54 protein-coding genes and 1 pseudogene (1 of these 55 running past the window's edge) are annotated in these 57,671 nt (G+C 41.9%); 23 read left to right on the forward strand and 32 right to left on the reverse strand.

What is annotated here, in order from left to right; all coding sequences use genetic code 11:
• Positions 1-132: 132 nt before the first annotated feature.
• The 5 genes from L3V23_RS15970 to L3V23_RS15990 are packed head-to-tail and all read left to right on the forward strand — an operon-like array spanning position 133 to position 5,449.
• Positions 133-1,677 (forward strand): virulence factor TspB C-terminal domain-related protein, encoded by a 1,545-nt coding sequence (locus L3V23_RS15970; RefSeq protein WP_237292504.1) that lies wholly within the window; start codon positions 133-135, stop codon positions 1,675-1,677.
• Between the two features lies 1 nt (position 1,678).
• On the forward strand, positions 1,679-2,008 hold the full coding sequence (locus tag L3V23_RS15975) for a DUF2523 domain-containing protein (protein WP_237292506.1): 330 nt from the start codon (positions 1,679-1,681) through the stop codon (positions 2,006-2,008).
• Positions 2,009-2,020: 12 nt separating this feature from the next.
• Positions 2,021-3,349 carry a zonular occludens toxin domain-containing protein gene (locus L3V23_RS15980; protein WP_237292508.1) on the forward strand — a complete coding sequence of 443 codons (1,329 nt, stop codon included), beginning with the start codon at positions 2,021-2,023 and terminating at the stop codon, positions 3,347-3,349.
• Complete coding sequence (locus L3V23_RS15985) at positions 3,349-4,536, forward strand: hypothetical protein (protein ID WP_237292510.1); 1,188 nt, start codon at positions 3,349-3,351, stop codon at positions 4,534-4,536. Before L3V23_RS15980 ends, L3V23_RS15985 begins: the two co-directional genes overlap by 1 nt.
• A 40-nt stretch (positions 4,537-4,576) precedes the next feature.
• Positions 4,577-5,449 carry a DUF2971 domain-containing protein gene (locus L3V23_RS15990; RefSeq protein ID WP_237292513.1) on the forward strand — a complete coding sequence of 291 codons (873 nt, stop codon included), beginning with the start codon at positions 4,577-4,579 and terminating at the stop codon, positions 5,447-5,449.
• 366 nt (positions 5,450-5,815) lie between these two features.
• Here the strand turns inward: L3V23_RS15990 and L3V23_RS21430 are convergent, their stop codons facing one another.
• The 14 genes and pseudogenes from L3V23_RS21430 to L3V23_RS16055 form a co-directional block, all read right to left on the reverse strand.
• Positions 5,816-6,196, reverse strand: coding sequence for a DUF3653 domain-containing protein (locus tag L3V23_RS21430; RefSeq protein ID WP_346656171.1), 381 nt, complete (start codon positions 6,194-6,196; stop codon positions 5,816-5,818).
• 140 nt (positions 6,197-6,336) lie between these two features.
• Entirely contained in the window at positions 6,337-8,157 is a 1,821-nt protein-coding gene (locus tag L3V23_RS15995; RefSeq protein WP_237292515.1) for an AAA family ATPase, read from the reverse strand.
• A gap of 12 nt (positions 8,158-8,169) precedes the next feature.
• Positions 8,170-9,081, reverse strand: a complete 912-nt coding sequence (locus L3V23_RS16000; protein ID WP_237292517.1) for a hypothetical protein — start codon at positions 9,079-9,081, stop codon at positions 8,170-8,172.
• 239 nt (positions 9,082-9,320) lie between these two features.
• Positions 9,321-9,692: a regulator gene (locus L3V23_RS16005; protein WP_237292519.1), complete on the reverse strand. Its 372-nt coding sequence runs from the start codon at positions 9,690-9,692 to the stop codon at positions 9,321-9,323.
• A 121-nt stretch (positions 9,693-9,813) separates the two neighbouring features.
• Positions 9,814-10,116: pseudogene (locus tag L3V23_RS16010) on the reverse strand (single-stranded DNA-binding protein).
• A gap of 768 nt (positions 10,117-10,884) precedes the next feature.
• Complete coding sequence (locus L3V23_RS16015) at positions 10,885-11,040, reverse strand: YoaH family protein (protein ID WP_237292521.1); 156 nt, start codon at positions 11,038-11,040, stop codon at positions 10,885-10,887.
• Between the two features lie 42 nt (positions 11,041-11,082).
• Positions 11,083-12,267: a conjugal transfer protein TraF gene (locus L3V23_RS16020; RefSeq protein WP_102963617.1), complete on the reverse strand. Its 1,185-nt coding sequence runs from the start codon at positions 12,265-12,267 to the stop codon at positions 11,083-11,085.
• A 58-nt stretch (positions 12,268-12,325) separates the two neighbouring features.
• Positions 12,326-13,204, reverse strand: a complete 879-nt coding sequence (locus L3V23_RS16025) for a DUF2861 family protein (RefSeq protein ID WP_042487025.1) — start codon at positions 13,202-13,204, stop codon at positions 12,326-12,328.
• Between the two features lie 3 nt (positions 13,205-13,207).
• A complete protein-coding gene (gene vxrB / locus L3V23_RS16030) occupies positions 13,208-13,867 on the reverse strand; it encodes a response regulator transcription factor VxrB (RefSeq protein ID WP_042487021.1) in 660 nt (219 codons plus the stop codon).
• Positions 13,842-15,293, reverse strand: a complete 1,452-nt coding sequence (gene vxrA, locus L3V23_RS16035; protein WP_237292592.1) for a sensor histidine kinase VxrA — start codon at positions 15,291-15,293, stop codon at positions 13,842-13,844. Before vxrA ends, vxrB begins: the two co-directional genes overlap by 26 nt.
• Positions 15,294-15,540: 247 nt before the next feature.
• The gene (gene pntB / locus L3V23_RS16040; RefSeq protein ID WP_237292523.1) at positions 15,541-16,917 is read right to left on the reverse strand and encodes a Re/Si-specific NAD(P)(+) transhydrogenase subunit beta; all 1,377 of its coding nucleotides are present in this window, start codon (positions 16,915-16,917) and stop codon (positions 15,541-15,543) included.
• A gap of 11 nt (positions 16,918-16,928) precedes the next feature.
• A complete protein-coding gene (locus L3V23_RS16045) occupies positions 16,929-18,476 on the reverse strand; it encodes a Re/Si-specific NAD(P)(+) transhydrogenase subunit alpha (protein ID WP_237292525.1) in 1,548 nt (515 codons plus the stop codon).
• Positions 18,477-18,756: 280 nt separating this feature from the next.
• Positions 18,757-19,032 (reverse strand): HlyU family transcriptional regulator, encoded by a 276-nt coding sequence (locus L3V23_RS16050; RefSeq protein ID WP_042487009.1) that lies wholly within the window; start codon positions 19,030-19,032, stop codon positions 18,757-18,759.
• A gap of 9 nt (positions 19,033-19,041) precedes the next feature.
• A complete protein-coding gene (locus tag L3V23_RS16055) occupies positions 19,042-19,419 on the reverse strand; it encodes a late competence development ComFB family protein (protein ID WP_102954535.1) in 378 nt (125 codons plus the stop codon).
• A 227-nt stretch (positions 19,420-19,646) separates the two neighbouring features.
• On the opposite strand from L3V23_RS16055, the gene L3V23_RS16060 reads away from it, so the two are divergent.
• Positions 19,647-20,882: a GGDEF domain-containing protein gene (locus L3V23_RS16060; RefSeq protein WP_102954534.1), complete on the forward strand. Its 1,236-nt coding sequence runs from the start codon at positions 19,647-19,649 to the stop codon at positions 20,880-20,882.
• Here the strand turns inward: L3V23_RS16060 and L3V23_RS16065 are convergent.
• Positions 20,879-21,838 (reverse strand): Solitary outer membrane autotransporter beta-barrel domain, encoded by a 960-nt coding sequence (locus L3V23_RS16065; protein WP_237292594.1) that lies wholly within the window; start codon positions 21,836-21,838, stop codon positions 20,879-20,881. The two genes, L3V23_RS16060 and L3V23_RS16065, sit on opposite strands and share 4 nt — an antisense overlap.
• Positions 21,839-22,101: 263 nt before the next feature.
• On the opposite strand from L3V23_RS16065, the gene L3V23_RS16070 reads away from it, so the two are divergent.
• The gene (locus L3V23_RS16070; RefSeq protein WP_102986116.1) at positions 22,102-23,562 is read left to right on the forward strand and encodes a diguanylate cyclase; all 1,461 of its coding nucleotides are present in this window, start codon (positions 22,102-22,104) and stop codon (positions 23,560-23,562) included.
• 73 nt (positions 23,563-23,635) lie between these two features.
• Here the strand turns inward: L3V23_RS16070 and L3V23_RS16075 are convergent, their stop codons facing one another.
• From L3V23_RS16075 to L3V23_RS16095, 5 genes are all read right to left on the reverse strand, one after another.
• On the reverse strand, positions 23,636-23,866 hold the full coding sequence (locus L3V23_RS16075) for a thioredoxin family protein (RefSeq protein ID WP_102963622.1): 231 nt from the start codon (positions 23,864-23,866) through the stop codon (positions 23,636-23,638).
• A gap of 11 nt (positions 23,867-23,877) precedes the next feature.
• Positions 23,878-24,873, reverse strand: a complete 996-nt coding sequence (locus tag L3V23_RS16080; protein ID WP_237292527.1) for a permease — start codon at positions 24,871-24,873, stop codon at positions 23,878-23,880.
• A gap of 136 nt (positions 24,874-25,009) precedes the next feature.
• Positions 25,010-25,573, reverse strand: coding sequence for a sigma-70 family RNA polymerase sigma factor (locus L3V23_RS16085; protein ID WP_237292529.1), 564 nt, complete (start codon positions 25,571-25,573; stop codon positions 25,010-25,012).
• Between the two features lie 272 nt (positions 25,574-25,845).
• Positions 25,846-26,268: a DoxX family protein gene (locus L3V23_RS16090; protein ID WP_042486991.1), complete on the reverse strand. Its 423-nt coding sequence runs from the start codon at positions 26,266-26,268 to the stop codon at positions 25,846-25,848.
• A 174-nt stretch (positions 26,269-26,442) separates the two neighbouring features.
• Positions 26,443-27,321, reverse strand: coding sequence for a LysR family transcriptional regulator (locus L3V23_RS16095; RefSeq protein WP_258006849.1), 879 nt, complete (start codon positions 27,319-27,321; stop codon positions 26,443-26,445).
• Between the two features lie 94 nt (positions 27,322-27,415).
• On the opposite strand from L3V23_RS16095, the gene L3V23_RS16100 reads away from it, so the two are divergent.
• The gene (locus tag L3V23_RS16100) at positions 27,416-27,733 is read left to right on the forward strand and encodes a multidrug efflux SMR transporter (RefSeq protein WP_102954528.1); all 318 of its coding nucleotides are present in this window, start codon (positions 27,416-27,418) and stop codon (positions 27,731-27,733) included.
• 306 nt (positions 27,734-28,039) lie between these two features.
• Positions 28,040-29,239, forward strand: a complete 1,200-nt coding sequence (locus L3V23_RS16105) for a type III PLP-dependent enzyme (protein ID WP_102966794.1) — start codon at positions 28,040-28,042, stop codon at positions 29,237-29,239.
• Positions 29,240-29,294: 55 nt separating this feature from the next.
• Here L3V23_RS16105 and L3V23_RS16110 read toward each other — a convergent pair whose 3' ends face one another.
• Complete coding sequence (locus L3V23_RS16110; protein ID WP_102966793.1) at positions 29,295-29,954, reverse strand: pyridoxamine 5'-phosphate oxidase family protein; 660 nt, start codon at positions 29,952-29,954, stop codon at positions 29,295-29,297.
• A gap of 95 nt (positions 29,955-30,049) precedes the next feature.
• Between L3V23_RS16110 and L3V23_RS16115 the strand changes: the two genes are divergently transcribed.
• On the forward strand, positions 30,050-31,486 hold the full coding sequence (locus tag L3V23_RS16115; RefSeq protein WP_102966792.1) for a PLP-dependent aminotransferase family protein: 1,437 nt from the start codon (positions 30,050-30,052) through the stop codon (positions 31,484-31,486).
• A gap of 54 nt (positions 31,487-31,540) precedes the next feature.
• Positions 31,541-32,572, forward strand: a complete 1,032-nt coding sequence (malI, locus tag L3V23_RS16120) for a Mal regulon transcriptional regulator MalI (protein ID WP_102954524.1) — start codon at positions 31,541-31,543, stop codon at positions 32,570-32,572.
• 49 nt (positions 32,573-32,621) lie between these two features.
• Here malI and L3V23_RS16125 read toward each other — a convergent pair whose 3' ends face one another.
• Positions 32,622-34,130 (reverse strand): PTS transporter subunit EIIC, encoded by a 1,509-nt coding sequence (locus L3V23_RS16125; RefSeq protein ID WP_180980340.1) that lies wholly within the window; start codon positions 34,128-34,130, stop codon positions 32,622-32,624.
• A 216-nt stretch (positions 34,131-34,346) separates the two neighbouring features.
• Positions 34,347-35,024 (reverse strand): monofunctional biosynthetic peptidoglycan transglycosylase, encoded by a 678-nt coding sequence (mtgA, locus tag L3V23_RS16130; protein ID WP_267134807.1) that lies wholly within the window; start codon positions 35,022-35,024, stop codon positions 34,347-34,349.
• 279 nt (positions 35,025-35,303) lie between these two features.
• On the opposite strand from mtgA, the gene L3V23_RS16135 reads away from it, so the two are divergent.
• Entirely contained in the window at positions 35,304-36,149 is an 846-nt protein-coding gene (locus L3V23_RS16135; RefSeq protein ID WP_102966791.1) for a CPBP family intramembrane glutamic endopeptidase, read from the forward strand.
• A gap of 167 nt (positions 36,150-36,316) precedes the next feature.
• Entirely contained in the window at positions 36,317-37,123 is an 807-nt protein-coding gene (locus L3V23_RS16140) for a Cof-type HAD-IIB family hydrolase (RefSeq protein WP_102966790.1), read from the forward strand.
• Positions 37,124-37,165: 42 nt separating this feature from the next.
• On the opposite strand, the gene L3V23_RS16145 is transcribed toward L3V23_RS16140, so the two are convergent.
• Positions 37,166-37,573 carry a ribosome recycling factor family protein gene (locus L3V23_RS16145; RefSeq protein WP_237292530.1) on the reverse strand — a complete coding sequence of 136 codons (408 nt, stop codon included), beginning with the start codon at positions 37,571-37,573 and terminating at the stop codon, positions 37,166-37,168.
• Between the two features lie 276 nt (positions 37,574-37,849).
• On the opposite strand from L3V23_RS16145, the gene L3V23_RS16150 reads away from it, so the two are divergent.
• A complete protein-coding gene (locus L3V23_RS16150; protein ID WP_237292532.1) occupies positions 37,850-38,965 on the forward strand; it encodes a PfkB family carbohydrate kinase in 1,116 nt (371 codons plus the stop codon).
• Positions 38,955-39,869 carry a pseudouridine-5'-phosphate glycosidase gene (locus tag L3V23_RS16155; RefSeq protein WP_102966789.1) on the forward strand — a complete coding sequence of 305 codons (915 nt, stop codon included), beginning with the start codon at positions 38,955-38,957 and terminating at the stop codon, positions 39,867-39,869. The genes L3V23_RS16150 and L3V23_RS16155 overlap by 11 nt, the downstream gene beginning before the upstream one ends.
• Before the next feature lie 122 nt (positions 39,870-39,991).
• Here the strand turns inward: L3V23_RS16155 and L3V23_RS16160 are convergent, their stop codons facing one another.
• Positions 39,992-41,143, reverse strand: a complete 1,152-nt coding sequence (locus tag L3V23_RS16160) for a hypothetical protein (protein ID WP_237292533.1) — start codon at positions 41,141-41,143, stop codon at positions 39,992-39,994.
• A gap of 103 nt (positions 41,144-41,246) precedes the next feature.
• Between L3V23_RS16160 and L3V23_RS16165 the strand changes: the two genes are divergently transcribed.
• Positions 41,247-41,894, forward strand: a complete 648-nt coding sequence (locus tag L3V23_RS16165) for a hypothetical protein (RefSeq protein ID WP_237292535.1) — start codon at positions 41,247-41,249, stop codon at positions 41,892-41,894.
• Positions 41,895-41,989: 95 nt separating this feature from the next.
• Here L3V23_RS16165 and L3V23_RS16170 read toward each other — a convergent pair whose 3' ends face one another.
• The 4 genes from L3V23_RS16170 to L3V23_RS16185 form a co-directional block, all read right to left on the reverse strand.
• On the reverse strand, positions 41,990-42,586 hold the full coding sequence (locus tag L3V23_RS16170) for a sugar O-acetyltransferase (protein ID WP_237292536.1): 597 nt from the start codon (positions 42,584-42,586) through the stop codon (positions 41,990-41,992).
• A gap of 134 nt (positions 42,587-42,720) precedes the next feature.
• Positions 42,721-43,740, reverse strand: coding sequence for an HD domain-containing phosphohydrolase (locus L3V23_RS16175; RefSeq protein WP_237292537.1), 1,020 nt, complete (start codon positions 43,738-43,740; stop codon positions 42,721-42,723).
• 3 nt (positions 43,741-43,743) lie between these two features.
• The gene (locus tag L3V23_RS16180; protein ID WP_237292538.1) at positions 43,744-47,139 is read right to left on the reverse strand and encodes a PAS domain S-box protein; all 3,396 of its coding nucleotides are present in this window, start codon (positions 47,137-47,139) and stop codon (positions 43,744-43,746) included.
• 217 nt (positions 47,140-47,356) lie between these two features.
• Positions 47,357-47,938, reverse strand: coding sequence for a TetR/AcrR family transcriptional regulator (locus tag L3V23_RS16185; RefSeq protein ID WP_237292597.1), 582 nt, complete (start codon positions 47,936-47,938; stop codon positions 47,357-47,359).
• Positions 47,939-48,099: 161 nt separating this feature from the next.
• On the opposite strand from L3V23_RS16185, the gene L3V23_RS16190 reads away from it, so the two are divergent.
• From L3V23_RS16190 to L3V23_RS16215, 6 genes are all read left to right on the forward strand, one after another.
• Positions 48,100-49,143, forward strand: coding sequence for an alkene reductase (locus L3V23_RS16190; RefSeq protein WP_237292539.1), 1,044 nt, complete (start codon positions 48,100-48,102; stop codon positions 49,141-49,143).
• Positions 49,144-49,248: 105 nt separating this feature from the next.
• Positions 49,249-50,172, forward strand: a complete 924-nt coding sequence (locus L3V23_RS16195; protein ID WP_102968470.1) for a LysR family transcriptional regulator — start codon at positions 49,249-49,251, stop codon at positions 50,170-50,172.
• Positions 50,173-50,489: 317 nt separating this feature from the next.
• Positions 50,490-50,828, forward strand: coding sequence for a DUF3316 domain-containing protein (locus L3V23_RS16200; RefSeq protein ID WP_237292540.1), 339 nt, complete (start codon positions 50,490-50,492; stop codon positions 50,826-50,828).
• 50 nt (positions 50,829-50,878) lie between these two features.
• Entirely contained in the window at positions 50,879-51,217 is a 339-nt protein-coding gene (locus L3V23_RS16205; RefSeq protein ID WP_237292541.1) for a DUF3316 domain-containing protein, read from the forward strand.
• A 295-nt stretch (positions 51,218-51,512) separates the two neighbouring features.
• A complete protein-coding gene (locus tag L3V23_RS16210) occupies positions 51,513-52,133 on the forward strand; it encodes a molecular chaperone TorD family protein (protein ID WP_237292542.1) in 621 nt (206 codons plus the stop codon).
• An 11-nt stretch (positions 52,134-52,144) separates the two neighbouring features.
• Positions 52,145-52,636, forward strand: coding sequence for a peptide-methionine (S)-S-oxide reductase (locus L3V23_RS16215; RefSeq protein ID WP_102954512.1), 492 nt, complete (start codon positions 52,145-52,147; stop codon positions 52,634-52,636).
• A gap of 61 nt (positions 52,637-52,697) precedes the next feature.
• On the opposite strand, the gene L3V23_RS16220 is transcribed toward L3V23_RS16215, so the two are convergent.
• A complete protein-coding gene (locus L3V23_RS16220; protein WP_237292544.1) occupies positions 52,698-53,075 on the reverse strand; it encodes a VOC family protein in 378 nt (125 codons plus the stop codon).
• A 202-nt stretch (positions 53,076-53,277) separates the two neighbouring features.
• Positions 53,278-54,681 (reverse strand): sensor domain-containing diguanylate cyclase, encoded by a 1,404-nt coding sequence (locus L3V23_RS16225; protein WP_237292546.1) that lies wholly within the window; start codon positions 54,679-54,681, stop codon positions 53,278-53,280.
• A 730-nt stretch (positions 54,682-55,411) separates the two neighbouring features.
• Here L3V23_RS16225 and mqo point away from each other — a divergent pair.
• Positions 55,412-57,016, forward strand: a complete 1,605-nt coding sequence (mqo, locus tag L3V23_RS16230; protein ID WP_237292547.1) for a malate dehydrogenase (quinone) — start codon at positions 55,412-55,414, stop codon at positions 57,014-57,016.
• Positions 57,017-57,058: 42 nt separating this feature from the next.
• Here mqo and L3V23_RS16235 read toward each other — a convergent pair whose 3' ends face one another.
• Positions 57,059-57,671, reverse strand: the 3' portion of a protein-coding gene (locus L3V23_RS16235; RefSeq protein WP_102966782.1) for an AraC family transcriptional regulator. It continues 392 nt past the right edge of the window; only the last 613 of its 1,005 coding nucleotides appear in the window; its start codon lies off the right edge, out of view; its stop codon occupies positions 57,059-57,061.

Here is a 57,671-nt window from a genome sequence, read left to right on the forward strand (position 1 = left end):
TGGGCGGCGCTTATCTGTTGCTCACCATTGCGAAAAAAGCATGGGGCAAAATCGGCGGTTAAAGTCGCCTTTGCTTGCTGACTCAAGGGCTGTGTATTCAGCCCTTTTTTGATCGAACTTGAGGGTTAAAGGATGGCACGTTATGACGTTAGAAATGTATGTAATTACGGTGTTCTTATTGGGTTTATTTGTATTGCACTCCTAACCAGCGTGAATACTTATGCCAATCAACCGGCTAGATGGGTACTTGCCAGCATTAAGCCTCTCGATTGCAGCTTCAAACCTTATGAAGACAAGTCCGTGTGTGTACAGCGTACTGATGAAGAAGCCGCTAAACGAATGGCAAACAATCCCGATGAAAACTACATCCGTGTTGGTGAAATACGCAATATTGAGGAGCGCTACGGCGGCTCTCTGTTGCTGGCGTCAATAGATTATGAGCGTTGGGTATTGTCCAATGCGAATAATGCTGAAAATTGTGCTCAAGGTGAGTACCCGAAATATCCGGCGGTACGGTGTGAACCTCCACCGCCCACCTGTGACGATCCTAAGTTCCAAAAAGAGTTTGAGCAGGCACAATACGCTTGTCAGATTGGCAACCCTAACACGCAATTATGGACAACCGATTATCAATGGTCTTGCCAGGATGTGACCGGACAACATCCCAACATCGTTTCAAGCTGCAACTATGTGCCGAGTGACTGTATCGTTGGCTTAACGTGTGAGAAAGCACCCAAGGATGTTGCCTATTGTGACCCAAGCAAAGAGACCTGCGCCCTGCCGCCACAAACCGAAAAGACCGATGAACCTATCCCCGATTTGCCGCCCCTTGATGGTTCAAACAATGGTGCCGGTAATGGCTCAACTGGCACGGGCGCAAACATCCCCACGAATAACCCGAACTTCTGCGATTTGAATCCACAGCTGTGTGAAAAGCAACAACCGCCAGAAGCTATGCCTGAGCCAAATCCCACGCCGACTGAAAAGCCTGACGATTCGCAACTGTCAGCCGGTGACAATGCGATTGTGAAAGAAGTGTCGCTCTCGAATCAGCATCTGGAGAACGTCAACAGCAACTTGAAAAGCCTCGGCGGTCAACTGCTTGAACAGCTTTCACGAGGTAACGAGTTCTCTCAGCATCAACTCGGGTTAATGCGTGAAATGCTGGAGCATCTAATCCGAGGCGATAACAGTGCGCTGATTCCCAACGACACTGGCAAAGAAGAAAAGCCCAAAGAAGAAGAGCAAGAGAAAACCGACCCTCCGATGGCCAGCGCCGATTGTGATAAATCGATTTTCGAGTGTCGCGGTGATGTCATTCAATGCGCCCTGCTTAAAGTCCAGTACGACAGTACGTGCACGGTCGATGAATTCGCCCAACTGGAAGAAGCGTTTAAGGGTATCAAGTTACTCAACAATGAAGCGCTGCTGGTTCAGAAAGACAGCATCGATTACTCGCGCATGAATCAGAAGTACCTCAATGGCGGTGTGTCCTTTGGTAGCGGTGCTTGTCCTGCGCCTGAGCGCATTTCGTTTCGCGCCTTTGGTGACAGCAAAACCATTGAATTTAAGTTTGATCCAGCCTGTCGCTATGCGGAGTTATTACGCCCCCTATTGATTGCCTTTGCGTGGTTAACGGGTCTGTTCATCATCGGTCGCACACAAGGAGCCGTTTAATATGCAGTATTTCATTGGATTTTTAGCCACGGTGCTGGTTCCTCTCATTCCCAGCATTGCAAAAGGTCTGGCGACTTATGTCGCGCTCTCGGTTGGGTTCTCTTTGGTCGCTTACACCGGCGTATCGCTGGCAATGGATTCGATAGCCGATTACATACAGTCGAACATGAACGGCGTCACTCCGAAACTTGCCGCGCTCATGGCGATGGCTGGCGTGGATACCTATATCAACGTGGTGCTCACCTGTGTGGTGTTCTCGTTCACGTTAAACGGACTCATGTCGGCAACTGGCTATCGTCCTTCATGGCGTAAACCGGTCGACCCAGCGTAAGGAGTCAGAGTTATGTTGCACGGTTTCAGTGGCGGTATGGGAACAGGAAAAAGCCTTAACGCCATCAAGTTTATCATCGAGAACGACAACTTCGCCGACCGTCCTGTGTTCTATCATGGTATTCGGGTGATGCTGCTCGACTACAACGTGTGTAACAGCTTTCAGGGCTGGCTTTATGGCGTGTATTTCCCTGCCAACAGTCACAACAAAGAGTTAGAAGCGAAACTGTTACGCATTGAGACAGAGCAACGTCTGGCAACTCTCGAAGATTTGCCCTATCTGGGTTTTCACTACAAGAAGCATGAGCCGTTTAAGCAGTGGCTTCACTGGTTCAAGAAGCTGGCATCCCCTAAGCGCCTCGCCTCGTTTAAAGAAGCCTTAGCCGTGCTTGAACTTGATGAAGAGTCCATCACTTACCAAGACATTGAACACCTGAACCTGTCTTGGACATCGTTTGATGATCCAACGGAGATCCACATGCTTCCTGCCGGTTCGGTGATTCTGGTGGATGAAGTGCAGAACATTTGGGGCAACCGCACTGCTGGTAAAACCGTGTCGCCTGATGTGAAGTTCGTGACCACGCACCGGCACAAAGGCATTGATTTGGTCTACATCTCTCAAGACTTTAAAGACGTTGACCAAATCATTCGTCGGCGTATGCAGTATTACGTCCATTACGAGTTCATCGGCGGTGACTGGCTGCATCGATACTTTCACATTGAAGGCTTTGACCCTGCCAATAAAACCGAACTTGCCAAAGCCGAGAAAGAGAAAGTGAAACGCGATAACAAATACTATGGCGTTTATCTCAGCTCGATTAAGCACACACAAAAGGTCAGGCTCGACCCACAACTGAAAAAAGGCATCATCGGTTTAACCGTTGGCGTGTTGGGTATCAGTGCGGCGGCGTTCTACCTCTATTCGTGGTTTCAAAAACAGGTCACACCGGCTCCCGTTGAAGTGGTTCAGAGCGATGTTTCAACCGCTGAAAGTGCCCAAAATACGGAAGATTTAAAAATACTGGATATAAACACAGTGTATATAGAAAAATTCCTTCCGCGCTTAGATTCCCTGCCGTTCTCTGCGCCGGTGTATGACTCGCTCACGCTCGATGCGAATCAATATCCTGAACTGACCTGTGTAATTGTGAGAAAGCAATGCAGCTGCTTCACCCAGCAAGGTTCAGCCTATGCCATGCAAGAGAGCGCCTGTTTTAACATCGCTCGCTATGGCTACTTTGACCCGTTTGAGGCATCCAGCGAGAACCATCAACGCCGTAAAACAGCCCAAAATCGCACTAATAGTGACAATGTCACACTTAACAAAGGTGGACTATATTAATGAAACGCATCCTTGCCCTCGCCTTACTGTGCCTTGCTTCCCGAGCGTTTGCCTTTGAAGCTAACCTCGCCGGTAAGACGCTCAATGAGTTCTTTATTATCTCAAGCAAAGTGTTTGATAAGACCATCATTGTTGATCCATCCGTGAACGGTGACTTGAAGCTCTATCAAGCCTCGGGTGCGGCGAACTTTCGTGATGTGTGGTTCAGTGTCATGCGCGCTCATAACCTCACTTACATTGAATCGGGTTCAGTCATTCGCGTAGACAAGCGCAACAAACTCACCGGCGGCAATGAAATCGTCACTCGCACGTATAAGCTGCTCTACCTCACCGCCGATGATTTACTGGAGCCGCTGAGAAAGTCTTTGGTTGTCCAATCGTCCGTGCTCGATGTGCCTGACGTCACCAACGTAGACAGTATCATTGCTGGCTCTGCGCTGATGATTACCGCGCCCAAATCGATGCACAACGACATAGCCGAGTTTATCGATACGGTCGACAAACCACTGAAACAAGTGAAGATACGCGCTGTGATTGTTGAGACTGTAGATGGTGATTTACGAGATTTAACGGTCAACCTCGCGGCTGGTGCCGGTGCGATTAAGACGGCGTTTGATGGCTCCGCGATTGCGTTCTTAACCGGCTCTCCTAACTTCACCGCGACCAGTGATGATTTTAATGCCTTTGTGCGCTGGATTGAGTCCAACGACAAAACCGAGATATTGAGCCGCCCTGAAATCAGCATCCTGCACGGTCACAGTGGTTTGATTAGTGTTGGTCAGGAGCTGCCTATCATCACCGGCTCATACACCACAGAGACAGACGGAAGCAGTAAACCGTTTCAAACTATCGAGCGTAAAGACGTAGGCTTATCGCTTTGGGTACAACCTATGATTGGTTTGAATGGGGATATTAAACTCAGGGTAAAACAAGAGCTTAGTCGTGTTGATAAATCCGTGGAAGCCAGTGACATTGTCACGAGCAAGCGACAAATTGATACCGTTCTCACAGTAAAATCTGGTCAAACCATTGCACTAGGCGGAATGATGGCAAGAGATTCACAAACCGTGACCATGAAAGTACCGGTACTGGGTGATATTCCCTACCTTGGCGTGTTGTTTCGTTCTGAGTCTGAGAAAACCAGTAATCGAACTCTTGATGTTGTCTTATATGTTAATACGATATAGTCGTATCTCACGTCTTTAATTAGATTGCAGAGAGGCTCATTTGACACTATATAAGCTCTATAAGTTTAGGGAAGTTAATACCAATAGCTTGGCATCATTGGCTAATTATGAAGTCTGGTTTTCGTCTAAGGAAGACTTCAATGATCCTTTTGAAGGAACACTAGTTATAGATGAAACACTTACAAAATCTGACTATAAGTTATGGGACTCTCTGGTGTCTTGGAAACACAATTTGACACCAGATGACAAACAATTTGTTGAATTGTGCAGAGACTTGGATTTAAACCCGCGTAACTTTACCAAGGAAGAGCTTATCCTAAAAGGACTTAGATACGACCTTGGTGTTTTAACTCAAATTGTTCATAAATCGAAATTTTTGTGCTTATCACTTAAAGACGAAGAGCATGACCCTTTGTATAACAATTTAATGTGGTCACACTATGCTCAAGGACTTCGTGGATTCTGTTTGGTCTTTAACAACGAAAAACTACAGGATGACATTAATGTTGCCTCAAACAAGCGCATGAGAGGGATTAGGGTCGATTATAAAGACGAGCCAAATAAACTAAGTTTAGCTGACTATATGCGTTCAGATTCGTGGACGAATATAGATAAACTGAACTACATACAAAAAGTAACAGAAACAGTCGCGACGAAGTCAACTGCATGGAAATACGAAAATGAAATGCGCATTATTACATTGGAGTCAGATATTAGCTCTTACAAGTTTTCACCTGAGACTTTAGAAGGGATCGTATTAGGTGACAAGATGCTGAGCCAACATCAAGAGCTCATACTGGCGATCGTCAAATCAAAATACCCACACATAAAAGTTCAAAGAGCTAGATTAATCCCGAGCACATATAAAATTGAGATTGTACCGTTCGTTGATTCTACTACTATCTCACTGTAAAGCAGTTTTCCCCCGCAGGGATAAGGGAGCGTCTTACGCGACCGAGGCACCAAGCCCACACAAATGCTGAGTGTCTCGTGTCGTTAATTGGCGCGGAGCTTCCCAAACATTTTAAGGGCATCAAATCCCCCCCTTCCTGCCAAGCCTAACAACCTAATAACCTAAAGCGTCAAGAGTTGCTCATAGCTTTGCAGCATACTCATAGCGGCTTTCCGACTAGCATTAAAAGCGCAATTACGATTGAGTGTGTGCTCGGAACGAGCGCACGCACAAGCGTGATGCGCTTGAAGGAAAGGCAAAACCCCCGAATCTGTATTACGGGGGTAAATTCCACCGAACTATCGGCGTTCTCTGTTTTGGGGACGTTTAGCGTCTCTCTAAAACTAGTATCTTCGCCACAGCTCTAGCAAGCTTTATTAATCTTGACGTTGTTTTAACTGTATACTCACACTGGCCGTATACAAGAGCTTGGGCAAGTAACAGCTGTTGAGGGGTTAAAGTTTCACCTGTTGGTGTAACTATACGGTGATGGGCAATTTTGAAGTTTTTCCAATTCTTTTGATGACTAATTGCCCTACCAGTTTGTAATCGCATTAAGCGGCGGCAACATTCTGGTATTTCACGCCCTCTATCCCATGCTTTAATGGTATTTATACTTTTGCAGCAAACATCTGCTGTTTGTTCAATACTTAGTCCACATTCGAACTGCCGAAAGATTTGATTACTTGTGTAAACCTTGCTCTTCATATTTCTATATCAATTTAAAAACTCGGCGTTATACACATATAGAAATTTAATTACTCAATATTCAATTTATTATGAGACGCATATCACTTAATTGACGACTGGGATAAGAACCGTTAAAAGTGCTTACCCCAGAACTTTAACTACTCGCAAAAAGCAAATGTTATTATTTCCTTTAGAGTATCCTGAGATTTCTTTGTTAGCTCTTGATTTCCGTCCAAATAGTCTCTAACCCTTTTCCATGAATTTAGTGGTTTATCAGCCGCTTTAATAGATTGATTCTCATCTTGGTCCCATAGAACATGTTCAAAAGTATCATCAACTAAATATACTTTCCCTTCTCCAGAAACTTCCTCTATTTTTACGTTAGCTTTAAATGGGTGGATTGCTGGCTTTTCATTCAACTCGAAATCAGTGAGTCCCTTCCTATCTGTGTCATGAATTACTCTATAATTGATATCCATAGCCCTCAATATTTTAACTATTGCTGGAATTGTCCATTTGCCTCCTGCAGATACAACGGTTGTATCTTTGTGCATACTACTTTGTACACCTAGTTTAGTGGCCAGTTCTTCTACCATACTAAATACAGCAACTTCAGTATCACCTTCAACAATAACAACACGCTTAGCAAATAAACTTTCGCAAACAGTAGGATGGAAATCTAACGTTGCTCTTAATAATACCTTTTCATCATAGTCACCGTTTCGCTCAAAAATATCATCTGAAATCTGATGTACATACCGTCTATTGTCTACATTTCTTTTGATTAATTTTAATGACTTAGGGTTGTCAGCTAAACTTATTAAAAAAGGAGAATGTGTTGAGCATATTACTTGCCATTTTGGATTCTTAGAACGTTCTTGTAGAGTGGTTTTTAACCTTCGCATTAGATGTGGATGTATATATAACTCAGGTTCTTCATATAAAACGATAATAGTTCTTTGCTCTCCAGCAACTTCAGATTCAACTGATGCGTTACTTTCTAACATCGCGAAAGCTAAAGCTCGTTGAACACCACTTCCTTGATATTGAAGGCTAGTTTCAATTTCGTCATCAACTAAAAACGTTGCAGCCTTCATAAACAGTGGCTCTACATCGATATCGCCTACAGCAAGTCGTACTTTTGAATCAAAATCTAAAATTTGGTTCAATGTTGACGATACGGCATCCAATGCTTCGCCAAGCCCTTCTATTTCAGACCCATCTTCAGCTTTACCTTTAAGCTTTTTCTGTAGTAGATCTGCCCGCTCTATATAATCTTGATATGTTTGGTCACCTTTAACTTTAGGGAAAAGTTTATTAGTGAAAAGAAATGAAAATGGACTATTATTAGTAGCTTTTAACTCATCTTCTATTTTAAAACTAGCAGGAACATACATTATATGAGGTACAGCTTGTTGAAGAGAGTTGGCAAATTTTTTCACATGCCAATCTTCAGACTTAATTACATGCTCGCTATAATTATCTCTTGTATATTGCTCTAGCTCTATAAGACGGTCTTTAAATGCTGTGGCATTTGTAATCCCTAAGTCACTAAAAATTGATTTGCAGGTTGCATCTTTTTTGGCATTTGTGAAACTTTCATCAGACCAAGGGAATTTTTCTTCTGTGTTATATACAGAATACTCATAACTGTAGTCAGTTTGTTCAGTATTCCATTCAGCAACAACTCGAACAATTAACCTGTCACCATGAAGCAATTGAGAAATTGCTGGTTTGTTTCTTTCCCATTCTTCCAATTCACCTAGCTCACAAATTATTTCCATCTGGTCTGTAGAAGCTTTCTGTCCCGGCCAATCTTCAAGTTTAGGTTTTTTGTTGTCCAAGACTAAATGAATAGCATTTAATATTGTAGATTTTCCGATATTGTTAGGCCCAACGAGTGTAGTGAAGTTTTCAATATCAATTTCCGCAAATTTAATTCCCCTGAAATTATTTATTACTAATTTTTTTAGCTTCATAGAAAGTCCTTATCATAGTTCACTAGTGATTTTATTTAAAATAACTTCATGTTTCTTAGGTATAACGGCATAAGAACCCCATTCTTCAAGCATTAAATAAGGCTTACCGTGTTCGTCCCATAATACGCTTCCAAAAAACATTACATACGAACCTATACATGTAGCATCAAATTTTTTCCTTACATCTAACTCGTGGTTTGTATATAGATATAAAAATTTCTGATCTCTACATGAGATTTTGGTTCTATTTTTAAACGTTTGCACATGGAACCCTTGCATCTTTCCATAAAAAAGCTGCGGCTCCTTTCCAATATCTCTTCTCAGTAACTTGGTGTTGTATAGCAAGTCCTTTAGCGGAAGTATTACGCCCTTTTTCGGCAAAGAGAACCCGACGTTAATTAACTGATCCAGATGCCAACATATGTATTGTACAGTCTCAATGTTGGAGGCAATTTTGACCTTTTCTCCAAAATGTCTAGGAAGAGTAACTTCTGTTTTTTGACCAAGAGGATCATGATTAATGCCTTGGTATACGACCTTAGTTTCACTGGTCATTAATTTTTCTGGAGGTAGCTTAGCCCACTCTCTTACATTTTTTATCTGATTGTTTTCTTCTGTCTCAGATGTTGTTTCCTCATTAACATAGTTTAATCCTGGCTGGTAGACGGTGTGGTAAGGGCAAGGTACTTCAGCATAACTGGGTAGGTGTCTAAAGTGCGCCGACTTTGTATTAGCAGATAAATTTTTGTTAGCTGGATTACGAGATAAAGGAGTAAAGCATTTAGGACAAAATATAGAACCATACATATGCGGCTGGTAGTCTTCAGGCGTTACGTCAACACTGCCAATTTTCAAAAGTCTTACATCTATACCATATCTCCACTTAGGGTTATATATAGCATAAGTTATACTGTGACCACTCAAGTCGCCCCCTTAACCACCTGACAATTGATAAATATATTTGTCGTAAGTAAATCCTACTAACGCTTAAGTTTATACATTTAGAGGAAAGTGTGCGGTTTATTCCAAATATTCATTTGATATATTTGTTTTAATTCACAGTAACTATGTGCATATGACTAGCGTTTATCAAAATGAAGTGAGCAAGACCTCATAAGTTATATCAACATGAACTTAGAATTGGAGTTTTCAGATAAGTCGTTCTATCTGATTTGTCGAGAATTTTGCAACATTTTTGATAAAGCTCTAGCATAACGAAGCACTTTAGATGTCGTTTTCAACTCCAACTCAGACTGAATAGATAGCAATGCTATTCCAATAACAATTTGTTGAGGGGATACTAGTTGGCCGGTGGGAATTTCGAGTCTATCGTGGATCACTTTGAACTGCTGCCAACACTCAAGATGGCTCAATTGACGACATGTAGCTAAACGCATGAGCCTTTTGCATTCTGGCGGGATCATATGCCCTCTATCCCAATCAGTGACAGTCCTCGCACTTTTAAAACACAATTCAGCGGTTTCTTCGACGCTTAACCCACATTCAAATTCTCGAAAAAGTCTATTTTTATGCATTTCTAGACACTCCCACTGAGAAAGCGTATAAAAACATCATTCTATAAGTTTTTGTTAAATAAGGATAATTTACCGTAACTGGACATAATGCGCACTCATTGATGGGTTGTTTTAGAGCGTTCTATGCCAATGTTTTCTTTAAACCAATGTCGATTGGCTTATCTTCTAATGGCTCGATTATCATACCAAAGCGTTTTAGCTCTAAGCCACCAAAGTTGTTTACCACATAACTTGAACTGTGCGGCGTGTATGTTCCTGCTGAGTATGGCTCTTGGTCTTTCTCAAGCGTCGGCTTCATTTCTATTGGGAACTTACCGCCTAGATGTGCGTACGCGATTTATTGGTAGATCGTGCGACCAGGTTTGTCATCTTTACTTGGGATGCTACGAGTTTCTACTCGAACGTTCTGGGAAAATATCTTCAAAAGAGTTGTCTATATGAGTACGACTCCATCTTCCACACATCTTGTATATCTATAGTTGTATCTTGCATATCGGTATCTTTAATTTTAGCGAAGAACTTAGTGGTTAGGTCTGCTGCTTGAACATTCTATTTTTATATCAATTAGCTTCATCGAGAAGCCAAATTCAACGACTTTATTAAGCAAAAGACGGCCTATGTTATTCAGGCTAAGTAATGTTAGTTCTGAATCAACGCATTTTAACGTTCTGTACAAGCAGTAAGTGACAATGTCACTAGCTAAATGTATCAACCTTTCCCCAGTGAATTACACCAAACACTTGATTTAACCTCAAGCGAGATAGCCTTTTATCTGCTCACTAAGTGCACCAACTCATAATCCTTCATAAATTAAATCCATATCGAATTTGCAACTGTATATAAGGCTCTAGAGATAAGTAAGCAATCACACCGTAACCAAGCAGAATAATACACTGGCCCGTTACCTCGCTTGTAAGCGGCTTGTAATTTTATTACAAAACGAGAAAAGGCACTAAACTTTCCAGAGAAAAACTCTGCCGTATCTTATTGAAAGTGAACGCTTTATAGTTTTATCTAACGGTTTTATTGTGTTTTGGTATGGGGGTTTTGTGATTTACACAATTACAGCGGTGGTTTTAATGGCTAGCAGAGAGTGCAGCAATACCTAAGGGGTAATTGCTACAAGTGTTTAGATGAGTGTGAGAAGTGAAATTGGAGGTAATAAAAAAGGCACTTACGTGCCCTATCAGTCTCAGTTTTGTTGCTCTTGTTGCTTAGCTTTTCGAATCTCATCAGCAACTATTTTTATTGCCTGTGCAGTGCTTATGCCTTCAGACATTAAACTTTGTATCTTTTCGACTGCTTCTTGCTGTTCTGCATGTGTTAAAGGTGGGAAATCATCAAACATAAAAAAGGCTCCTAATATAGGAGCCCTACTATAGTGAGTTGATTAGTAACTCGCAAGGAAGTTAATGTATGCCCCCATAGCATTTTCATTGGTGTAGCTTGCTGCCAAATCTAGCTGGAACAAGTTCAATGGTGAAATACCAACACCCGCAGTTATCGTTCCTTCGCTATCATCATAAGCGAGATTCTTGTAATATCCAGCTCTAAGCTTTAGTTGTCGTAGGATATCTATTTCACCACCAACTCGAATCATCTGCGTGTTGTCATTAAAATCAACGTAGCGTTCTTTTTCATTGAGATCGTAATCCACACTTAGCGTAAAGTAATCAGCAACGATACCTGCACCCACTGTATATTGAGGTCGCATTTCGTATTGGTAGCTAAGTGAAGGATTACCTGACACTGCAGATGGTATTGTCAGTGTTTGTACATCACGACTAACCATGTCACTTGCAGCTAAGCCCACTCGAAATGGCCCATAGAACCAAAGTGCACCAGCATCGAGGTTAAACATAGTTTCACCATTGCCGTTGTCTGCAACATCAGCCAAATCGTAGTTTGACATGCTTGCTTCATAAACATAGGTATAGATACGTTGTAACTTTGGAGTTACGCCAAACGCTATATGTTGGCCAAGAAAGGTTTGGTATTTGGCTAATGATATCCCTACTTCAGTAACGGCGACTGATACAGCATTTACAGTGCTTCGCTGTGCTCGGTCAACTGTGCACTGTTGAGTAGTAAGTGACGGATCACAAGAACTCGCGCTCGCTATTTTCGGATTTGAGAAGGTTTCTGAATAAGCTTTGCCGTAAACGTTGGCAGCTATGAATTGGTTTGGAATAGCGAATGCAACAACACCACCCAACTCAGCGTTAAGAATGCTGCCGTTGATATGATCTAAAGTTGTTCCTAGCTGATCTACATTGCTGTAATCACCATTATTTGCTTTATCGAGAATATCTGAAATGGTATCCAAATCATCAATCATTCCATCTTGGTCATCATAAGAAAAACCAATACTTGGAAGGATCATACCTACATCGTCATTGCGGCGATATATTGCAACTAAAGCGGGATTATAAAACGGGCCGGTAAGAAAGCTTCCAGATACGACACCAACTCCACCCATTGCGTCACCGCGAGCTTCAATTGCATAGTTAGCCGCAAACGCCGTAGGAGCGCTTAGCATAATAGAAAGTGTGAGAAATTTAATTTTATTATTCATGACGATATAAGCGTTAGTTCCTTTTCGTTTATAACGGCATATTGTGAACTAACTTTAGTTATTCCTCTACGGAAATATCATATGTCTTACTGATAACCTGAGATTGCTCAATAGAAATCGGTCCTTGCCAACGAAGATGCGTCATCGATACCGCTAAAATGTATCTATCAGGCGAAAGATCTGTTGCTTCCAGATTTGTTGGATAATCGGACTCGTATTCTTTTGACCACACTTCTTTATATTTTCCATCAATGTAGTCATAGACATTAATATCTAGCTTGGGTAAAGGGCAAAAACGATTAAGTAATGCATTCTTATCTACTGTCCATTGATCTTTTGAAGCCCAGCGAACCGTCTGTTTTGCTCTACTTTCGGTAAAAATAACCCAAGTGCTCCATGACTCGTTGTCTGACGTAGAAATATCTAAACGATATAAACCCATATCTGGTTTATTGTTTAAGTTATAACGTTTAATAAATGACGTAGAACCTTGAGTGACGTTGTCACGGTTAATTTTGGTAAACGTTGTATCACCAGATAAAGGTTTATCCACCCATTGTGTGAGTTCAATGGAATTGAGTTCTTTTTGACTCTTTGCATCAACCAGTACCTGATAGGCATCTCTGCCAGGGCTTCTTATATCGAGCCGACGAATATTGATTGATGAGATCCAGCTAGGTAAAGGGTTTGCATCTAATCCTTTGCCGCAATCCACGGTTAAGGCTTGGAGCAGCAAATCATTAAGGTGATTTTTGATATTTTTGTTATGTTCCAGTTGCCACACTTCTACAAGTGAAACGAACATATTTTCGAGATCATTATTTAGAAGACGCTGATGAGCTTGCGTCAGTGGTGAATTGCTTTCAAACCACTCTACACTATTTGCAGTTAATGGCACGCAACATAGCGTGCCAACGATGAATGCTATTTTTCGCATTGATTACGCTTTCATCTTATATCCTACGCCTCGTAATGTTTCGATCTCAAGACCTGGCAATTTCTGGCGTAGTTGAAGAACGTGCGTATCAACCGTTCGTGTTGTTGGGAAATGGTTGTAACCCCAAACATGATCCAACAGTTCATCACGCGTAAATACTCGACCCAAGTTGCTCGCTAAGAAAAGCAGCAAATCAAATTCAGTACGTGTAAGTGTCACCGATTCGCCTTTGTAAAATACATCACGAGTCGCTTTGTCTATTGTTAATTCTGGCAACACAACTTTAGTGTCGTCTTGACCATCTGATTCCGGAGAACGTAACTGAGCGCGAACGCGTGCGAACAATTCTGCTTCAGCAAAAGGTTTTGTCAGATAATCGTTAGCGCCTGCATCTAGGCCTGCTACTTTATCTTTTACTGTTACTAACGCGGTTAATAAGATGACAGGTACATCTTTTAACTTTTTCCAATCCGGTAAATGTTGAACAGAATCACCATCTGGAAGCTGGCGATCTAGAATCACTAAATCAGCCTTTTCCCAATGCTGCTTAACATCTGCGATTGTTTCTGCATGTAAACAGTCATATCCTGCTTGCTCTAAGCTTACTAAAAGACCATCAGCTAGGTTTTTGTCATCTTCAACAAGAAGCAACGTCTGTTTCACAGGGTATCTCCAATATAAAAGTAGTTGGTGGGCCAATTAGGGTCATTCTACCGCCCATTCTATCGACCATCGATTCTACTATAGTTAAGCCAAGTCCTAAGCCACTCTTACTTACAAATGGCTTACGTAGGTGACGCCAATCCTTGTTTGTTAGTGTCCCTTGATCAGTAACTTTAATCGTCACTGAATCAGATTTTGTGATTACTTCTAACGTCACTGGTGCAACACCGTACTTCACGGCATTACGTATTAAATTGTCTATGCATGTGCCTAGCCAATATACATTTAATTTCGCAGCAATATCATCATTAATGACGAGTTCAATAGCATTATTAAACTCTTCTTCCACTTTATACTGCAGCCATTCTTGCACAGATGGAACCCAATCAGTTGCAAGTGGTTTATTGTCTGATTGCAAATAGTCTTTGCTTGCTTCAGCCAACTGTCTTAAACGTCTAGAGTCTTCGCACAACCGGCGAAACTCATCGTATAAGGAATCTGGTAAGCGTTCAAACTCTCGCCTAAAGCCTTCAACAGTAAGAGATAGACTCGCGATGGGTGTTCTTAGTTCATGTGTCAGTATTTGCAGTACCAGCATGCGACTTTTCATCTCTTGTCGCTTACTGTTCCAACGATAAATAGACCAGCCGATCACCAACAAAATGTTGGCGATAACAAGTCCGATCATACTTATACGCAAAAGATCGGAATGATCTTCAACATTCCAGCAAATATTTCCTCGTTGAACAAAACAAGTATTGTCTATTGAAGCAATACTGTATGTTAATCCCGCCTGAGTTGAGTTCGCATCCCACGTATCTTTATCGAAAATGTAATACTCGTCTCCTTTTCTAAGCCAAAGCTCCTCTCCTTCTGCGAACATCATCGCTCCAGAGATCAATGCTGTTATAGACTCTTCATCCATCGCTTGTAAGCGCCCTAATAAAGTATTAGGTTCCGCTTTTGCGCGTTCCTGAATATGCATATATTGCTCTAGTTCATTAAGCTTTTCAGGATACTTTTTTACATAACGTTCAGCATATGTGCCTCCACCTGGGTGAATCAGGCCACTTCGAGCAAACCAACGTGAAGACAACTGGGTGCCTTTACATGTTGCTCTGGTAAAAACGAGTGGTTCTGTTACCAACGGATTAAGCGGAAGGTTTCCAGCACAATTCAATGCAAGCTTGTACAACATTTGAATATCTTTTATTGGATATTGAGCTGTTTGCGGGAGCATGCTTTCAGGGGTAAGTAAACGAGTTGGGTAGTCGGTTTGTATTCCTCTGATATCATAAAAGTCGACGGCGGAATCATAATCAAATAGCGACACGAACAGATCAATACGCTCTGGGAGCGAATCTGCAAATGTAGTAGCCGAAAAAGTCGTCACAATTAGGGCAAATGTTAATTTAATCGCTTTTATCAATTTGATTGTTCGTTAAATCATAAGTTTAAAAAACTATAACGTATTATGCTCAAAATGAACATCTAGCATGTTATATCGATGTCAATAATACTTATTTACGGTTTTATTGATTGCAATGTGTGAATTGTCGGATTTTGCTGAACCTGTACGTTTGTACCAAGTTTGTTTGAGAATACTGCCTACTCCAAGCAAAAAAAAAGAGCAACATAAGTTGCTCTTTGTCGTTTCAATAAGGGTTAGCCTATTAGATGTGGCTCAAAATATCATTACAGCTCTGTTTCGCATCGCCGAACAACATTTGCGTATTCTCTTTAAAGAACAATGGGTTCTGAACACCTGCATAGCCGGTATTCATTGAACGTTTAAACACGATAACGTTTTGAGCCTTCCAAACTTCAAGCACAGGCATTCCTGCGATTGGGCTGTTCGGATCTTCAAGAGCAGCTGGGTTAACAGTATCGTTTGCACCGATAACTAACACTGTATCCGTGTCAGAGAAGTCATCGTTGATCTCATCCATTTCAAGAACGATATCGTAAGGTACTTTAGCTTCAGCCAATAGCACGTTCATGTGACCCGGAAGACGACCAGCGACAGGGTGAATACCAAAACGTACAGTTACACCTAATGCTCTTAGTTTCTCAGTAATCTCATAAACAGGGTATTGAGCTTGCGCTACCGCCATACCGTATCCAGGAGTGATGATGACAGACTTAGAGTTTTTAAGCATATCTGCTACATCTTCCGCATTTGTTTCGCGGTACTCACCCTGCTCTTCATCTTCGCTGATTACTACTTCTTGACCAAAGCCACCGGCAATAACACTGATGAAAGAGCGGTTCATCGCTTTACACATAATGTATGAAAGGATTGCACCCGAAGAACCTACTAGTGCACCCGTAACAATCAATAGATCGTTTGCTAACATGAAACCAGCCGCTGCTGCTGCCCAGCCAGAATAAGAGTTCAGCATTGAAACGACTACTGGCATATCGGCACCACCGATAGATGCAACTAAGTGATAACCAAAAGCGAAAGCGATCAGTGTCATCACGATCATTGCAAACATGCTGCCATCAACATTAATGAAATGAATCATTAGCAGTGTTGAGATAACTATTGCCGCTAAGTTTAGCTTGTGTTTGTGTGGCAAGTTTAATGGAGAAGACTTAATGATCCCACGAAGCTTACCAAACGCGACAATAGAGCCCGTAAATGTTACCGCACCGATGAACACACCAATGAACACTTCAACCATATGGATAACGTGTTCAGCATGAGTCGCCACTTCTGGAGCATCTAAAAAGCTGTTGTAGCCAACCAACACGGCCGCCATACCTACGAAGCTATGAAGAATGGCCACTAGCTCTGGCATTTCTGTCATTTCAACTTTCTTAGCGAAATGGATACCAATACCGCCACCAATCACCATTGCGATGATGACCCAAGTAAATCCTTCAGCATTAGGGCTAAAAATAGTCGCAATCAGTGCGATTGCCATGCCCGTAATGCCGTAGTAATTACCTGCTCTAGCGGATTGTTGTTTCGACAATCCGGCCAAGCTCATAATAAAGAATAAAGCAGCTACAATATAAGCTGCTTGTACCAATCCTGCAGACATTGCTTACTCCTTTAGTCTTTACGGAACATTTCAAGCATACGTTTGGTAACGGTAAAGCCACCAAAAATGTTAATGCTTGCGATAAGAACGGCGATAAATGCCAAGAAGCTTACAAAGCCATTACCTTGCCCGATTTGTAGCAATGCGCCCACAACGATAATGCCTGAAATTGCGTTGGTTACTGACATTAGCGGAGTATGCAGAGAGTGAGTCACATTCCATACAACGTAGTAACCCACCACACATGCAAGTACAAACACAGTGAAGTGACCTAAGAATGCAGCAGGTGCAACACTTGCAACCCATGCAAACGCACCGACACCAACAGCCAAGCCAATAATTTTCTTAGCTGGAGAGGTTGGTTCTTCTACTTTCGCTGCTTTAGGATCAACTTTCTGTGGTTTAGCTTGTGGCTGTGCTGAAACCTGAATTGGTGGAGCTGGCCAAGTAATTTCACCTTCTTTAACCACCGTAACGCCACGCAGTACCACATCTTCGAAATCGATGTTGATATTGCCGTCTTTCTCTTTACATAGCAGTTTTAGTAGATTCACTAGGTTGGTTGCGTAAAGTTGTGAAGACTGAGTTGGTAATCTGCCTACCATATCGGTATAACCGATAATTTTTACGCCGTTCGGAGTGGTAATCACTTGGTCTTTCACTGTGTACTCACAGTTACCGCCATTGGCTGCTGCTAAATCGACAATAACGCTACCCGCTTTCATTGAGTCAACCATCTCTTTGGTGACTAATTTTGGTGCAGGACGTCCTGGAATAAGAGCAGTTGTGATAATGATATCTACATCTTTAGCTTGCTCTGCATAAAGTTCTGCTGCTTTTTTATTAAACTCGTCAGACATTTCTTTAGCATAGCCGTCACCTGAGCCCGAGTTTTCTTGGTAATCAACTTCCAAGAATTCTGCACCCATTGACTGAACTTGCTCTTTTACTTCAGGGCGTACGTCAAATGCTCGAACAATTGCACCTAGGCTACCAGCGGCACCGATAGCAGCTAAGCCTGCAACACCTGCACCAGCAACAAATACTTTAGCTGGTGGTACTTTACCTGCAGCTGTAATTTGCCCAGTGAAGAAGCGACCAAACTCATGCGCCGCTTCAACGACAGCGCGATAACCCGCGATGTTAGCCATTGAAGACAATGCATCTAAAGACTGAGCACGAGAGATACGAGGTACAGAGTCCATAGCCAGCACGTTAATGCTTTTTGTGGATAGTTTTTCCATTAACTCTGGATTCTGTGCTGGCCAGATAAAGCTAACTAATGTTGCGCCTTCTTTAATAAGAGCAATTTCATCCGATTCATCATTAGATAGCGGAGCATTAACTTTCAGAATTAATTCCGACTTCCACACTTCATCCTTTGAAACGATTTTGGCTCCAGCCTGTTCGTAAGATGCGTTATCGAAACTGGCTAAATCACCGGCATGAGATTCGATTGAAACCTCAAATCCCAGTTTAACAAGCTGCTGAACCGATGAAGGAGTAGCAGCGACCCGCGTTTCGCCCGCGAGTATTTCTTTTGGTACACCAATCTGCATAGCGATTCCTTGACTATTGGCACTGTGAATAATCTTTTTTATCTAACGCCTAATTCAAACTCAAGATATTTATAACAATATTTTAGTTTTGTTGGTTATAACGTTAAGTTGCGACTGTTTATCAATTTTGCTGAAATTACAAAGCGTTTATTTGAAGTAAGAGCTCAAACCAGTATAGGCAAGTATTGAAATTTCGTAGTGCCAAAATAAATAAAGAGCTACAAGACTATACACTTGTAGCTCTTAAATTTATGATTTCTGTCAACGACTTGATGGGTAACTAAAAGATCCGACCAGACATTTGATCTATGAACATCTGCGCTTTCTTTAACATGAGTTCTTCTGCGTCAGCTTTGTTCGACAGTACATCGGATCGAATGAAACGGTGAGTTTTAAGTTCGCCGTCTTCTTCTTTAGTTATTCTGCCTGCAATTCTATACTGGCCACCTTCAGGAATGACCTCTTGGTAAATCAAAAACTCTTTGTACTCTACGGGTTCAACCGACGCTTCTTTTACTTCTGATTTACTACCGAAAAAACGAGAAAAAAATCCCACGATAACTCCTTAAGGTAAGTTGTGCTGCTTATGGCCCAGAATTGGTTTTTCATACCATTCTAACTCGGCATCTTCATCAAATTGCGTTTGAGACATAACAATAGGTATATCAGTATCACGATCCTTACGTCTGTCATCAATGATCATACTTTCCGCTGCTTCAACCGCTGTCTGTGCGTGCTCTTTTAAAATAACGAGGCGCTCTTCGGGTAAGGCAGAGAGAAAATCAATATCAAATCGAATATAGATTGGACGAAGTTGGCTAAGAGCCAAGCACGCGAGATCTGCTAATTGGTCGTGATTATATGTCGTAGCATACTTGTCTTGTGCTATCACTTGTCCAACGAGTGTTTCCATATAATTGTGCACTTCAACATTCAGTTGCATACGAGTTCTCCTATACCGATGTGTCGATGTGATACGTTCAAACAAAGTTATTGCATCAATGATCTTTAATCAAACGAAGATAGAGCCTACTTGAACAATCTTTGCTCAAGCGCGCGCTTTTATAACTAAAGTTTAGCAAAAAGCTTGGAAATTCATTAAATAAAGTTATTCTTAGTTTATTAATCATAAACACAATTAGTAGTTATTCTGTTGGCTAGTTTATAAGCATGTCGTCGAGTTTAGTTACGTCGCCTTGGTTTCGTTTTACATTCCCGTTGATGCTCTTGGCAGCTATTTGGTATGGAATGAACAACGTTATTGTTCTTACCCGCGCCAATAGTGGTTTAGCGGGTGGCTTGCCTTACGCTTTATTTCTCAGTTCTATTGCCATTGCATTTATTTTCAAACAAAGCCGAATGGCAATGGTTGCTTGTACCATGCTGATTAGCTATTGGGTAATTCAGTACCGATTGCAGTCACCGCTCTATACAGGCTCTACCCTGCTTGAACTCTCAATACTCAGTTTTGTATTACCTGTCGCCTGTTTATTGAGTTATGCATTTAAGAATGGCGATTTGCTTAGCCGCGCATTTTTTGTCTACTTAATACTATTGGCATGCTTCGGGCTTTGGGCGTATGTAACAGTTGATTACTATGTCTCTGGTGGGTACGGCAGCCTCAAAGATACCTTCTTGTTTTCTGTTCCTGAGATATCAAAGCTTCCATTTATACTGGTACTCTACTTGCTCGCAATGGTTGGTATCACCGGTATCTTTGTTTTGACTAAGAACCGAATTATGGATGTATTCATCTATACCGCCATTTTGATGTCTTCGACCACCTTTATATTTTTTCAACTTCAGTTTGTTTCCAGCACAATGTTTTCGTTGTCTGGTGCGCTGATGATGCTCTATTTAATTTCAGCCAGCCACGAGATGGCCTTTAACGATCAATTGACGCAGCTACCCGGACGACACGCACTCGAAATCGACTTAAGAAGCCCGGGACGCAAGTTCGCCATCGCTATGGTTGATATCGATCATTTCAAGTCATTCAATGATTCCTATGGGCATGATACAGGTGATGATGTATTGAAACTTGTGGCTAGTCGCATTCGCCTAGTCAAAGGAAAAGCAAAGATTTATCGCTACGGTGGCGAGGAGTTTACGATTCTGTTCAAAGGGAAAACAGCCGAACAAGCGAAGGTGTATTTGGAGCATATTCGCCAAGACATAGAACAATATGACCTAGTGATTCGAGATTCAGACAGTCGTCCTAAAGATGATAAATATGGTGCAACGAAACGTTCAGATAACCGTAGCCAATCCGTAAACATTACGATAAGTGTTGGTGTGTGTGACAGTTCTTTGGAAAGAAGAGCAAAAGAAGCCATTAAACGAGCAGACGAAGCACTCTATCAAGCAAAAAAAGCCGGTAGAAACAGAATCAAAATTGCGTCTTAATCTTGATTAAAGAACAACACCAAGCTTCCTCCTTTAAAAGCACTTCCGTAGTTAAACGTTAATCCTAAACCTATATTGTCAACAAAGCTGATCTCAAATGGTGGCGTCATCAACCACCCGACCGTTGCTTCATAATAGAAAGTAGTACCAAGAGGTTGTGAGACATCACTGCCTACATCGACCCTTCGGATGGTGCTATAGACCGATTGAATTGAGCGGCCTATTTGCTCAATGTCGTATACGAGCGTAGCGCTGTTAACGATATACCATCCTTCACTATTGCCGATTTCGCCTTGGTTTGCTTCACCCCATCCGTAGCCATAGAAATAGTGTCCAGCAGAGGAAACTTGCCATTTGCCCCAATCTTCATTTTTCTTATAGCTGAGCTTTAAATGGGGTTCGTAGATGTTGGCCCAAGCTGTGGTGTTAAACAACAATCCATCCAAAATGGGAGCGTATGATTTACCTGTGGCACTGTTGTAGTCCATGGTATTTTCATAACGCATTAAATGCGTACCTATCCCTGGGGTTATCGTCCAGTGTTCGTCGAACTTGTACTCATATCGATAAGCGGTATACACATCTAAGATAACTTGACGGAAATCGTCAAAGACAGTTTCGTTGCCCCATTTAACATTTTCATCTGTTCCTAAACCTGACATGCGGAAAAAGAGTTCATGCTTGTTTTTCTCTTCTTCGTCATTTAGGCGAAAAGACATTGGTAGCGTCGATATTCCATACTTCTTTCGATTGGCAACCGAGTCTTCAGTTCCCAACTCTGGATTGTCGGTATTGAAAAGCTCATTTGGATTGAAATCCTTAATCCCAACGGTGAACACATCACTATCACTAAGTACCACTGTATAGGCAAAACTCTGCTCTAAAAAATTTTCAATGACATCAAACCCTTTTGCATGAACATTACAGGCAAAGGCAAGAGAACAAAGTGAAAACAGTGTGGTTCTTTTAACAAACACTTATTACCGATCCTTTGTGATTGGAAATAAAACTAAACTTTAATGGAAGTATGCATCTATAGTAATCATTTAGCAGTATAAATCTCATTTACTGCCTTAAGTATCAGTAAAAGTGGCGATATTTGAAACCTAAAGCTAATCTTGGAATGGAATAACTAAATAAATAATAAATTCGTTAAATTTTAGAACAATAGAGTGCTTTCCCCAAAAAAACTAAAAGCAAATATAAAGGACGTATAGGGATGGAAGGATCTTGCCCAGAAAGACATTCGAGGTTTGGAAACAAGTGGTTTAGTACGTTATCTAAGCCAGTATTAATTACAGTAGCTTGGATATTACTGTGGCGAGCGGCGGCACTTATGGAATATGCACCGCACGCGAGTATATGGTTTCCACCTTCAGGAGTCACTTACGCTGTATTTCTTATTTTCGGCTGGCGAGCAATTCCAATCGTTCTATTTGCCTCGATAACAACCACCTTTTGGGAAGATAGCATCTATCAAGCCCATCAGAGTAGTTCCACTCTATTATTAACCGGACTGCTCTTTGCAACTGCACACTGTTTTTCCTATTGGCTAGGTGCAACGATATTAAGAAAGCTCAGCCAAACTGGAAAACAATTCCGTATACCCTATTTAATCTTGATGTTTCTCACCATCGCAGCGACCTCATCGCTAATAGCGGCTATTGGCGGTTCCAACGTTCTAGCAATTACTGGAATCATTTTACCAAGTGAAATCATGTCACTTTGGGGCCCTTGGTGGGTAGGCGATTTAGTTGGGGTCGTCGTTATAGCTCCCATAACGGTTGCGATATTGTCAAAATACTACCCTAAAGAAAGCCATTGGCTGGTTGAAAATTTTAAGTCTGTTTATGAGCAGTCGTCATTATCGAATTACCTGTATAAGCAGGCCATAGCGATTGTTGTACTGGCTCTCATTAGTGTTTTAGTGTCTATATATCCTGCATCCAGCGTAGTGTTCTGTGTCTTCTTTTTGGGCATAGTTCAGATGTGGATTGTATTTACCGAGAGTGCTGGACGAGCATTTCTAAGTTTGGGAATACTCAGCACAACGACCGCTATCTTAGTCTCATGGTTGCAGTTGGGAAATCACGCGATGGTTTATCAATTTACGATATCTCTGCTTGCTGCAAACACCTATTTTGGCTTATGGGTACCTCATATACTACTTGATAACCGAAATCTTCGAATTCTTGCAGAAAGAGATGTACTTACTGGCGCTCAGACGAGGCAATATTTTATTAAAAATGTGAAGAATGAAATTAGTCGCTGTCGTCGAATTAACCAACCGTTATCTTTGGCGTTATTTGATATAGATGGTTTCAAACAAATCAACGATACCTTTGGTCACACAGTTGGAGACAAAGTGCTAACAACGGTTTCACAGCATGTAAGTAAGGAGATACGACCTGCCGACCTTATTGGGCGTTTTGGTGGTGATGAGTTCATGCTGTTATTGCCAAGTGACGATTTGCAGCATGCGATTCAAGCCGCGGAACGTATCCGAGATAGTATTGAATGTTTGAGTATCCCATCTTTAGAAAGAAACATCACATGCAGCTTCGGAGTCGTGGAAATTACCTCAGACGATACTTTTGTTTCAGCTTTTGAGCGCGCCGACAACTTCCTGTTGGATGCAAAGAAATGCGGAAAGAATCAAGTAAAGCCTATTTTACAATAAGTTATGTTTCAAAAAATGGTGCAAATTATTTTGTGACACTGTAGCAAAATAAGTTACACCATTACTCACATTTTTAAATCCAAGACTTAACTTTCTCTTCAGAGGGAACCCCTCCTGCGTGAATGACTTGCTCATTCAAGACAACTGCCGGCGTTGACATAACACCATAGTTCATAATGGCTTCCATATCCGTGATTTTTTCTACCTTCACATCAACCCCTGCCGCTTCCGCCACGTTCTCAATCAGTTTTGCTGTGTTGATACAATTTGCACAACCAGAACCAAGCACTTTGAACACTTTCATATATAACCTCTTCAAATTTCCCAAGTAATTAAATTGAACATCCAGCCTATAATCGTGAATGCACTAAGTAATAAAGCAAAAAGTATCCCTAGCAAACGCCACTGCATAACCTGTTTCAACATCACAAACTCAGGAATACTTGCAGCGACCGTACTCATACAAAACGCTAGCGTTGTGCCTACGGGCAACCCGTTCCGTAGCAGGCTTTCCATAATTGGAATAACACCCGTCGCATTTGAGTACAGAGGTATACCAATGAGTACTGATGCAGGTACAGACCACCACTGCCTGCTCCCTAAGTGGCTTTCAATCCAACCGTCTGGTACGTAACCATGTAACGCAGCACCAACACCAACACCTATCAAAACCCACTTCCACACTCGACTGAAAATTTCGTGTGTTTCGTTTTTCGCAAATTCATTACGCTGTTTGAATGTCATCGGGCTGGTTTCGCATTGATTAACGACTCCAGAAGCAATATTAGGCGCATTCTTCATCGCTTTAGCTGCAAAAGGTTGAAGCCAACGTTCAGCACCTAGCAAATCAAGTAACCAACCACTGAACATGCCAATAATCATACCGGCTAATACATACAGAAGAGTAAACTTCCACCCTAAGAGACTGATGAGGAGTAATACTGCGATTTCGTTCACCAAGGGAGAAGTAATAAGAAAAGCCATGGTGATACCTAGTGGTATGCCCGCTGTCGTAAAACCAAGAAATACCGGAATACTTGAACATGAACAAAACGGCGTGATCGCACCAAAAACGCTCCCCATAAAATAGCCAACAACGCGTTTTTTACCAGAGAGATAGTCTCTCACTTTTTCTACATTCAAAGAGGCACGTATAAGCGCAATTAGATATATCATTACAGCCAATAAAACGAGAATCTTACTGGTATCTTCAACAAAAAAATGGATCGCTTGCCCTAACCGAGTCTCGGCGTCTAATCCCAATAGTTGGTAAGTAAACCAATCAGCTAATGACGTAAAAACCCAGAACATCTCGCACTCTCCTTACGTTAAACATTAAAAAGCCAACGGCTCTTTGCTTGTTTATTAAGACGAAGTCAGCGCTGTAAAGACGCAATAAATCTGCCTGTAGATATGAAAATAATGCGATTAAGGCTTACTCAGAAAGCTAAGAGCGTTTAGGTGTGAAGCAACAGACTTTATGCTGTTCATCGAAGGTAATGTGACAGTTTACTTTTAGTTGTGCGCGAAGTTTTGGTCGCGCTCTCTGAATACGAGATTTTACTGCCGTTACCGTTAAATGATGGAGTTTCGCAAATTCTTGCTGACTGTGTCCTTGTAAATCACAAAACTCGATAACAGAACGGTCTTCTTCACTCAAACATGCCAGAGCTTTAGGAAGACATTGAGCAAGACTGTCAATTGGCTCACGCTCTGTTCTAATGTCTAAAGCATATAGGTCATTGCTCTCGGAAATAGATTCTAAACGCCCCGATTTTCGCCATTCATCAACAAGTAAGTTTTTCGCAACCGTGAACAACCAAGCTTTTTGATTTTCAATATCACAAAATGCTCGCTCTCTTTGTAATGCTCGAAGAAAGGTTTCCTGCAACAGGTCATACGCCAAGTCCTGACAGGAACAATGCTGAGTTAACCATCGATACAGAGCAGCTTCAGTTGTCGCCCAAGTATCTAATAGACAAGGAACTGGCGAATGTTGAGTTGAGGTCATAGTTCAAACGTGCTCCAAAGCTTTCTGCGACGGCCTGAGTTGCGCATTCAGTATCTAAATCATAGAACCTATTTCAGCCCTTTTTTGGGATCTGGCGCATTCTCTGGTAATAAGCTTGTGGTGTATAAGTTGAACACTCCTGTTGCGTGGTTTGAGGATGTGAGATGTTCGCTTAACCATTTAGAAGTTAGCATACCAAGATTAAGTTATAGTGCATTATAAGTGTTAAAAATAACCGGATGCTAACTTGCATCCGGCTTAGTTCTTATGTGTTATGCGTCAGGTCTTAAAGCGTACTTACCTGAACCCAAGAATAAGGTAGCAATAGCTGCAAACAGATAGACGGCTATCCCTTCAACAGCCCAAGCTCCGTATTTGTTTAACGAAAAGAAGTCGCCCATATGTAATAGATAAATGACAACTACACAGGTACCAATAACGACGATTGATGACAAACGAGTAAATACGCCAGCAATAATCAGAATTGGAGCAACCACCTCTCCTAAGTAAACACCATAGGCAATAAATGCGGGTAAACCGTTCTGTACCAGTAATCCTTGAATGAAGTCCGTACCGCCATAGATTTTGTGTATACCGTGTAATAAAAACATAAATGCGAAACTGACACGTAATACCAATTTACCTATATCCGGTTTTGCTAACTGCTTATCTAGTTGATTTAAGATTTCGATCATGACAACCATCCTTTTAGGTCTAATAATCTTTACTATAGAAGCCTATAGCACACAGTATCACCTAAAAGTATTAATCATCTTCATCAATTTTTCTGAATAATATCATTGATGTAAATCAACCTCTTATTTTCACACGTACTGTATATGGAAGCGGTCACATAACACATTTATTGTTTAATTAAATATCAACTTTAGTTCATCGAACAGCCAGTTGAATACAGGCCCTTTATCTTTGCCTTTACTGCACACTAAATCTACTGGTACGTTCCATGCTTTATGGTCGAACGCAACGCTAACTTTATGCAGTTCTCCTGATGCCACCAAGTCTTCAACCATAAATATTGGTAAGTAAGCCCAACCGACTTGTTGTTTCACCAATTCTAATACATTGTAGTGGCTTGAACTCCACCAAACTTTAGGACTTATACTGGCTAAATTGTGAGACTCTTGTTTCAGCTTTCCTCGCACAGCTATCTGCCGATATGAAGACAAATCTGATGGAAGCTTCACTTCTATTTCGGAAAGCGGATAAAGAGGATGACAAACCGCAATATAATCCACGCTGCCGACATAACAGAAGTCCACTTCTTTTGTCATATCTAACTCCGTAAACATCACACCTAGATCGACATTGTTCGAAGCAACTTCTTGGCAAATATCTGTAGAGGCAATTGTTAGTACATCAATTTGAGTTGAAGGAAACTTATCATCTAAGCGTTTAAACAACTTAGCCAGTTTTTTATTCATTACCCCATCATCAATAGCTATGGTTAATGCACCTTCTTCTTTTCGCGCTATCGATTGAGCGATTTTCTCAAACTCATTCGCTTGTGCGAGTAAGTTTCTTGCGCTTCGAATCAACCGTTCACCGGCAACGGTTAATTTGGGATTGCGAGAAGAGCGATCAAAAAGCTCAACTCCTAAATCTATTTCCAAAGTACTAATGCCGTGACTTACCGCTGACTGCACTTTCCCCATTTTGCGAGCACAGGCAGAAAACGAACCAAGTTCCGCTGCTAGTACCATCATTTTAATTTGTTCAAGACTCAACATATGAATTTATTCGATAGGTATTAACTTTTATCCATCATAGATACAGATACCATTAGCCGCAAATCATGTTTGCTAAATTGAAGGTGTATTGTTTATGAGTTGGTTGTATTTGGTTTTGGCTGGAGTGACGGAAATTGGTTGGCCCGTAGGCCTGAAACTTGCGCAAAGCGGACAATACAAGTGGCTGGGGATTATAATGGCCATCAGCTTTATGGCAATCAGTGGAACACTGTTATTTCTGGCGCAAAAGGTCATACCTATGGGCACGGCCTACGCGGTTTGGACAGGTATCGGCGCAGCTGGAACTTTCCTCGTTGGTGTATTTGTCTATGGGGACGCTTCTTCACTGGTTCGCTATCTAGGTGTGTTCTTGATTTTATCAGGTGTTGTTTTGCTTAAAGTTGGCCATTAATTGAAATAAAGACCCTTAAGGATGAGGATTAAAAAACTGAATATTTATTCACAACCAATCATTATCTTTTCGATAAAAAATTTTTAGTTTTATTGGGATATTTTTTATTGCGTGAGAAAAAGTATGACCTTATTATCGCCCTGCTTCTTGATGATAGCCAATCCGAGTACATCACAGCAGTTTTGTGGCAAGGCGATAGAGCAACTATCCAAGAGTGACTTTGACGGCGCAAACGCGCTTTTATTGACGCTCCACTTTTCATCATCCAAGACCATGAAAAGTGCCTTGTTATTTTGGAGAATTGCTATGGCTAATTCAGCTTCTGTATTGGATTTTCAATCTTTTTCTTCTCAAGCTTTGTCTGCAGAATCTATCGACCTAATCGAAACCTCTGTAGAGAAGTTTGGTGCTCCTTTACTGATTCTTGATTGCGACATTATTCGCTCTCAATATCGTGCGCTAAGCAATGCATTACCTAATGTTGCACTGCACTTTGCTCTAAAGCCACTCCCTCATCCAAATGTTGTTAAAACACTTTTGGAGGAAGGTGCATGCTTCGATTTAGCAACCACAGGTGAAGTTGAACTTGTTCAGCAACAAGGTGTACCCGCTGAGCGTACAATCCACACACACCCAATCAAGCGTGACCGCGACATTCGCGATGCACTAGCCTACGGATGCAATGTGTTTGTGGTTGATAACCTCAATGAATTAGAAAAATTCAAACCGTACAAAGATGAAGTTGAACTGCTTGTTCGCCTTAGCTTCCGCAACACTGAAGCTTTCGCTGATTTATCTAAAAAGTTTGGTTGTTCTGCTGAGCAGGCGTTAGTGATCATTGAAACCGCAAAAGAGTGGAACATTCACATCAAAGGTTTGTCATTCCATGTGGGTTCTCAAACGGCTAATCCACAAAAATATGTAGATGCAATTCGCAGCTGTAAAGAAGTAATGGACCAAGTGTTTGAACGTGGACTGCCAGCGCTAAGTACGCTAGATATCGGTGGTGGGTTCCCAGTGACTTACACTCAACAAGTGATGCCAATTGAGCAGTTCTGTATACCCATTAATGAAGCATTAAATGAGTTACCAGAAACAGTACAAGTAATTGCGGAACCTGGTCGTTTCATTGTTGCTCCTGCAGTAACCAGCGTTGCATCAGTAATGGGACAAGCAGAACGTGAAGGCCAGATTTGGTACTACCTAGACGATGGTGTATACGGCTCTTTCAGTGGTTTGATATTTGATCACTCTGAATACCCTATCGTGACGTTAAAGCAAGATGGTGAGCTTGTACCTAGCGTCTTGTCAGGCCCAACCTGCGACAGCATTGATGTGATTGCAGAAAACATCATGCTACCTAAACTGGAAAATGGCGATTTGATTATCGGTCGCGTGATGGGTGCATACACAAGTGCAACTGCAACAGATTTTAACTTCTTCAAACGCGCTCAAACTATTGTGATTAATGAGTGTGAAGAAAGCAGCCAACGTATGATTGGCTAACATAAAATGAATTCAGAAAGCTCCCTTAAAGGGAGCTTTTTCGTTTTAGCTTTGTTTAAGCATTGTGCCAGCGATGTCCGTAAGCGGCGCTGTAATCAGGTGTTTCTACAACATCACTTAACTCATCAACCGCTTTTAGTGGCCCAACAACGGTTCGATAAGGCAAATAACCAGCCCATACAAGCAGATCCAAATCCTCTTTATCGTCATTAACCACACCTTTGCTGACTTTAACTGATGCTTCTGTTAGCGGAATGCACAGTAACATGGTTGCACTGAGTTCTTTCTCGTTGCTCAAACGCACTTCTTGCGTACGCCCAGGTGCAATGTGTTCTACAAAATGATTCAGCAAACGATCTTTTTCTCTGTTGTCATCTACGACGGTAAAGTGACCAAAGACAACAGCAGAGCGATAATGAGCGCTGTGATGAAAAGCAGACCTAGCCAGTATCCATCCGTCAAATAAAGTAAAAGTTAAACAGGTTTGCACCCCGTTTTTCAGTGAACGTAGCAAGCGGCTGTTATTGGCACCATGGATGTAGACATGATCGTCCACTCGCCAAGCTAACATCGGAATGACCACCGGTCCCTGTTCATTATTAATCGCAATATGTGCGATTAGGCTTTCATCAATAATTTGGTGAAGACTCTCCAATTCAAACTGAGCTTTGTGTACTGCTTTTTTAATCTGCGTTCTCGGTGTATTTGAAAGCATCGTCTATCCCTATCCAAATCTGTTTTCATGGTTGCAATGTAGCAACACACTGGTACCTTAAGAAGAACCAGTTTTGGATTAAGGACAGATCCACTTTGCAACCCATCGACTCCGGTGATTTAGTACTTCAAAACGACAAATCATCGAAACAGGAAAGCCTGTTCCACGCTATACGCGACAAAATCGTAAGGCAGCTTTGGCATAAAGGAGGAAAGCTTCCTTCAACACGTAAGCTTGCCGAAGAACTTCAACTCAGCAGAAATACTGTTACTGCGGCCTATGAACAGCTTGCAGCAGAAGGATACATTGAAGCACGCACCGGTTCTGGCTTCTACGTGACGGTTGAACTGCCTGATCACTACTTGCCATGTGCAGACATCGTCAAATCAACCGAAACCAACAAAAGCTTACCTTCTATTAACAGCGCTTTTGCTCCGGGTGTTCCCGATCTGCATCAGTTCCCTATTGCCAAGTGGCACAAGTATGTTCAGTTGCACTCCACTCGCCAATACTTACTTGGCAATAATGGTATCCAAGGTGATAGTGCTCTTAGAATGGCCTTGAGAGATTATCTTGCTACCAGTCGCTCTGTACATTGCGATGCCAGCCAAATCATTATTACGTCGGGCGCACAACAAGCGTTAATGATAGCGCTGATGGCAGTAATGGAGAGCCATGATTCAGTATTGATGGAACAACCGGGCTATTCCAAAATGCGTAAAATCATTGAGCTTTTAAACTACCGGTTTGAGCCTGTTCATGTTGAAGAGTATATAGGTTTTGACTTGGAGAGCATCCTCAACAGTAAAGCCCGCGCTTTATATATTACGCCAAGTAACCAATACCCGATGGGCACAACGTTAAATACGGAGCAACGTTTAAAGTTGATTGAATGGGCAACTCAGGGTAATCACTGGATTATTGAAGACGACTATGACAGTGAGTTTCAGTTCGCACATCGTCCTTACACCAGTCTGCAAGGTCTATCGTCTGAAATCGGTCACGATTCGCGAGTTATTTATATCGGGTCGTTGAGCAAAACTATGTTCAACAGTTTGAGAATGGGCTATCTCATCGTTCCTCCCGCTTTAATTGAGAAATGCTTAGCAATAAAAGATGCATTGACCGGAGACTCCCCTGCACACATCCAAGCCGCCCTTGCTGATTTCATAAGTTCAGGCGATTTTCTGCGCCATATCAGAAAGATGCGTAGACTTTATAAAGAAAAACATCATCAGATGATTCTCTCCATAAACCAGCATTTTGGTGATGATGCTGAGGTTATCAGCCAAGCAGCGGGCCTTCACATTACGCTTAAGTGGCTAAAAGATGTTAACGAGGTGACATTGTCACAAAAGGCGTTCGAAAAAGGAATTATCATAAGGCCATTAAGTTACTACGAGCATCCAGATTTCAAGCTGCGCAACTGGCAAGGTGCAGTACTCGGATTTGGTAATATTTCAGCAGACGACATCGACGAGAAAATCAAACAGATTGCCGATCTGTTTTACAACTTAGATAGCCAACTGTGACCCATAGGAACCTTTTTGTTACACTCCGTTCACCCACATGGATTTGGACCTTTTATGTCGCAAAGCAATAAAAAGATAACCATTACAGACGTTGCTCAACACGCCAATGTTTCGGTTACCACCGTATCACTTGTACTGAGTCAAAAAGGTCGAATTTCAGCCCAGACAATCGCTCGTGTTCAAAAAGCCATTGATGAGTTGGGGTTTGTTCGAAATCAGACTGCAGCAAACTTACGTACTCAATCGACCAAAACGATTGGTTTGATGGTCAACAACAAAAATGACTTTTCGACTTATCGTATGGTGGCAGGAATTAGCGACGTTCTTGAGCAAAATGGATACATGCTCTATCTGACACAATGCGGACAAAACGCAGAGATCTATGATCAAAAGCTTCTCACCCTATATCAGCAAGGGGTCGAAGGGATCATCATGTCTCCTATCGATGATCAGCATCTGCTATCACTTCGAAAACCAGAAAGCTTTCAAATCCCGTTAGTTTGTCTATCTTCAGCAAAACTCGATAGCGATATTGATTACATCACTCCAGACAATACACACAGCGCAAAATTGGCAACAGAGCACCTGATTCGTCAGGGACACAGACGTATCGCTTATGTTGGCGGAACAACTGGGTCTCCATGCAGAGATGAACGCATCGCTAGCTACCGTTATACGCTAAGCCAATATGGATTACCTTCAAAACAGGAATGGATTTTAGACGGAGATTTCATCTCCGAAGATCTGGTTCAAGCCGTGAATATGCTACTTACAGAGCAAACTCAAATTACAGCAATACTCTGCCACGATGCTTCCAGCGCTCTAAGCTGTGTTAATGGTGTTCGAAAAAGTGGTCGAGAGATAGGAAAAGAGCTGTTTATTGATGAGCGTGTAGCCTTAATTAGCTTTGATGATTCTGAACAGCTAATGCTCAATCACCCCTCTTTGACTTGTGTCTACACAGATCCTTATTCTGTTGGGGAATCTGCGGCACTGCGTTTGCTAGACAGTATTCGTAATCCTTCCGATTCCGATCATAAAAGCATGCTACTTCCAGCTAAGTTCATTCATCGGAACTCCGCATAGAAAAAAGCGATGGGATACCCCATCGCTTTAGCATAATGTTACCGCGTCACTATGCCATTTGCTGTTGCAGTGACTCTATTTGGTCAGAAAGGAACTGTGCTCGTGCACCAAATATGATTTGAATCCCAGTATCACCAACATAAACCACGCCTTTCGCACCCAAGTCGCTCAACGCATCTCGATTCACTTTATCCTTATCTTTCACTTGCAAACGTAGGCGCGTAATACACGCGGTTGAGCTCGCAATATTGTCCATTCCGCCAATGGCTAACAAAATTTGTGTCGTGAGTTCTTCATCGGTAATTTCATCCAGATTGTTAGAAACATCCGTTCTGCCCGGCGTTTTTACATCTAGCTTACGGATCACTACTCGGAAGACTCCGTAATAGATCATCGCCATAGGGATACCAATGAAGATCACTTTGACCCAATTCGTTTCAAAGCCATTTAGTGAAGGCATGATGCCAAAAGAAATATAGTCTATCAGCCCTGCCGAGAATGACTTCGCGATATGTGCATCGAGCACATACATCATCATGTATGACAGCCCCGCCATTACAGCATTAAACACATACAAAATTGGCGCAACGAATATAAAGGTAAACTCAACAGGCTCAGTAATTCCGGTAATGAAACAGGTCAGTGCTGCCGAAAACAAAATACCCGCTGCTATTTTTTTGTTCTTCGTGTGTGCCTCGTGATACATCGCCAAACATGCGGCAGGTAATGCAAAAAGCATCAGAGGGAATTCCCCTTGCATAAACTTACCAGCATCGTTGTAAGTATCAGAGCTGAATGATTTCACACCATCTGTCAGCATCTTAAACCAAATAGTTTGGTCGCCATTAATGACAGCGCCTGTTGGTGTCACATACTCACCAAAAGTGAACCAGAATGATGGATACCATACATGGTGTAAACCCAATGGAATCAGTGCCCTTTCTGTCAGTCCAAATATGAAGGTTGATAGCATTTGGTTGTCGCCATTAACCACGGTGGATAAAGCATCGATGCCATTTTGAACGTATTGCCAAACGTAGGGTAAAACTAAACCTAATAGAAAAGAGTAAAACGCACATGAAATGGCTACGAATCGTTTGCCGGAAAAGAAGCCTAAAAATTCAGGCAATCGGATATCGTGATAACGCTTATAGCAGTATGCCGCTAAGATACCCGAAATCAGGCCTCCAAATACGCCCATTTGTAGCGAAGGAATACCAAGCACTAATGCGTATTTACCACCTGCACTTGCCATTTCTGGAGTAATGCCAAGTAAGGCGCTAATTGTTGAATTGATAATTAGAATAGAAACGGCTGCTGATAGAGCAGCGATCCCGGATTCTGAAGCCAAACCGACCGCAGAGCCAATCGCAAAAAGTAACGGCAAGTTGTCAAATACCACACCACCAGCATGCATCATTAATGGCATGCCAAATTTGTCACCAAACGCAAGTAATAAGCCTGCGGCTGGGAGTAATGAAATTGGCAACATCAGTGCTCGCCCTATGAGCGATAACTGAGATAGAGGGGATGCCAAAGCCCGCAAATATTTCGTCATATTCATTCCTTAAAATAGTAACCACCAAGGGAAACACCATGTTTCAACTACAATATGACTCTCTAAAAGGCTTATTTACAAAGTAATCAATTCAAGTAAAACGTTTTACCTCGCAAACAATAGTTATAGATAAAACGTTTTACTAACACAATTAGTTATATATGAGAACAGCTTACACTCGTTTATGAATATGAATAAATAGGTCGTTTGCTTTTACTAAAATGCCTGTGAGTCTAGATTGCTCATCTGCTTTAGTACCCAATGAACTCGCTGCTGCACATAAGGAGTCATGGGTACCGGCTGAATTCTGTAAGGATTTGGCAATACAACCGCCAATTGAGCGGCTTGATAAGGCGTTAACTGATGTGCCGAAACACCAAAATAATGCTCACTTGCCGCCTGAACGCCGTAAATACCGGGGCCAAACTCAACAACGTTCAAATACATTTCCATGATTCGTTCTTTGCCCCAAACTAACTCGATCAGCAGCGCGATATAAAGTTCGTAGGCTTTGCGCAGATAAGTATGACTTGGGAACAGAAAGATATTCTTTGCTGTCTGCTGGGTAATTGTGCTGGCTCCCCTTTTAGGTCCTTGGTCTCCACTGCTACTGATCACAGACAGTAATGCCGAAACATCGACGCCCCAGTGATAAGGAAATCTCTGGTCTTCCGAAGCCATAATCGCTAAAGGCAACGACGGAGATGTGTAATCTATCGATACCCATTGGTGCTGAGTCTGCTCTGGGTATCCCTTAGGAGGAAACAAGGTACGCGACACCTGCCAGCCCCAAGTTGGTGGATTCACAAACTTCAAGATAACAACCATCACCAAAGGCAGACAGAAAGCCACAGTGATCAATGTGACCAATAATCTTCCAATTCGTCTCTTCAATTTTCGGGCAATACCTTTCAAATCTGTACCTTTATATAGAATTGCAATGCTAAGTCATTCACGATCCTTACTTTTCCTAACACTGTAATTGGTTAAGCCATATTGAGGTCCAATCTCGCGCGCTAGGTTACACGAGATCACCAAACACAATGTTCAGCGCATGTAAATTTCATCACTCATTTGTTTTTTGAATGTTTACTATTGAGCAGCAACCGCCCCTGATTTAGTGCTATCCTCGCCTTGCAACGGCAAAGCTCTCTAGTCAATAAGGAATGTTTAATGGTCTTAACCCCTGTCATCTGGTTATGGTTACCACTGATTGCAGCAATCTTCAGCGGGTTCACTCGCCATAAACTCATTACCTTTGTTTTATTGGCGATAGAATTAGTATGCGCGCTTATCTTGGGCCGTATAGAACCGTTGGCAATAGGTATTTCCACCGTTTTACTTGTGGTTGCTCATTGCATTCCTACTTTATTGAATCAAAAGCACAGTAAGTGGCTTGTCTACCTTTGCTGGACAATTGTTATCCTGACTTGTGGCCTTCTATTCTTGCATCGCCTACCCGGTTTTAACAATTTACTGGTTTTGGATCATGTCTATGCGGGTCCGCAAAGTCTGCCATTTACGATGTACTTAAATTTGGACAAACCGATAGCGTTTTTTGCCCTGCTGTTAGCTTATCCGCAGCTTGTGGGAAATAAACAGAAACTTCATTTCAAAGGTGTCTTGCTGGCGATAGTTTTGCTCGTAAGTTTGCTTCCCTTAGCCTCTTTAACCGGAGCCTTAAAAATAGAACTTAGCCTACCTGACTGGTGGTGGCTTTTTATACTCAACAACTTGATGATTACCTGTGTCGCGGAAGAAGCGTTATTTCGTGGGTTGATTCAACAGTCTCTTTCTCGTCGCTACGCTTGGTGGATCGGCTTGATTACTGCCAGCGTGTTGTTTGGGTTGGCTCATATTGGTGGTGGGATGTTACTTGCGCTGTTCGCGACATTTGCAGGTTTAGGATATGGACTGATATTCCATTTCACCGGACGACTTTGGTGCTCAGTACTTGCCCACTTTGCATTTAACTTTGCTCATCTTGTTTTCTTTACTTATCCTGCATTGGCACATTGAGTGGCGTTTGTAGTAACAATGCATTCAACGAGTTCAGGCAGAATTCTAAGTAACTGGTTTATTCGGCACTTATCATTTGTTTCGATACGTTGTATCGTACCCAGTCTTAACAGGATTAACGTCTTAATTTCCGTAGCCAAACGCATTCAAACAAGAGAATTCAATATATGTCACAACGTAACATCAAATTTATTGCAACCGATATGGACGGAACACTTCTCAACGGCCGCGGACAGCTTGACCCTGAATTTTTTACGCTTCACCCAAAACTCGTCGAGAAAAACATCATATTTGCCGCGGCTTCGGGCCGTCAGTATTACAGCTTGCTTGATACTTTTTCAGATGTGAAAGACCAGATCATGTTTATTGCTGAAAACGGCACCTTGGTGATGCATAAAGGCCAAGAACTGTACAGTCTGCCTTTAGACTCAGCGGTCATTAATGATTTGATTACGTCAGCGCGTTCGATTGACGGCGCACATATCGTTCTTTGCGGAAAACGTTCGGCCTACATAGAAACGGAAGATCAACGTGCTCGCGAGGAAGTTCAAAAATACTACCACCGCTGTGAAATCGTTGAAGATTTAACGACTATCGAAGACGATTTCTTGAAAGTTGCAATTTGTCACTTTGAAGGTTCAGAAAAGCATGTTTTCCCTGTGATTAACCCTGCTTTCGGTGATACTCAAAAAGTCGTGATCAGTGCAAAAATCTGGCTAGATGTAATGAACCCTGCCGCTTCCAAGGGCGACGCCATTGCTTATCTGCAAAATCAACTTGGCTTTACTTCCCAAGAAACCATGAGCTTCGGTGACTACTTTAATGATGTGGAGATGCTACAAGCCAGCTACCACTCTTATGCGGTAGAAAACGCCCATGAAGAGGTTAAATCTTTTGCTCGCTTCAGCGCACCGAGCAACGAAGACAGTGGCGTCCTAGTGGTGCTAAAAGAATTATTAAAAGAACTCGACTAACGATCACGAGCAAGTTAAGGACAAGAAGAGAGCCATACAGTCTTAAAGCTCATTTTCGTCTCGTGCTAAACGGGCTTGTGCAATAGTACAGCCCGTTTTGTCCATCAATTCTGCCAGAGTAATATTTTCATTTTTCGAAATCAGAGCGGCTAACCGTTCAGGAAGAGAAGCTTGCTCATAAGGTTTCAGAGCCTCACTGATTTTTTCAACTATGAATGGCGTATCTGTAACTATGCCAGATACTTTAAGCTGTTGGTTGTAGTCAGATAGTTGCTCGAAAAAACCTGATATATGCCAGTTCCTTGAACGTCGAATTCTTTTAAGCTCACATTTGTGCTCAGACGCAATTGCTTTTAACTCTTTCGCTTTTTCGCCGCCGATACGTCGAACTAAAGAAGGAAAAAAGACCGTTATTTTTTCGCGCTCAGCACTCAAGGTTTTCAAAACCACAATCAACACCTGTAAAACACATTGCGCCAATTATCACGGCACTCATCTCCAAACACAACTTTGTTTACCTTCTCTGATTACAAGCACTTTGCTTATGTATATTGACTCAACGGCTCAACTACCTAACTCATTATCAAGCTAACGTTTTCCTCACACACCCCCTAAAGCAACATCGGTCACATATTAAACTGCAATAGATGAATTATTGTTCTATTTATGAAACATGTCCGTATTCCACAACACAAATAGCAACAAGCCGATAATATGGACATATGTTTGATAAACGGACATATGTTTGTGACACCTAGAGAGCAGCAGATACTCGCCATATTGCGCGAGAACCCAATGATTCAACAACAGGAACTGGCGGATCAACTGATGATCAGTCGCAGTGCGATTGCCGGTCACATCATGAACTTAACCAATAAAGGACTAATTAAAGGCAAAGGTTATATTCTTGCCTCGCAAAAAACTGCGATTGTTATTGGCGGTGCCAATATGGATCTATGTGGCAAGGCTTCTGTACCTTTGCTCAATGGTGATTCGAATCCGGGCACACTTCATTACAGCCCTGGAGGCGTTGCTCGTAACATTGCGGACAACTTAGCTCGACTTGGTAGCAAAGTCGAATTGATCAGCAGTATAGGCAACGACCAGTGGGGAGAGCAATTAGTCTCAGCCTGCATAGATGCAGGGGTTGGTGTTAGCCACCTTCTACGCTGCCAACAAGGTAGAACGGCGACCTATCTCTCTATTCATGACAATGAAGGTGAAATGCAAATCGCACTGAATGACATGAAAGTATTGGAGCAACTCAATGCTGAACAACTGACCAAGCATAAGTCTCTTATCTCACACAGTGATTTAGTTGTAATCGATGCAAACCTGAGTGAAGACGCGCTCTCCTACCTGTTTAACTGTATCGACAATACACGTATCTATGTCGATCCTGTTTCTGCAAACAAAGCGTTAAAACTCAAACCCTATTTAGCTCAAATCGATTTATTAAAACCCAACCTTATTGAGGCCGAGCTTCTTTCCGGTATCAAAGTGACGTCTGAAGATGACTACCCTCGAATTTGCGATGCGCTACATCATCTTGGTGTAAAAGAAGTGGTTCTAAGCCTTGGTTCAAAAGGCATCTTTGCTAGCAACCAAAAAGAGAGCCTTAGACTCAAACCAAGAACCACCAGCGTAACTAACGTTACAGGTGCTGGCGATGCATTAATGGCTGGGCTAGCACACGCCACTTTAGAGATGTGGTCTTGGAACAAGAGTATTGAATTTGCTTTTAGTTGCGCTGAACTTGCAACGCAATCTTATGACACTATCAACCCGCGCATGTCAGACCGCGCAGTCCAACGTTTAATGGAGATGAACCATGCTGAATGATTTTCTTGATATCCACCCTGAAGTACGCGCTGCATTAGACAATAATCAGCCTGTGGTTGCCCTAGAATCAACCATCATTTCTCATGGTATGCCGTACCCACAAAACGTAGAAACCGCATTAAAGGTTTCGAACACTGTTCGTGAATCAGGTGCAACACCAGCGACAATCGCTATCATCAACGGTCGCCTCAAAGTGGGTTTAACTCCGGAAGAAATTGAACTGCTGGGCAAAGCGGGTCAAAGCGTGGCTAAGGTAAGCCGTCGAGATATCCCATTTATTGTGGCAGCAGGAAAACACGGAGCAACAACGGTGGCAGCGACCATGATCTTAGCGGATATGGCTGGCGTTCGTGTATTTGCTACTGGCGGTATCGGTGGCGTGCATCGCGGCGCAGAAACCACCTTTGATGTTTCTGCTGATCTTCAAGAACTTGCTCAAACCAATGTAGCCGTGGTTTGCGCAGGCGCGAAATCGATACTCGATCTTGGTCTGACTCTAGAGTACTTAGAAACTCATGGCGTACCTGTGATTGGATATCAAACTGAAAGTTTGCCTGCGTTTTATACCCAATCCAGTGACTTCAAAGTTGACTACCGACTAGATTCAGCGAGCGATATTGCTTCTGTATTAAAAGCCAAGCAGAAGCTGGGTTTAAAAGGCGGTGCAGTCATTACCAATCCAATTCCTACTGAATTTGCTATGCCAAAAGATGTGATTGATAGTGCTATTGAACAAGCTCTGCGCGAAGCTGATGAACAAGGCATTCACGGTAAAGCTTCAACACCTTTCCTACTCGCTCGTGTTTGTGAACTTACTGGTGGAGACAGCTTAAGCAGCAATATTCAACTTGTACTTAACAATGCAAGACTGGCATCAGCTATCGCTATCGCTTATTGCGCATAGACTGGATAAATACCAGCCCCACATAGTGCCCACTTATTGAGTGGGCATTGACATATTCCTACCAATCTCAACAACTAAACACTGTTTTTCGAAAGATCGTCCAATTGATCATCAAAGAAGAACTATTCATGATTCGTTGTTTGCTCAGGAATATAGCGATTCAACCGGTCAACTTTTCTATTCTTAGAAAAGAACGCTTCAAACTCGACAAAAATACCGGGATTAAGTTTGTAATCATATTCTCTCGGTACTTCGATTTGAGGAGTAACAGTTAGAAATAGCCAGTTCTTATAGAGTTTCTGTATCCAAGAGGCCGATAACCAGATGTTGCTCACTTCATCTTCATCATAAGGTAAGACGCTAATCCCTAACGAATACTGCAGAAGTTGTTTTTCGCTCAGGCGATCAAAGTATTGAGCTTGATGGAGAACTTCCCATTTATCATCATCGTAAAGATATTGAGCACTAGAACCGATAGTGAATATTTGCCCAGCGGCTTTGTCGACATCGTAGTAAAAATTCAGAATACTGAGCGATCCCAGCCCTTTGGAGTTAAAGTAGAAGAATTCCTGACTCACTTGGGTTGTCCAAGTATCCGATATCTCAGCCACCCTATAGATTTCGGTCCGGGCAAACGGATCTAGAGGAAGTCTTATCTTGATGCCGATATCAAAACTGGTTATCCAGTGACTGAGCTTCTCATCTTGAAGACGAATACCACCAAATGCACCTTTTGAATCTGGATTAGATGTATTCAGACCACGCTGCTTACTCTCTAGATCATCATAATCATCGGGGTCAGTTTCAAAGATAATCTTCCAGTTGTGCTCGGTGTGGGGTAAATCAATGCGAACCGAAATTCTCTCGTCAGTATCTAAGTATCCACGATGCGAATATTTACCGGAAGACACGATTTTGATATAGCTCTTATTTGGAAAAGGTTCTTCATCCTCTTCCTTAGCTAGGCCATGATCGATAAACTCACTAAAGTCCAGTACCAACTCAGACAGGAACTCGTTAGTTTCATCAACCCACGAGAACTCTTCTTCAGTAAGCGGTACTGAATAACGCAAGTCTGAGTTCGATCGCTCGAAATCAGTGGTATCTGGAACGGCTCCAGTTGGTATTGCTAGCGCACAAAATGGCAGAGCTGTAAGTATTGCAACATAAGTGTGTTGAGCTATTGCTTTACAAATTTTTCTTCCCCAAAAAACCTGAACAATCTCTGAATTTTGATGCCTAATACCTGTACGTTTACAAATATTTATATGCAACATAAGTCCTTATTATTTTTTTGTATCAGTTAGGACAATTTCATTAATTCGTATAGATTTATAAATATGGTTGTAGCTTAGCCAGCCTTTAAATGTGGGTCTTATGATAACTAAACATTTATCTATTTTATTACTGCTTTCCCTTGTTACTCTCACTAGCCGCGCGCAAGCTATTGAGGGGGTAAATGGCGAATTTTCTGTTGATATTGGCCCTGTTAACTTAGGTCAGGTTGTTATGTCATCTACTTGTAAAGATAGCACCTGTTTTTACAAGTCGCGTGCTTATGGTGCTTTTTTATTTATCAAAGCGAATGTGATTGAACTGGGTTCATATCAAGAACTTGATGGTCAAATTGTTCCTCTTTCGTCCAATTACTCTGAGCGAATAGGTTCTGACAGGGAGGCATATACCTACAATTTCAGTTCCCTTGAAATAACCGATCAAGACAGCAAAGCCAAAGTATCTGAGTTGGATAAAAATGCTTATCCATTTATTCCATTGCTAAACCAAGTAACGCTTGATTTAGCTCACGGAGTGCTGAAGAAATCATATCAATATGTGCTGAAAGAGAAGGTTAAAGATGTTGAAGTCGATTCCTATTCCACCACTCAAACGGACAAAGGAATGCTCCATCGCATCACAGTAAAAAACAAAAACCGTGAGATGGAGTTCTTATTTGTAAACAACGGCCAAAAACTTCAGTTTGAAGAATTCAATTATCGTGGCTTTAAAATGTCGCGAATCAAATGAGTTCAGTGAGTAAATGCGTTTACAAAACAACGCTTCAAAGAAAAAGCCGCTGACCAACAGCGGCTTTTACAATAGCTTTCACACTCAAAAATCGACTATTCGAATTTTTTGTCTCTGAAATAGAATTCTTTATCGCGTCCGCCAATCTCACGTAGCACTTTGCATGGATTACCCACCGCGACAACGTTGGCAGGAATATCTTTTGTGACGACACTGCCAGCACCAATAACACTGTTTTCACCAATGGTAATACCTGGTAATACAACAGAGTTCGCACCAATCCAGACATTGTCTCCAATCGTCACTGGAATATTAAACTGTGCAACTTTCCTGCGCATTTCTGGATCAATTGGGTGACCAGCCGTCGCAATAGTGACGTTTGGACCAATCATCACGTAGTCACCAATATAGATATGGGTATCGTCCACCAACGTTAGATTGAAGTTGGCATATACATTTTTACCCAAATGAGTATGAATACCCCAGTTCGTACGCAAAGGAGGTTCTATGTAGCAGCCTTCACCCACTTCGGCAAACAACTTCTCCATGATAGCTTTGCGCTTTTCAACTTCACTTGGTCGAGTCTGATTGTAATCGTAAAGTACTTCGAGGCACTGCATTTGAGCCTTAGCGAGCTCTTCGTCATCACAGAAGTACACCTTCTGACTATGCATTATGTGGGAATTGTCCATAAGAGACCTTTACTTCAAAAAGAAATCAAAACACGTAAGTTACTAAATTGATTAGATGATTAATCAGAACTATCTCTCACCTAGGTGACAAATAATCACAAATTGTTTAGTGCATCCGCTACTCAGCATCAGAACTAGTTCGTCGTTGGATCGTAATTCTGATCCTCATTAAACTTCTCTTTCACTTCTAAAATAGCTGGAAGTTGCTCAATGAATAGTTGCACCAATTGTGGGCCAAAGTGCTTTCCTGACTGGCTTTTCAGGAACTCAACGGCCTCTTCTATTGACCACGCCTTTTTATACGGACGTTCACTGGTCAGCGCATCAAATACATCAGCAATCGCTGCGATACGCCCTTCAATAGGGATTGCCTCCCCAATTAAACCGTTTGGGTATCCTGAACCATCCCATTTTTCATGGTGAGCGGTGGCAACTTTGTAGGCCAACGAAATCAGCGTTGAACGTGGATTAGAGAGAATATTCCCGCCGATGACCACATGCTTTTTCATTTCAACAAATTCTTGTTCATCAAGCTTGCCCGGTTTGAGCAGGATATTATCGGGGATACCTATCTTTCCAATGTCATGCATGGTGGTCGCCATTCGCAGCTCTTCGGCATGATCTTCTTCCATACCTAAAGCCATCGCTAGAATTTTGGTGTAATGGCTCATACGTTGGACATGCATACCTGTTTCGTTGTCCTTATATTCAGCAGCTCGCCCTAGCCTTTGAATTAAGTCAATTTGAGTTTCACGTAGCGCTTCAACTTTTACTAACGACAAATGCGTTTTTACCCGAGCCCTTACAATTGCAGGGATAATCGGCTTAACAATATAGTCAACGCCTCCCAGAGCGAAACCTTTCTCTTCATCAATGGAATCTCGAAGTGCGGTCACGAATATTACAGGGATGCAGACAGTGCTTGGGTTATCTTTAAGCAACTTACATAACTCGAATCCCGTCATGTCTGGCATCATGACATCTAATAGGATTAGGTCGACGCTCTCTTGTTCTATACGCGCCAACGCTTCCTGACCAGATCGAGCGAAAGTCAGACGGTACCCTTCCTGCAAAACTTGTCGCATCACTTTGAGGTTTGCCGGTTCATCATCAACAACAAGGATTCGTGGTAATTGTTTGGTGAACAAAGTCATGTCTTATCCTTCTTGTTGTAGTGTTTCAATAGCGTTGATAATGGCTCGTTCTGCAGCTTCAAACTCAAATTCTTCAATAGCATTAACCGCGTCATTAATATCTTTCTTGATTATTTCTGGTGAACCTTGCTTAAGTTTAGCGACGGTCTCATCACGCAGTTCGCCAGCTCTGGTTGCGATTAACCAATCTTCAAGCAGTTCCTGCAATTCGGTGTTTCTTAATGATGACTCTGGTTCAACCTCTTCATCCAAAGCATAGAGAACTTGAAGTTGTTCAATATCACTCATCAACGTATTCCAGAGCTTTTCTATGTTTGTCACAGCAGATCGAGCTTGTGTTGGCATATGAGCATTAACGGCTCTCTCTAGATCAGAGAAGGCATGCAAGAGAGGTATCAAGGCCAGATTTCCGGTTAGACCTTTCAACCTATGGGCTTGTTGACCCAGTTCTGACCAATTTTGCGTATCAATTAGCTCCATCAAGCTCTCACTTAGTGCGGCTTGCTTACTGCTCAAACGAATGAGTTCTCCCAGATATAAGCGCTCATCACCCCAAAGTTTTAGCGCTTTATTCAGGTTCACTACGTTGAATTTTCCAACAGTGCTGTCAGTAGCTGAACCTGAGTTCTGCTCATCCTGAGCGCTAGGTTCAAGATGCAGCACTCTCGCCATCTCTTGAGTTAGAAGAGCAAAATCTACAGGTTTATTTGCAAAACCGTCCATGCCCGATTCTCTTGCTTCCACTCGATCTTCAGCCAAGACACTTGCAGTTAAAGCAATGATTGGCGTACTCGCGAGTTTGTACTGCTTTTCCCATTGACGAATTTGTTTGCTTGCCCCCAACCCGTCTAAATTCGGCATCTGGATATCCATCAAGATGATATCCGGTTGCACCGATTTAAACTGAGCAACAGCTTCATGACCATCTTGAGCGGTAAATACTTTATGATTTTGACGCTCAAGAAGGATCCGCAATAAGTTAATGTTTTGCTCGATATCATCACACACTAACACTCGTAAACTTGGCAGGTCGAATATGTGAGATGTACGAGAAACCGTCGTAGCTTCACTTTTTGGTAGTGGCAGCTCAATGGTAAAACAACTCCCTTTACCCAGTTCGCTCGTTGCTTGAATCGTTCCGCCCATTAACTCAACCAACTGCTGAGAAATAGTGGTTCCTAAACCAGTACCGCCAAAGCGGCGACTCATTGATGCATCGGCCTGCGTGAAAGGTTCAAAGATGGATTTAAGACGAGAAGGATCAATGCCGATCCCCGAATCAATCACACTGAATCGAATCCAATCGGGCTTTTGTTCAACGGCGGAAACCGTCAGCGATACACCGCCACTCTCGGTAAATTTTATGCCGTTACCAACAAGGTTCATTAAAACTTGGCGTATACGATCTTCAGCGCCTAACACGACTTGGGGCAAGTCATCAGCCATTGCTAGATTGAGTTCTATACCTTTGTTTTTGGCTGAAAGCCATAAAGTTGAAATAACGGTATCAACACAGGCCGCTAGTTTGAACGGTACCTGTTCAATTTCCATTTTATTCTTCTCAAGTTTCGCGCTGTCGAGAATATCGTTAAGAAGATGCAGTAATGAGCGAGAAGAATGCGAAATGGTTTGAAGATGTTTGCGATCCTCGCCTCTGATATCGGAATCAAGAAGAATGTCAGTAAAGCCTATGATGGCATTCATCGGCGTTCGAATTTCATGGCTCATATTAGCCAAAAACGCCGCTTTACTCTCCGCTGCATGCTCGGCGCGTTGTTTCGCCTCAACCAACTCTTGTTCCATCTGTTTGCGACTTGAAATATCCACCAGGACCCCGTCAGCCCAAACAACATTATTATTTTCATCGCGAACAACCATGCCATTTTCTAACACCCAAACGGTATTGCCGTTTTTATGGTGGATGCGGTATTCAATTTCATATGTGTCACGTTCATCGATGTTTGCACGCATGTTCGAGCATAAGTCGCGATCTTTTCCTTCATAAACGCATTCAGCAAAAGAAACCCCGCCTGACAAAAATTCATCCGCGTTGTAACCCGTAAGTTCAACGATGCCTTCACTCAGGAACACAGGTGTCCACTTATGATCGAGCAAACGTCTGAACGAGGCTCCAGGAATATTTTGCATAAGAGAGCTTAAACGTTGTTCGCTCTCTCTTAGCTTCTCTTCCATCGCTTTGCGTTCAGAAATATCAGAAACAAATCCAACAAACAGTGTTTCTCCACTTTCCAAACTGACTCGACCGACAGCTAATCTGACAGGTATTAACTCACCAAATCGATGACGAGCGTATAGCTCTCTTGGAGAGCCTATTATTTGTGCTTTGCCGGTACTGAAGTAGTTTTCTAAGTAGGAATCATGCTGATATTGATGGTTGGACGGCATTAGCATAGAAACATTGCGCCCAATGACTTCATGCTCTAACCAGCCAAATATTTTACATGCTGCGCCATTAATACCGCGAACGATACCTTTCGCATCTATTGTAATAACACCATCAGCAGCAGTATCGAGAATAGCCTGAAGCCTCGCTTCTCCCGCTGTTTTCTCTCTTAATAACTGACGGTAGCGAAGTTGAGAACTGACGTTAACCGCTAAAGTAGAAAGAAGCAGCGTAAAGATTGAAACAATGATGGCCAATTGTGTGTTGTCTTGTTCGGTAAATGCTGGGGTAACACACTCCATCTCTTCAATGAAACGAGCGGCTTCCATTCCGGTATAGTGCATACCAGAAATTGCACTGCCCATAATAGCTGCACTAATCAAATTAACGTGTATAGAACGTAAGGATGGAAATGCGTGTCGCAATCTAGATCGCGCCGTCAAAGCAATGGTTGCCAATCCAACCGATACAACGATAGACAAAGCAAACCAATATGGATCGTAGCGAAGATCGAGATCCATATTCATTGCTTCCATACCGATATAGTGCATCGCTCCGATTCCCGCACCGACAATAAACCCGTTTCTTAATGTGACTTTCAATGAATACGTTTCATTGATCAACGACTTGAGGACGAAGTAACTCGCTAATACGGCAGGAACGAAAGATAACGCAGTGATATGGTGGTCATATTCCATTTGATGAGGCATGGCAAAAGCAAGCATTCCTACGAAATGCATACTCCAAATGCCACCAGCCATAACAAATGATCCCGAGAGTAAAGCTATCTGTCTGTGGCTTACAAGCTGTATGTGTCTTGCTGTAGATGCTAAACGCAAAGCGAAAAATGATGCCATGGATGCAAGAAAAATCGATACCGCCACAAGCCAAACGTTGTATGTACCAGCAACAAGTTTATCTGGGCTAACATCTACGACAAAAAAGTGGTCAAACATAATCAATAACTCAACATAACAAGCACTGGCTTGAGGCAAGATCACCTCCTGAGCGTGCACGTTACTATTGATTACGCATAAAGTTAAGTGCTACGTGACGGTTTTAGCATTAAGTATAAAGCCATAATTTTATTGAGGATTTTGATTATTGAGAGAACTCAACAACAAGTGACTGAAGATAAAACAAAAACAGCTATCGCTTTTATGTAAAGTGATAGCTGTTCATTGTTTTGGGCAAAAATTGTATTCCCAACGCTTAGCTGTTTTTTAAGCTCTGTACGATTTTCTTCACCAACTTCTCTAAACATTCTTTTGACGGCTTAGTGGTAGCGAAAGATCTTAAACCATAGATATTCATAACCAGAAAATCACCAAGCAACTCGCAATCTGTATCCGATGGCAGTTCACCGTGAGTCTTAGCTATCTCAATTTTTTTTCTGATATTAACTTTCCACTGATTCAGCATGCCGCAGATGATCGCTTCTACTTCTTCATCTTGCTGCTCAAGTTCACTCAGCGATTTCTGAAGTAAGCAGCCTTTATTTTCATGGCAATCTTTAAATTCAATTATGTCATTCAGATATTTTTCAAGGCCGTTCAAGATGGAATCACTTTCAACGAAGAACTCTTCAAACGACTCGGATTTGGTTTCAGCATAATGATTTAGAGACGCAAGCAACAAACCGCGTTTGTTTTCGAAAGCACAGTAGATTGACCCCGGATGTAAGCCCGTTGCTCGTTTCAAATCCTGCATACTGGTTTTGTTATAACCTTTGGCGATGAACTCATTCATCGCTGAGCGTAAAACATACTCACGGTCAAATTCTGCACTTCTCATTACACTTTGCTCTTCAGCTTTAAGACCCACTAAGTGTACTGGTTTGAATACCCTTTCACAAGATACTTGAACGATCATTCAAAAAATAACTTGAATGTTCATTCAAGAAAAGGTTAGCATGTGCACATAAAGTCCATGTAGGACATAAAAGGAACATCAAAATGACAGCAACATTATTTGAAAGCTATAAGCTCAACGACAAAATTACACTTAAAAACCGCATTGCAATGGCTCCACTGACTCGTTGTATGGCAGACGCAAACTTAGTTCCGACAGACGCAATGGTCGAGTACTACGCAAAACGTGCTGATGCTGGTTTGATCATTTCAGAAGCGACAATTATTCGTCCTGACGGCCAAGGCTATCCAAACACTCCGGGACTCTACACCGAAGCACAAATTGCTGGTTGGAAAAAAGTAACAGACGCAGTACACGTAAATGGCGGAAAGATCTTCGCTCAGCTATGGCATACCGGCCGAGTGGCTCACCCTCACTTTTGGGGTGGTGAATATGTGTTAGCACCGTCTGCATTAGCGTTCGACGGAACCGTTCCTCGTATGCGTGAATTGGTTTATACCGTTCCTAAAGAAGCAACGAGCGAAGAAATAGCACAACTTGTTGAAGACTATGCACAAGCGGCTCAAAACGCGATTGAAGCAGGTTTTGATGGTGTTGAAATTCACGGTGCTAACGGCTACTTGATTGACCAATTCCTACACTACGACACTAACCATAGATCTGACGAATTTGGTCAGACTGCGGAAAACATGTCTCGCTTCCCACTTGCTGTTATTGATGCTGTAATTGCACGTATCGGCGCAGAACTAACCGGCCTACGTGTGTCACCTGCTGGTTATGCTCATATGGCTACAGATGCACGCGATCGTCAGGTGTTCGACTACTTCCTTAAAGAAGTTGAAAAACGCGATTTAGCTTACCTGCACGAAGGCATGTTTGACGACAGCATGGAATTTGATTTCCTAGGCGGAAAAGTATCTGAATACATGCGCAAAGCGTACTCTAAGACCCTAATGGCGGTTGGTGGATACAATGCAGAAACAGGTGCTGAAGCAATTAAAGCGAACAAATTTGATCTGCTGGCTATTGGTCGTCCTTTCATCGCAAACCCAGACTACGTAAGCCGTGTACAACAAAATAAAGAACTTGTTGAATACGATGCTGCAATGTTAGAAACCTTAGTGTAAGGTTCTAATACTTTGAATATTTAACGGCCCGATAAGGGCCGTTAATCTATCTTTAAGATACAAAGAAATTGAGAACTCTGAACCCACTATCAGGAATATTGTGCAATGGATCTAGCTACCCGACTCGTCATGCTTTTGGAAGTGCATCAACAAGGTTCGTTTGCTAAAGCCGCAGAACTCCGAGGGATTGATCGTTCCGTTCTTTCTAAACAAATAAAAAAGCTAGAAGATTCATTAGGTTTACGCCTTTTGAACCGCTCCACTCGCTCATTATCCTTTACCACCGCTGGACTAGAAATCGTTAAACAAGCGCAAAAAATCCGAGATACCCTCGACGAAACTCATCATCTTGCGAATACTTTTAACGAGGAGCCAAGAGGCGTTTTAAGACTCTCCAGCACTCAACTATTTGGCCGAACTTATCTTAAAAAAGCGGTTATAAAATTCCTGAAAAAGTACTCGCAGGTCAGCATCGAAGTCATTCTGGATGATAGAAAAGTTGACCTGATTAGCGACCGATTCGATATCGCATTTCGTATTGGTATTCCTGATGATTCCAACCTTGTTGCGAAGAAACTTGCCGACCATAAAATGGCAATCTTAGCATCGAAAGACTTCATCGAAGAACATGGATATCCAGAGAACCCTGAACAACTAGCAGCACTGCCTTCGGTTATTTATTCAAACCGTTCTTTTACGTTAGACAAGGTAAAACTTTTCTCAGGAACTGAAGACGAATCGTTCACTCTTAATGCTCAAGGGCGTTACCGCGTGAATGAAGTTGAGCTGTTAATGGATGCCGCTCAAGAAGGATTAGGCTACGTCATTGTTGGACAGATGATGTTAACCAAAAATATTGATGATTTAGGGTTAATCAAGCTGTTACCTGATTTTCAAGTCTCATTCACTGGTGGCCTTTACGCTCTCTACTCACATCGCAATCCACCGCCACTGGTCAAACTTTTCATCGAAACCGTTCAAGACACCATAGGAACCCCACCAGTTTGGGAATCCTATCTTAATGATTAACCTCTTGCCTCTTCATTTTTCAAATAATACTTACTAAAAATCAATAAGTAAGGGCTTATCTGCACCCTTTTTCACCACAACTATTTCTCTCACGCCGTTAGGCAATTTTTTACTCTCGACTTCAGAAAAAATTATATTGACGAGTAGATCATCGAGCGAAATTTCAACCCCTTTATTGGTGCCGTTTTGTCCATAGTAAAATGCCAAAAGTGATCTTCATCACACAAGGAAACTTACTCATAATACACCCATCGAATGACAGACAAATCTGACATTCCGTAAGAAACAATAAAGTCTATTCTTCAAAGGTGAATATTATGAACAAACTAATGACCGTAGCAGCAGGCCTACTTTTATCAACATCAGCTTTTGCTTCTAACGTGACACTTCACAACGATACAACTGTAACTACTTCAAGTTTTGCAACTAAAGCAGAAGCATTGAATGCGGGCTTAAATGTTGCTCAAAATCTATCAGACATGAGCCAAACTGAACTACGTTTCCAACTACCAGTTAACGCTTACCAAAATGTAAACAACATCAGTATCGATAACACTGAAGTAAAAGTTGAAGAGTTCGCTCAAGTACGTGGTGAAGTTCAGTACCGCGCTATCGTAGACGTGGATTACCACTTCGACGCGAAAGAATCACGTTAATCAACACAGTTAAACAATTCATAAAACCCAGAATTCAAAAGGTATTTATCATGAAAAACACAATTATCCTTGCAACAGGTCTACTACTTGCTTCATCAGCGTTTGCTTCAACTACCACTGTTAGTGACAACGCAACGTTTAAAACTGACGCATACAGCTCTAAAGCTGAAGCGTACAATGCAGGTTTCGACCTTTCAGATTCAGTTAAAGCGATGGACCAATCTCAACTTCGTTTTAATCTTCCAGTGCAATCATACACATTGATTAAGAACATCAATGTTGGTCAATCTGAAGTGACTGTAGAAGAGTTCGCAAACAGCAACGGTGACATTCAATACCGCGCTATCGTTGATGTGGATTATCAATTCAACGCAAAAGAATCAAACTAAGTGTCACTAAGCCTCGGGGATATGGATATCCCACGGCTTGCTTTCTTCCCCATAATTTAGTCTTTGCTCTACACTCTAATCTAAAACCCCTTCCTTACCGTCATCTCCTTTAAATTGATCTCATTTTTCAACTCAAAACGACTGATTAAAAATAAACCTTAGTACCAATTAGTGTCACATCAAAATGAAACGTGTCGCAATAAAACACCATATAGTGATATATTCGGCGAAGTTAACCGCTGTTAAACAAGCACTAGCCTATTTAGCAGTAAAAGGAATTTATAAAGGTAATGCCGTGGAACTACAAAATCTCTCTCGACCTGAATTAGCTATTGTTTGTAAGCTTTTTGGTGCGCTTTTTTATTACCCTCCCAGAGATTTTAACCAATTCCCTTTTGGAACCTACTTTGAGGAAGATGAAGTAGAAACGCCAATCAAAGAAGTGAATCAGGTTTTGAACAGCTTCAAGTTTACCAATCAAGATACGCTTCAAGATGAACACGATCGATTGTTTACCATTCAAGATGATATGCCAGCCCCACCTTGGTCATCGATGTATCTTGATAGAGAGTCGATCTTATTTGGTCATTCACATAAGAAATATTGTCAGTTCATTGAGCACTGCGGTTTGGGTCTTCGTGAAGATGTAACCGATCCAGAAGACCATATCGGTCTGATGCTGATAATACTGGGTATGTTGATTGAAGATGAGCAAGAGCAACATGTAAAAGAGATGCTGGGTGACTACCTTGTTACATGGTCTGGCTACTACTTTTCCAACCTGAAAAAATGTGCAGCTGGCAGTGTTTATTCTGAGTTAGCAGATCAAGTAAAGCGACTGTTGGAACTGCTTTGTACAAGCTACTCCGCTCAAGTACAAATTAAGAATAATTACTTTCATCCAGTTAAGGCTTAGTTAACTTTACTATGCAACAAATCTATTTAGCAGGCGGCTGCCTTTGGGGTGTTCAGGAGTTCATTAAGTATGTTCCTGGCGTGATTGATACCTTAGCTGGTCGCGCCAACGGCACCACTCATTCAACCCAAACTGAATATGATGGCTACGCAGAATGCGTTCGAGTCCAATTTGATGAAGAGAGCGTCTCAGTTGAGCAGTTGGTTGAACACCTTTTCGAGATCATCGACCCTTACAGTGTGAATCAACAAGGTCACGACGTAGGTTTGAAGTACCGTACAGGTGTATATAGCGAAGTTCAAACGCATCTTGAAGCCGCGAAACGCTATATTGCCTCACGAGATGACGCAGCAAAGATTGTAGTTGAGGTGTTACCCTTGACTAACTTTGTCCCTAGTGATGAAGAACATCAACATCGCTTAACCCGCGTCCAAGAAGATCACTACTTATGTCATATACCTTGGGATCTTCTGCATAAATACCGCAATGCAAAAAGCCAATAAATAATGGCTCGTGAGTTAAACTGCACGAGCCATTTTTTGACCAATATTTTTTACTGGTACGTTATAAATAGTGCGCGGCACAAAGTTTATTGCCGAATGGATCGCGAAGGTAAGCCAGATAAAGCTTTCTCTCAGCACTTGCGCGCACTCCCGGTGGATCTTCACAGGTAACGCCACCATTCTCGATACCCGCCGCATGCCACGCATCTACCAGCTCAGGGCTATCAACTTTAAAGCCGATCGTCATACCGTTACCATGTGTAGCCGCTTCGCCGTTAATAGGCTTAGTCAAACCCAGCACACCATTTGAGTTGATGTATAAGCAGCGACCTTTTGCATCGATAACGCCTTGCGGATAACCCAAAACACTTAGAATCGCGTCATAAAACACTTTTGATTTTTCAATATCGTCGGAGCCGACCATAAAATGACTAAACATTTTCCTTCCTTAGTGAACCATCAAAAATAGACTTGTTGCATATATAGTTACCGTATATTTTAACTACCAGCAATGCCTAATTGAGATAATCCGTAAAATTTGACACAACACTAATTTGATCTCGCTATTGTTCAATCGATATTAGTGATTCAGCTTAGCTCAGAGCTATCAAAATTAACGTTATAAGCATTTTTCCAATTGTTTAATCTTTAGTTCCAGTGAGATTACAGAAAACTTTAACTTGATTTCTACCAGCCTTCTTAGCTTGATACAAAGCTTCATCTGACTGTTGGACAGCATTTTCAAACTCAGTTTTATTGAATGGTTTCGCGCAGACACCAAAGCTTGCTGTCACTTGTTCATTCACCGGCAACATATTCGCATTCTGCAAATTAGCTCTCAAATTTTCAGCAATCATGCAAGCTTGTTCGATTGTAACGTTGGTTAACAAGATAAGAAACTCCTCACCACCCCATCGAATAAGTAAGTCACTTTCACGAATATCAGACAAACATTTACTAGCCGCTGCCAAGACTTCATCACCGACCTGATGACCAAATCTATCGTTAATCGATTTAAACCGATCAAGATCGATCAGAATAGAGACAAGTTCTTGATTTCGTGTTTGCATCGCCAACCACTGTTCAAGCATTAATCGATTACCTAAACCTGTTAACTGATCTTTTGTTGCTATGCTTTCTAACTCTTTTACTGCCAGTTCAAGTGCTTCCGTACGCTCCTGAACAATCTGTTCCAAAGTTTCATTATTTCGTTCTAACTCTTTTGATGTCCTTTCTAATTGACGTTCAAAGCGTTTGTTAAGTGTAATGTCACTAAAGCTTCCCACCATACGTATAGGCTTGCCATTCCTATCGTATTCAACCACACGGCCACGATCATGGACCCATAAGACTTCACCATTGGTACGTACCATTCGATGTTCACTATCGTAAAGACCATCAACTTCCAAAGCCTTGCCAACCGCCATCATCATTTTTTCTACATCATTAGGGTGAATAAACTTTTCTAGTACTGACATGTCATGAACACGCATATTACTTTGTAAGCCTAATATGTCACACCACTTGCTATTGTGATGAACCTTGTTATCGGCAATATTCCAATCCCAAATACCGACGTTCGAAGCTTCCATTGCAAAGTTATAACGCTTTTCACTTTCTTCAACCGCTTGATAGGCATTTTTTAGTTCAGTGATGTCATGTGCGATAACCAATAGTAGCTTGTTGCTTCCTTCCGGATCGAGTATTGGTTTTTTAACAGATTGGAAGTAACGAATCTCGCCAGTTTCAGCATGAGTAGACATTTCTATGGTCGTTGTTGTTTTTCCTGACTCTAAAACTTCACGAGCGCTTTGCTCATAGGAAGAAACTTGCTCTGCGTTGTCGTTAAAGTCAGCATCCGTTTTACCCACCATTCGCTCAGGTGTTGTGCCATACAAACTTGCTAAGGCTTGATTGCAGAGCAAAAAATCCCCTTGCCAGTTTTTTATAAAGATAACATCCGGAGATTCATCGATCACAGTTCTAAGTAAGTTAAATCCCGACACCGAGGCCACCAATGCTGGTAGTTCATCGATTTTAGACATAGGGCCTCTAGCCCCACAGTGACTACACTCTAACGCATGTTTGTCACTGGCGTATTTTTTCACGCGCAATGTATCGCTCTTACAATGCGGACATCGCTTCATATTGGAATGAAAGTAAGTGCTAAAAACCATGATTACCAAGAACATATTCATTGAGTTAATGAGCATGTTAACAATTCACTCAATACTGCCGTATCAGGATAGAGCTTAGAGGATTGTAGGAAAAAGGAGATCCATCTTATTTTGCGTAAAGAAGCCCAAAATCATATTCATTGAACGACTCAAGTACGCTTTAACTATTAATAGCTGGCAAGATTCGCAGTATTCCCAAGAGTTCAAACTTCATCACAATTACAGCTTTTCATTTTGTTGGATTATTACATCATTGTTAGGTTGTTTTTGTTACACAATTTGTATGCAAACAAACCGAACAGAGCACCCTTTAATCATATTACCCCTTAAGATTACCTGTGTATTACTTAGTTTCTCAGTAAATTTTTCTAGCTTAGATTAAATTGTTGTTAAAAATAATTTTAAAATTGTGTAACATTCAACCCTGTTTTGGTTGTTTACTTACTACGAAAACAACCAAAAACGGGAGTTTTTCTACAGACAATGCTCAAAGCTAAAATACAAATAAAATATCGAGCACAAAGTGTCGGTGGCTGTAGAAAACTAATGATAGTTAAACACTTGTAATGTTTGCGATTTAGAGAGATTTAGCCCCAAAATGAGTAACGTAACTGGTCAAAAAGGATTCAGCCAGCTTAGTTCTAATGCTGCAGAGAAACTGGTCGATGTGGTTTTAATCGGTGGTGGTATTATGAGCGCAACGCTCGGTACTTTCATCCAACAATTAGAACCTAATTGGACTATCAATATGTTTGAGCGACTTGATAAGGTCGCAGAAGAAAGCTCCAACGGATGGAACAATGCCGGAACCGGCCATTCCTCTTTAGCTGAATCAAACTACACCCCACAGACTTCCGATGGCGAAGTGACTATGGGTAAAGCGTTAGAAATCTACGAACAATTTCAACTATCCCGTCAATTCTGGGCCTATTTGGTTGAACAAGGTTTAATCCGCGATCCAAGTACCTTTATTAACAGCGTTCCCCATATGAGTTTTGTTACTGGCGAGAACAACGTTGATTTCCTTCGCAAGCGTTATCAAACACTGCGCAGCTCACCTCTGTTCGATGGCATGGTTTACTCAGAAGACAGAGAACAAATTAAGTCATGGGCGCCATTGCTCATTCAAGACCGTGACGAAACCCAGCCTATTGCAGCAACGCGTTCTCGATTTGGTACTGATGTGAATTTTGGTGCACTTACTCACCACATGGTCGATATCTTAAACCAGAACGAAAACTTCACGTTGAACACAAAACATGAAGTAAAAACGTTGCACCGTCAGTCTGACGGTACTTGGAAAATCACCGTCAAGAATTTAGACAACAACAGTATTCGTACCGTACACACTAAGTATGTTTTTATTGGCGCTGGTGGTGCTTCACTGACTCTACTGCAAAAATCTGGTATCCCTGAATCCCGCCAGTATGGTGGTTTTCCTGTGGGCGGTCAGTTCCTTGTGACCGAAAACCCTGAAATCGTAAAACTGCACCGTGCAAAAGTTTACGGAAAAGCAGCTGTAGGTGCGCCACCTATGTCTGTTCCACACATGGACACTCGTTTCATCGATGGTAAAGAAGTGGTACTTTTCGGACCTTTCGCTAGCTTCTCTAGTAAGTTTTTAAAACAAGGCTCGCTGCTTGATTTGTTTGGTTCGGTAACACCATCAAACTTGATTCCAATGACTCAAGTCGGTTTAAAGAGCTTTGATTTGATCAAATACCTTGTTGGTGAACTGCTGCAAAGCAGCGAAGATCGAATGAAAGCTCTGAGAGAGTTTTTCCCTACCGCTCAATCTGAAGATTGGTCATTGTGGCAAGCTGGGCAACGCGTACAAATCATTAAAAAAGTGGCGGGTAAAAGCGGCGAATTGCATCTTGGTTCTGAACTCGTTCACGCAGCAGACGGAAGCTTAACTGCACTCCTAGGAGCGTCTCCTGGTGCATCCGTGTCTGCGGCGGTGATGCTTGAGTTACTGCAACGTTGCTTTGCAGAGCACATGGCAACTGAAGAGTGGCAACAAAAGATCAAACAGATGATCCCTTCATATGGCGTTGCTTTGAATGAGCACCCTGAACTCAATCAAGAGATCCTGCTGAACACCAGTAAAGTTCTCAAACTGACTCAAGATCTTGTTGAAGTTCGCTCAATAAAAGAAGAGGTCGAAGAATCTGAACAGCCAGCTTTGGCAACCACTGCTTAAACGCCTCTAGAAATCAACAAAGCTAACCATATAGGTTATGCGTTAGCTTTGTTTATCACATTGATTGCGCCATTGAGTCGGCGACAACCCTGTCCAATCTCGAAAATGACGACTAAACACAGAAGCCTCAGCGTATCCTAGCTGAAGAGCAATGTCGGTAATGCTTTGTGCGTGGTCAGCCAGCGATTTTTCCGCCAGTCTTTGCCTTACTTTTTGCAATATTTCACGATAGCTTGAGCCATAACTTTTCAAACGAGACTGCAAAACTCTCGGGTGTAAATCCAACGCTTTGGCGACCCTTTCTACGCTGCACTCACCTGTGGCTAGCAAGCGAGAAATAAGATCAGACGCTTGGTCATACAAATTGTTGGGATAACGCTTGTTTAAGTACTGCAGATGTTTTTCAAAATGTCGCTCAAGCAGTTCAGGATCTTGGTAAACCTTCGAACTCAACTGGCTTGGTCGTAGCAGTATCCCATTAAATGACTCATCAAAGAGAATGTGCGGTAGTCCTGAATTCGCTCGTAGCGAGTAATCCGGTACTTCCGATTGGGTTAAGTGAAGCGTAATGCGTTCCACATCGGTATTGAGAATGCTTGCAACAAATTTGGCCAGCTGGACCACACTCAGTTGTATGAGCTGTTCTTTGCCTATT

It is taken from the genome of Vibrio sp. A1-b2 (assembly GCF_021726015.1).
Lineage (GTDB): Bacteria > Pseudomonadota > Gammaproteobacteria > Enterobacterales > Vibrionaceae > Vibrio > Vibrio diazotrophicus.

What these genes read in the sequence shown, in the direction of transcription:
- L3V23_RS16020 (WP_102963617.1), bottom strand. Translation starts at nt 12,267, where the DNA reads ATGAATAATAAAATTAAATTTCTCACACTTTCTATTATGCTAAGCGCT.
- L3V23_RS16100 (WP_102954528.1), top strand. Translation starts at nt 27,416, where the DNA reads ATGAGTTGGTTGTATTTGGTTTTGGCTGGAGTGACGGAAATTGGTTGG.
- L3V23_RS16070 (WP_102986116.1), top strand. Translation starts at nt 22,102, where the DNA reads ATGGAAGGATCTTGCCCAGAAAGACATTCGAGGTTTGGAAACAAGTGG.
- L3V23_RS15970 (WP_237292504.1), top strand. Translation starts at nt 133, where the DNA reads ATGGCACGTTATGACGTTAGAAATGTATGTAATTACGGTGTTCTTATT.
- L3V23_RS16075 (WP_102963622.1), bottom strand. Translation starts at nt 23,866, where the DNA reads ATGAAAGTGTTCAAAGTGCTTGGTTCTGGTTGTGCAAATTGTATCAAC.
- L3V23_RS16080 (WP_237292527.1), bottom strand. Translation starts at nt 24,873, where the DNA reads ATGTTCTGGGTTTTTACGTCATTAGCTGATTGGTTTACTTACCAACTA.
- L3V23_RS16005 (WP_237292519.1), bottom strand. Translation starts at nt 9,692, where the DNA reads ATGCATAAAAATAGACTTTTTCGAGAATTTGAATGTGGGTTAAGCGTC.
- L3V23_RS16205 (WP_237292541.1), top strand. Translation starts at nt 50,879, where the DNA reads ATGAAAAACACAATTATCCTTGCAACAGGTCTACTACTTGCTTCATCA.
- L3V23_RS16155 (WP_102966789.1), top strand. Translation starts at nt 38,955, where the DNA reads ATGCTGAATGATTTTCTTGATATCCACCCTGAAGTACGCGCTGCATTA.
- L3V23_RS16060 (WP_102954534.1), top strand. Translation starts at nt 19,647, where the DNA reads ATGTCGTCGAGTTTAGTTACGTCGCCTTGGTTTCGTTTTACATTCCCG.
- L3V23_RS16190 (WP_237292539.1), top strand. Translation starts at nt 48,100, where the DNA reads ATGACAGCAACATTATTTGAAAGCTATAAGCTCAACGACAAAATTACA.
- L3V23_RS16185 (WP_237292597.1), bottom strand. Translation starts at nt 47,938, where the DNA reads ATGAGAAGTGCAGAATTTGACCGTGAGTATGTTTTACGCTCAGCGATG.
- L3V23_RS16025 (WP_042487025.1), bottom strand. Translation starts at nt 13,204, where the DNA reads ATGCGAAAAATAGCATTCATCGTTGGCACGCTATGTTGCGTGCCATTA.
- L3V23_RS16045 (WP_237292525.1), bottom strand. Translation starts at nt 18,476, where the DNA reads ATGCAGATTGGTGTACCAAAAGAAATACTCGCGGGCGAAACGCGGGTC.
- L3V23_RS16215 (WP_102954512.1), top strand. Translation starts at nt 52,145, where the DNA reads ATGCAACAAATCTATTTAGCAGGCGGCTGCCTTTGGGGTGTTCAGGAG.
- L3V23_RS16085 (WP_237292529.1), bottom strand. Translation starts at nt 25,573, where the DNA reads ATGACCTCAACTCAACATTCGCCAGTTCCTTGTCTATTAGATACTTGG.
- L3V23_RS15980 (WP_237292508.1), top strand. Translation starts at nt 2,021, where the DNA reads ATGTTGCACGGTTTCAGTGGCGGTATGGGAACAGGAAAAAGCCTTAAC.
- mqo (WP_237292547.1), top strand. Translation starts at nt 55,412, where the DNA reads ATGAGTAACGTAACTGGTCAAAAAGGATTCAGCCAGCTTAGTTCTAAT.
- L3V23_RS16140 (WP_102966790.1), top strand. Translation starts at nt 36,317, where the DNA reads ATGTCACAACGTAACATCAAATTTATTGCAACCGATATGGACGGAACA.
- L3V23_RS16095 (WP_258006849.1), bottom strand. Translation starts at nt 27,321, where the DNA reads ATGTTGAGTCTTGAACAAATTAAAATGATGGTACTAGCAGCGGAACTT.
- L3V23_RS16125 (WP_180980340.1), bottom strand. Translation starts at nt 34,130, where the DNA reads ATGACGAAATATTTGCGGGCTTTGGCATCCCCTCTATCTCAGTTATCG.
- pntB (WP_237292523.1), bottom strand. Translation starts at nt 16,917, where the DNA reads ATGTCTGCAGGATTGGTACAAGCAGCTTATATTGTAGCTGCTTTATTC.
- L3V23_RS15985 (WP_237292510.1), top strand. Translation starts at nt 3,349, where the DNA reads ATGAAACGCATCCTTGCCCTCGCCTTACTGTGCCTTGCTTCCCGAGCG.
- L3V23_RS16090 (WP_042486991.1), bottom strand. Translation starts at nt 26,268, where the DNA reads ATGATCGAAATCTTAAATCAACTAGATAAGCAGTTAGCAAAACCGGAT.
- L3V23_RS21430 (WP_346656171.1), bottom strand. Translation starts at nt 6,196, where the DNA reads ATGAAGAGCAAGGTTTACACAAGTAATCAAATCTTTCGGCAGTTCGAA.
- L3V23_RS16170 (WP_237292536.1), bottom strand. Translation starts at nt 42,586, where the DNA reads ATGGACAATTCCCACATAATGCATAGTCAGAAGGTGTACTTCTGTGAT.
- L3V23_RS16110 (WP_102966793.1), bottom strand. Translation starts at nt 29,954, where the DNA reads ATGCTTTCAAATACACCGAGAACGCAGATTAAAAAAGCAGTACACAAA.
- L3V23_RS15995 (WP_237292515.1), bottom strand. Translation starts at nt 8,157, where the DNA reads ATGAAGCTAAAAAAATTAGTAATAAATAATTTCAGGGGAATTAAATTT.
- L3V23_RS16165 (WP_237292535.1), top strand. Translation starts at nt 41,247, where the DNA reads ATGATAACTAAACATTTATCTATTTTATTACTGCTTTCCCTTGTTACT.
- L3V23_RS16055 (WP_102954535.1), bottom strand. Translation starts at nt 19,419, where the DNA reads ATGCAACTGAATGTTGAAGTGCACAATTATATGGAAACACTCGTTGGA.
- L3V23_RS16015 (WP_237292521.1), bottom strand. Translation starts at nt 11,040, where the DNA reads ATGTTTGATGATTTCCCACCTTTAACACATGCAGAACAGCAAGAAGCA.
- L3V23_RS16105 (WP_102966794.1), top strand. Translation starts at nt 28,040, where the DNA reads ATGGCTAATTCAGCTTCTGTATTGGATTTTCAATCTTTTTCTTCTCAA.
- L3V23_RS15975 (WP_237292506.1), top strand. Translation starts at nt 1,679, where the DNA reads ATGCAGTATTTCATTGGATTTTTAGCCACGGTGCTGGTTCCTCTCATT.
- L3V23_RS16135 (WP_102966791.1), top strand. Translation starts at nt 35,304, where the DNA reads ATGGTCTTAACCCCTGTCATCTGGTTATGGTTACCACTGATTGCAGCA.
- L3V23_RS16225 (WP_237292546.1), bottom strand. Translation starts at nt 54,681, where the DNA reads ATGTCTAAAATCGATGAACTACCAGCATTGGTGGCCTCGGTGTCGGGA.
- malI (WP_102954524.1), top strand. Translation starts at nt 31,541, where the DNA reads ATGTCGCAAAGCAATAAAAAGATAACCATTACAGACGTTGCTCAACAC.
- L3V23_RS16200 (WP_237292540.1), top strand. Translation starts at nt 50,490, where the DNA reads ATGAACAAACTAATGACCGTAGCAGCAGGCCTACTTTTATCAACATCA.
- L3V23_RS16195 (WP_102968470.1), top strand. Translation starts at nt 49,249, where the DNA reads ATGGATCTAGCTACCCGACTCGTCATGCTTTTGGAAGTGCATCAACAA.
- L3V23_RS16175 (WP_237292537.1), bottom strand. Translation starts at nt 43,740, where the DNA reads ATGACTTTGTTCACCAAACAATTACCACGAATCCTTGTTGTTGATGAT.
- L3V23_RS16220 (WP_237292544.1), bottom strand. Translation starts at nt 53,075, where the DNA reads ATGTTTAGTCATTTTATGGTCGGCTCCGACGATATTGAAAAATCAAAA.